Annotated in this window: 49 protein-coding genes and 6 pseudogenes; 35 read left to right on the top strand and 20 right to left on the bottom strand. The window is 68.9% G+C overall.

All coding sequences use genetic code 11. From position 1 onward, the window contains the following. Positions 1 to 84: 84 nt before the first annotated feature. A pseudogene (locus IE272_RS39480) lies at positions 85 to 1,410 on the top strand (helix-turn-helix domain-containing protein); the annotation flags it as partial. Between the two features lie 85 nt (positions 1,411 to 1,495). Then, on the top strand, positions 1,496 to 2,035 hold the full coding sequence (locus IE272_RS37375) for a GNAT family N-acetyltransferase (protein ID WP_050361697.1): 540 nt from the start codon (positions 1,496 to 1,498) through the stop codon (positions 2,033 to 2,035). Between the two features lie 127 nt (positions 2,036 to 2,162). Here IE272_RS37375 and IE272_RS37370 read toward each other — a convergent pair. Further along, a pseudogene (locus IE272_RS37370) lies at positions 2,163 to 2,969 on the bottom strand (pentapeptide repeat-containing protein); the annotation flags it as partial. 168 nt (positions 2,970 to 3,137) lie between these two features. On the opposite strand from IE272_RS37370, the gene IE272_RS37365 reads away from it, so the two are divergent. After that, on the top strand, positions 3,138 to 3,617 hold the full coding sequence (locus IE272_RS37365) for an IS5 family transposase (protein ID WP_159392660.1): 480 nt from the start codon (positions 3,138 to 3,140) through the stop codon (positions 3,615 to 3,617). A 14-nt stretch (positions 3,618 to 3,631) separates the two neighbouring features. Here the strand turns inward: IE272_RS37365 and IE272_RS37360 are convergent, their stop codons facing one another. After that, on the bottom strand, positions 3,632 to 3,817 hold the full coding sequence (locus IE272_RS37360; RefSeq protein WP_229898061.1) for a hypothetical protein: 186 nt from the start codon (positions 3,815 to 3,817) through the stop codon (positions 3,632 to 3,634). 117 nt (positions 3,818 to 3,934) lie between these two features. Beyond that, positions 3,935 to 5,497, bottom strand: a complete 1,563-nt coding sequence (locus IE272_RS37355; protein ID WP_190010119.1) for a serine/threonine-protein kinase — start codon at positions 5,495 to 5,497, stop codon at positions 3,935 to 3,937. Between the two features lie 451 nt (positions 5,498 to 5,948). On the opposite strand from IE272_RS37355, the gene IE272_RS37350 reads away from it, so the two are divergent. After that, positions 5,949 to 6,359 (top strand): hypothetical protein, encoded by a 411-nt coding sequence (locus IE272_RS37350; RefSeq protein ID WP_050361700.1) that lies wholly within the window; start codon positions 5,949 to 5,951, stop codon positions 6,357 to 6,359. 335 nt (positions 6,360 to 6,694) lie between these two features. Further along, on the top strand, positions 6,695 to 7,996 hold the full coding sequence (locus IE272_RS37345) for a HEAT repeat domain-containing protein (RefSeq protein ID WP_050361701.1): 1,302 nt from the start codon (positions 6,695 to 6,697) through the stop codon (positions 7,994 to 7,996). A 280-nt stretch (positions 7,997 to 8,276) separates the two neighbouring features. Here IE272_RS37345 and IE272_RS37340 read toward each other — a convergent pair whose 3' ends face one another. Next, entirely contained in the window at positions 8,277 to 8,543 is a 267-nt protein-coding gene (locus IE272_RS37340; RefSeq protein WP_107085811.1) for a hypothetical protein, read from the bottom strand. Positions 8,544 to 9,395: 852 nt separating this feature from the next. Here IE272_RS37340 and IE272_RS37335 point away from each other — a divergent pair. Further along, on the top strand, positions 9,396 to 9,749 hold the full coding sequence (locus IE272_RS37335) for an endonuclease domain-containing protein (protein WP_050361702.1): 354 nt from the start codon (positions 9,396 to 9,398) through the stop codon (positions 9,747 to 9,749). 186 nt (positions 9,750 to 9,935) lie between these two features. Beyond that, entirely contained in the window at positions 9,936 to 10,928 is a 993-nt protein-coding gene (locus IE272_RS37330; RefSeq protein WP_229898059.1) for a pentapeptide repeat-containing protein, read from the top strand. Positions 10,929 to 11,283: 355 nt separating this feature from the next. On the opposite strand, the gene IE272_RS37325 is transcribed toward IE272_RS37330, so the two are convergent. Both IE272_RS37325 and IE272_RS37320 read right to left on the bottom strand, forming a co-directional pair. Beyond that, positions 11,284 to 12,164 (bottom strand): IS5 family transposase gene (locus IE272_RS37325; protein WP_190010113.1). Its coding sequence is split into 2 segments (ribosomal slippage): positions 11,284 to 11,804 and positions 11,804 to 12,164, totalling 882 coding nucleotides; the frame shifts between segments, so codons are not numbered across the junction. A 279-nt stretch (positions 12,165 to 12,443) separates the two neighbouring features. Then, positions 12,444 to 12,944, bottom strand: a complete 501-nt coding sequence (locus IE272_RS37320) for a MarR family winged helix-turn-helix transcriptional regulator (protein WP_190010111.1) — start codon at positions 12,942 to 12,944, stop codon at positions 12,444 to 12,446. Between the two features lie 91 nt (positions 12,945 to 13,035). Between IE272_RS37320 and IE272_RS37315 the strand changes: the two genes are divergently transcribed. Together IE272_RS37315 and IE272_RS37310 are read left to right on the top strand one after the other, a co-directional pair. Then, positions 13,036 to 13,485, top strand: coding sequence for an SgcJ/EcaC family oxidoreductase (locus IE272_RS37315; RefSeq protein WP_190010109.1), 450 nt, complete (start codon positions 13,036 to 13,038; stop codon positions 13,483 to 13,485). Between the two features lie 44 nt (positions 13,486 to 13,529). Next, positions 13,530 to 13,640 (top strand): annotated as a pseudogene (locus tag IE272_RS37310) (IS5/IS1182 family transposase); the annotation flags it as partial. Between the two features lie 36 nt (positions 13,641 to 13,676). On the opposite strand, the gene IE272_RS37305 reads toward IE272_RS37310, so the two are convergent. Further along, a complete protein-coding gene (locus IE272_RS37305) occupies positions 13,677 to 14,501 on the bottom strand; it encodes an alpha/beta fold hydrolase (protein ID WP_190010107.1) in 825 nt (274 codons plus the stop codon). A 328-nt stretch (positions 14,502 to 14,829) separates the two neighbouring features. Between IE272_RS37305 and IE272_RS37300 the strand changes: the two genes are divergently transcribed. Next, positions 14,830 to 15,942, top strand: a complete 1,113-nt coding sequence (locus IE272_RS37300) for a pentapeptide repeat-containing protein (protein ID WP_229898065.1) — start codon at positions 14,830 to 14,832, stop codon at positions 15,940 to 15,942. A gap of 38 nt (positions 15,943 to 15,980) precedes the next feature. Here IE272_RS37300 and IE272_RS37295 read toward each other — a convergent pair whose 3' ends face one another. Together IE272_RS37295 and IE272_RS37290 are read right to left on the bottom strand one after the other, a co-directional pair. Beyond that, a complete protein-coding gene (locus tag IE272_RS37295) occupies positions 15,981 to 16,583 on the bottom strand; it encodes a site-specific integrase (RefSeq protein ID WP_050361705.1) in 603 nt (200 codons plus the stop codon). Positions 16,584 to 16,588: 5 nt separating this feature from the next. Continuing rightward, complete coding sequence (locus IE272_RS37290) at positions 16,589 to 16,780, bottom strand: hypothetical protein (RefSeq protein WP_050361706.1); 192 nt, start codon at positions 16,778 to 16,780, stop codon at positions 16,589 to 16,591. Between the two features lie 715 nt (positions 16,781 to 17,495). Between IE272_RS37290 and IE272_RS37285 the strand changes: the two genes are divergently transcribed. Further along, positions 17,496 to 18,038: a DUF6197 family protein gene (locus IE272_RS37285; protein WP_190010105.1), complete on the top strand. Its 543-nt coding sequence runs from the start codon at positions 17,496 to 17,498 to the stop codon at positions 18,036 to 18,038. Positions 18,039 to 18,547: 509 nt separating this feature from the next. Further along, on the top strand, positions 18,548 to 19,015 hold the full coding sequence (locus IE272_RS37280) for an RRQRL motif-containing zinc-binding protein (RefSeq protein WP_050361707.1): 468 nt from the start codon (positions 18,548 to 18,550) through the stop codon (positions 19,013 to 19,015). A 3-nt stretch (positions 19,016 to 19,018) separates the two neighbouring features. On the opposite strand, the gene IE272_RS37275 is transcribed toward IE272_RS37280, so the two are convergent. Beyond that, positions 19,019 to 19,753, bottom strand: coding sequence for a DUF6193 family natural product biosynthesis protein (locus IE272_RS37275; protein ID WP_190010103.1), 735 nt, complete (start codon positions 19,751 to 19,753; stop codon positions 19,019 to 19,021). 146 nt (positions 19,754 to 19,899) lie between these two features. On the opposite strand from IE272_RS37275, the gene IE272_RS39195 reads away from it, so the two are divergent. Together IE272_RS39195 and IE272_RS37270 are read left to right on the top strand one after the other, a co-directional pair. Continuing rightward, positions 19,900 to 20,028: a hypothetical protein gene (locus IE272_RS39195; protein ID WP_267888770.1), complete on the top strand. Its 129-nt coding sequence runs from the start codon at positions 19,900 to 19,902 to the stop codon at positions 20,026 to 20,028. Between the two features lie 55 nt (positions 20,029 to 20,083). Continuing rightward, positions 20,084 to 20,467: pseudogene (locus IE272_RS37270) on the top strand (hypothetical protein); the annotation flags it as partial. A 732-nt stretch (positions 20,468 to 21,199) separates the two neighbouring features. Here IE272_RS37270 and IE272_RS39400 read toward each other — a convergent pair. Continuing rightward, entirely contained in the window at positions 21,200 to 21,334 is a 135-nt protein-coding gene (locus IE272_RS39400; RefSeq protein ID WP_373304238.1) for a hypothetical protein, read from the bottom strand. Positions 21,335 to 21,578: 244 nt separating this feature from the next. After that, positions 21,579 to 22,061 carry an Imm21 family immunity protein gene (locus IE272_RS39395; RefSeq protein WP_078961415.1) on the bottom strand — a complete coding sequence of 161 codons (483 nt, stop codon included), beginning with the start codon at positions 22,059 to 22,061 and terminating at the stop codon, positions 21,579 to 21,581. Positions 22,062 to 23,511: 1,450 nt separating this feature from the next. Between IE272_RS39395 and IE272_RS37260 the strand changes: the two genes are divergently transcribed. Together IE272_RS37260 and IE272_RS37255 are read left to right on the top strand one after the other, a co-directional pair. Next, on the top strand, positions 23,512 to 24,159 hold the full coding sequence (locus tag IE272_RS37260; RefSeq protein WP_159392664.1) for an HNH endonuclease: 648 nt from the start codon (positions 23,512 to 23,514) through the stop codon (positions 24,157 to 24,159). Between the two features lie 711 nt (positions 24,160 to 24,870). Then, the gene (locus IE272_RS37255; RefSeq protein WP_050361711.1) at positions 24,871 to 26,265 is read left to right on the top strand and encodes a VWA domain-containing protein; all 1,395 of its coding nucleotides are present in this window, start codon (positions 24,871 to 24,873) and stop codon (positions 26,263 to 26,265) included. Between the two features lie 177 nt (positions 26,266 to 26,442). Here IE272_RS37255 and IE272_RS37250 read toward each other — a convergent pair whose 3' ends face one another. Beyond that, positions 26,443 to 26,670 carry a hypothetical protein gene (locus IE272_RS37250; protein WP_190010101.1) on the bottom strand — a complete coding sequence of 76 codons (228 nt, stop codon included), beginning with the start codon at positions 26,668 to 26,670 and terminating at the stop codon, positions 26,443 to 26,445. Positions 26,671 to 26,999: 329 nt separating this feature from the next. Further along, positions 27,000 to 28,142, bottom strand: coding sequence for a hypothetical protein (locus IE272_RS37245; protein WP_190010099.1), 1,143 nt, complete (start codon positions 28,140 to 28,142; stop codon positions 27,000 to 27,002). A 149-nt stretch (positions 28,143 to 28,291) separates the two neighbouring features. Between IE272_RS37245 and IE272_RS37240 the strand changes: the two are divergent. Both IE272_RS37240 and IE272_RS37235 read left to right on the top strand, forming a co-directional pair. Then, positions 28,292 to 28,459: pseudogene (locus IE272_RS37240) on the top strand (diguanylate cyclase domain-containing protein); the annotation flags it as partial. Between the two features lie 257 nt (positions 28,460 to 28,716). Beyond that, entirely contained in the window at positions 28,717 to 29,412 is a 696-nt protein-coding gene (locus IE272_RS37235) for a hypothetical protein (protein ID WP_229898057.1), read from the top strand. 122 nt (positions 29,413 to 29,534) lie between these two features. Here IE272_RS37235 and IE272_RS37230 read toward each other — a convergent pair whose 3' ends face one another. Beyond that, the gene (locus IE272_RS37230; protein WP_190010097.1) at positions 29,535 to 30,722 is read right to left on the bottom strand and encodes a HEAT repeat domain-containing protein; all 1,188 of its coding nucleotides are present in this window, start codon (positions 30,720 to 30,722) and stop codon (positions 29,535 to 29,537) included. A 198-nt stretch (positions 30,723 to 30,920) separates the two neighbouring features. On the opposite strand from IE272_RS37230, the gene IE272_RS37225 reads away from it, so the two are divergent. After that, positions 30,921 to 31,490, top strand: a complete 570-nt coding sequence (locus IE272_RS37225; RefSeq protein WP_050361716.1) for an SMI1/KNR4 family protein — start codon at positions 30,921 to 30,923, stop codon at positions 31,488 to 31,490. A 67-nt stretch (positions 31,491 to 31,557) separates the two neighbouring features. Here IE272_RS37225 and IE272_RS37220 read toward each other — a convergent pair whose 3' ends face one another. Both IE272_RS37220 and IE272_RS38995 read right to left on the bottom strand, forming a co-directional pair. Next, the gene (locus tag IE272_RS37220) at positions 31,558 to 32,307 is read right to left on the bottom strand and encodes an IS5/IS1182 family transposase (protein WP_050361717.1); all 750 of its coding nucleotides are present in this window, start codon (positions 32,305 to 32,307) and stop codon (positions 31,558 to 31,560) included. Positions 32,308 to 33,196: 889 nt separating this feature from the next. After that, on the bottom strand, positions 33,197 to 33,733 hold the full coding sequence (locus tag IE272_RS38995) for a hypothetical protein (protein WP_229898054.1): 537 nt from the start codon (positions 33,731 to 33,733) through the stop codon (positions 33,197 to 33,199). An 18-nt stretch (positions 33,734 to 33,751) separates the two neighbouring features. Between IE272_RS38995 and IE272_RS37210 the strand changes: the two genes are divergently transcribed. From IE272_RS37210 to IE272_RS37200, 3 genes and pseudogenes are all read left to right on the top strand, one after another. Then, a complete protein-coding gene (locus tag IE272_RS37210; RefSeq protein WP_229898052.1) occupies positions 33,752 to 34,282 on the top strand; it encodes an NAD(P)H-binding protein in 531 nt (176 codons plus the stop codon). 421 nt (positions 34,283 to 34,703) lie between these two features. Beyond that, the gene (locus tag IE272_RS37205; protein ID WP_078961420.1) at positions 34,704 to 35,324 is read left to right on the top strand and encodes a flavodoxin; all 621 of its coding nucleotides are present in this window, start codon (positions 34,704 to 34,706) and stop codon (positions 35,322 to 35,324) included. Between the two features lie 371 nt (positions 35,325 to 35,695). After that, positions 35,696 to 36,620 (top strand): annotated as a pseudogene (locus tag IE272_RS37200) (DUF5655 domain-containing protein). Between the two features lie 98 nt (positions 36,621 to 36,718). Here IE272_RS37200 and IE272_RS37195 read toward each other — a convergent pair. Further along, positions 36,719 to 37,465, bottom strand: a complete 747-nt coding sequence (locus tag IE272_RS37195; RefSeq protein ID WP_050361719.1) for a DNA-methyltransferase — start codon at positions 37,463 to 37,465, stop codon at positions 36,719 to 36,721. 580 nt (positions 37,466 to 38,045) lie between these two features. Between IE272_RS37195 and IE272_RS37190 the strand changes: the two genes are divergently transcribed. From IE272_RS37190 to IE272_RS37145, 10 genes are all read left to right on the top strand, one after another. After that, positions 38,046 to 39,191, top strand: a complete 1,146-nt coding sequence (locus tag IE272_RS37190; protein ID WP_190010095.1) for a C40 family peptidase — start codon at positions 38,046 to 38,048, stop codon at positions 39,189 to 39,191. Between the two features lie 87 nt (positions 39,192 to 39,278). Continuing rightward, positions 39,279 to 39,587 (top strand): DUF6112 family protein, encoded by a 309-nt coding sequence (locus tag IE272_RS37185; protein WP_023421641.1) that lies wholly within the window; start codon positions 39,279 to 39,281, stop codon positions 39,585 to 39,587. Next, on the top strand, positions 39,587 to 40,267 hold the full coding sequence (locus tag IE272_RS37180) for a hypothetical protein (protein ID WP_050361721.1): 681 nt from the start codon (positions 39,587 to 39,589) through the stop codon (positions 40,265 to 40,267). Before IE272_RS37185 ends, IE272_RS37180 begins: the two co-directional genes overlap by 1 nt. Positions 40,268 to 40,295: 28 nt before the next feature. After that, complete coding sequence (locus IE272_RS37175) at positions 40,296 to 41,705, top strand: SCO6881 family protein (RefSeq protein ID WP_190010094.1); 1,410 nt, start codon at positions 40,296 to 40,298, stop codon at positions 41,703 to 41,705. Between the two features lie 136 nt (positions 41,706 to 41,841). Beyond that, on the top strand, positions 41,842 to 43,308 hold the full coding sequence (locus IE272_RS37170) for an SCO6880 family protein (protein ID WP_050361723.1): 1,467 nt from the start codon (positions 41,842 to 41,844) through the stop codon (positions 43,306 to 43,308). Between the two features lie 25 nt (positions 43,309 to 43,333). Continuing rightward, positions 43,334 to 43,786 (top strand): DUF6238 family protein, encoded by a 453-nt coding sequence (locus IE272_RS37165; RefSeq protein ID WP_050361724.1) that lies wholly within the window; start codon positions 43,334 to 43,336, stop codon positions 43,784 to 43,786. A gap of 26 nt (positions 43,787 to 43,812) precedes the next feature. Beyond that, positions 43,813 to 45,318, top strand: a complete 1,506-nt coding sequence (locus IE272_RS37160) for a putative type IV secretion/conjugal transfer ATPase (protein WP_190010092.1) — start codon at positions 43,813 to 43,815, stop codon at positions 45,316 to 45,318. 32 nt (positions 45,319 to 45,350) lie between these two features. Continuing rightward, positions 45,351 to 46,046, top strand: coding sequence for a hypothetical protein (locus IE272_RS37155; protein ID WP_229898050.1), 696 nt, complete (start codon positions 45,351 to 45,353; stop codon positions 46,044 to 46,046). Positions 46,047 to 46,175: 129 nt separating this feature from the next. Continuing rightward, complete coding sequence (locus IE272_RS37150) at positions 46,176 to 46,739, top strand: hypothetical protein (RefSeq protein ID WP_050361727.1); 564 nt, start codon at positions 46,176 to 46,178, stop codon at positions 46,737 to 46,739. A 97-nt stretch (positions 46,740 to 46,836) separates the two neighbouring features. After that, complete coding sequence (locus tag IE272_RS37145) at positions 46,837 to 47,868, top strand: hypothetical protein (RefSeq protein ID WP_229898048.1); 1,032 nt, start codon at positions 46,837 to 46,839, stop codon at positions 47,866 to 47,868. 299 nt (positions 47,869 to 48,167) lie between these two features. On the opposite strand, the gene IE272_RS37135 is transcribed toward IE272_RS37145, so the two are convergent. After that, positions 48,168 to 52,631 carry a nucleic acid/nucleotide deaminase domain-containing protein gene (locus tag IE272_RS37135; RefSeq protein ID WP_190010126.1) on the bottom strand — a complete coding sequence of 1,488 codons (4,464 nt, stop codon included), beginning with the start codon at positions 52,629 to 52,631 and terminating at the stop codon, positions 48,168 to 48,170. A gap of 821 nt (positions 52,632 to 53,452) precedes the next feature. Here IE272_RS37135 and IE272_RS37130 point away from each other — a divergent pair. Continuing rightward, positions 53,453 to 54,175, top strand: a complete 723-nt coding sequence (locus tag IE272_RS37130; protein WP_190010088.1) for a hypothetical protein — start codon at positions 53,453 to 53,455, stop codon at positions 54,173 to 54,175. Positions 54,176 to 54,230: 55 nt separating this feature from the next. On the opposite strand, the gene IE272_RS37125 is transcribed toward IE272_RS37130, so the two are convergent. Then, entirely contained in the window at positions 54,231 to 54,884 is a 654-nt protein-coding gene (locus IE272_RS37125) for a hypothetical protein (protein WP_190010086.1), read from the bottom strand. Positions 54,885 to 55,012: 128 nt separating this feature from the next. Between IE272_RS37125 and IE272_RS39390 the strand changes: the two genes are divergently transcribed. Continuing rightward, positions 55,013 to 55,453: a hypothetical protein gene (locus IE272_RS39390; RefSeq protein WP_050361730.1), complete on the top strand. Its 441-nt coding sequence runs from the start codon at positions 55,013 to 55,015 to the stop codon at positions 55,451 to 55,453. 79 nt (positions 55,454 to 55,532) lie between these two features. Continuing rightward, positions 55,533 to 56,772: type IV secretory system conjugative DNA transfer family protein (locus IE272_RS37115; protein WP_229898046.1), on the top strand; the 1,240-nt coding region annotated here is incomplete at its 3' end.

Raw genomic sequence — 56,772 nt, 5'->3', positions numbered from 1 at the left:
CCCTGGTATGGCCTGATCCTGTCCGGGACGTCGCCCGTTGCTGATGGTGGTGCGGGGGGACGGCGTCCCGGCGAGGCGGGGTGAATGCGCGTCGGGTGTCGGTGGTGTCCTCGCCGGCCTTCAGGCGCTGTCCAGTCAACGAGCCTGGAGCGGCGTGGGACAGGAAGAGTTCCTGGCCGGTTGGGGCCACACGACCGGAAGACTTTACGTTCGTTGCCCGGTGGGTGGTCGGCCGTCGCGCCGCAGCGCTACCTTCGGCGCATGGGAGTGAACACCGCCCTCCGGGACCGCATGGCTCAACTCGGTCTCACACAGAAGCAGTTGGCTGAGCGGCTCAATGATGCGCTCAGGGAGATCACCGGACGGCCGGGGGACACGTCGGCGAGAGCGGTGCGAAATCTGCTCAACGGGTCGAGCCGGCGGCCGATCGGCCGCACGTGCGCCGCGCTGGAGCGCGTGTTCGGGTGTTCTGTGGAGGACTTAGGACTCACGGCGCCTCGCTCCATGCCGCGCGCCCCGCGGCGCAGTTTCATGATCTCGACAGCCAGAACGGCCGTCGCCGCCACCTCTGTCGTGGTTTCCGTCGCCCGGCAGCGTCGAGCGGTCGGTATGACAGACGTGGCCCGCGCCACGGCGGGCATGGACGCGCTCGTCGAGGCCGACGACCGCCAGGGCGGCCACGCCCGGATCGCGGAGCAGGCTCTGGAAGGCCGCGCCCGGGTGCTGGAGCTGCAGACGCGTAACGCGAGCGACCGCGTACGCCGGTCCCTGTACGCGGTCGCGGCCGAGTACACCACCATCGCGGCGTGGTCCTGCATCGACGGCAGGAACCTCGACCGGGCCCAGACCTACCTGCACGAATCCACGACCTTCGCCGGTCTGTCCCAGGATCCGGCCACGACGATGCGCGTCTGGGTCAACCTCGCCATGCTCGCCTACCAGCGCAAGGACTGGCCGGGACAACTGGCGGCGGCCCAGGTGGCCAGCGCCTGCCCCGCCGCCCGCCGGGACCCCTTCTTCCGGTCCCTCGGCCGAGTACGCGTCGGCCTCGCCCACGCGGCGCTCGGTGACCCGCGGGCCGCCAGAAGAGCACTGGGCGCCGCGCAGGACAACCTTCACAAGGCCGCAGACGAGGCACGCCCGCGATGGACGGCCTTCTACGGCACCGCCGAGCTCAACCACCTGGCGGCGATCATCTTCAACCTTAGCGAGGCCTCCCACGACGCCGAGGCGATGGCGCACCGGGCCCTGGCCAGGATGCCGGACGACTTTCAGCGCAACCGGGCCCTGGCCACTTGCCAGCTCGCACTCGCACAGCTCCGGCAGGGGGAACCGGAGCAGGCCACGTCCACGGCCACGGCCGTCTTCGCGACGATGAACGGCGCACCGCTGCCTGGACGGATGCGCACCCTGATCGGAGACTTCCACCGAGAGCTTTCCGCCTGGCGCCGTCCACGACGTGCGCGCGGGACTGGGCAGACCGTATGCGAGACGAATGGAGCCGAGGGTGACCCAGGTGATCGACCTTCAGCACTTCCACCACGGAGCGTTGCCCGAGGGCTTCCGGCAGATGCTGATCGACGTGCACGCCGACAGCTACGCCGACGCCATGGACAACGAGTTCAACCAGAAGTTCCCGTGGTTCGTCGACCACTGGTCGGGGATGACCGGCTTCACCTGTGTCGTCGCCTTCGACGGGAAGCAGCCCACCGGATTCGCCTACGGCGCCCCGCTGCCGCCGGGCCGCGAGTGGTGGCGCGGCACGGACTACGTCCCGAACAACGGCTACACGGCGACCTTCGCCGTCAGCGAGGTCATGGTCCGCCCGCAGTGGCGGAAGCAGGGCATCGCCGACCAGCTGCACTCGGCGCTCCTCCTGGGCCGGTCGGAGGATCTCGCCGTGCTCCTGGTCGACGTGACGCACCCGAAGGTCCAGGGCCTGTACAAGTCGTGGGGGTACGAGAAGGCGGGCGAGCAGCGGCCGTTCGCCGATTCCCCGCTCTACGCGGTCATGGTCAAGAGCTTGCGGTCCTGAGTTGAACAGCTGAGGGCTGCGAGTCGGCCCGCTACCCGTGAGTGAGACCGGTGTCCGGCCGCTCACGCCACACGGCCGCTCCTGCGGCGCCCGGTTCTTCTCCAGCAGTGGCAGCAGGACAGATCGGTCAGCGTTTCACCCGGTTGCGGACGGCGAAGACGGCCAGGCCCAGCAGGACGGGTTCGGTCAGGCGTGAGGTCATCTCGATGTAGGTGCCAGCGGTGGTCAGGTCCTGGCCGGAGGAGCGGAACACCACCGAGTTGAGGGTGACGTTCAGGGCCTTCTCAAAGCGCTCGCCGGTGAAGCGGTCACCGGCGGGGTTCTGGGGGTCGTCCTTGTCGATCTCGAAGGTGACCTTGCCCCCGCCGGCCGGGACGGTGCCGGTCGCGGTCTGCTTCGGGGTGTCCTGGGCCAGGCCGAAGGCCATCAGCAGGACGATGGTGAGGAGCACGGCAGCACCGAGCCAGGCCAGGGCCCGGGAGGCGCGCAGACCGTACCCGGACAGTGCCCAGTACGCGGTCAGCAGCCCCCGTTCACCGCGGGGGATGTCGTCGGCGTGGCGGCGCATCTCCATCTCCCCGTAGGAGAAGTCCGCGGCCCCCGGTTCGTGCTTTCCGTCCTCGAACGCCTTCCGTAGCGCCCGGTACACCGGAGCCAGCTGCAACGGCCCTGCCCGCCCGGCACCGAGGACCGCCACGTTCCAGCCCCGCACAGATCCCGGCTGACTGGCGCGCCAGTGGTGCTCCTCGGCCAGGACCCGGCGTTCGGTGAACCGCACAGGCGGCCAGCGCCGCCAGCGAACGGAGGACGGGGCGGCGTCGAAGGTGCAGGCGCCTTCCAGACGCAGCTGGTCCAGGTGCACGGTGCCGGCAAACAGGCAGCCCGACAGGTCGACGTCGGCCAGGACCAGGTGGGCCGCGTCCACTCCGCGCATCTCAGTCGACTCCACAATCGTGCGGGCGCATCAGCACGCGGCGGGCGCCCGCACCGGCCCACCGCCGGTCCCCGCCTCAAAGGGGGACGCGTCAGAAGAACACCAGCACGAGAGACCGTGGCGGAGCCTCGTCGCCCGCCTGGTGGAGGTGGTGCTGGAGGCGAGGGCTTGGGGCGCTCGCGCGGCGGGTTCACCACCAAGCTCCACCTGAGCGCGGACGGCCGTTGCCGCCCGCTGTCCCTGATCGTCACACCAGGTCAGCGGGCGGACTGCACGCAGTTCGAGCCGGTCCTGGAGAAGATCCGCGTCCCAAGACCCGGGCCGGGCAGGCCACGCAAGAAGCCCGACAGCGTTGCTGCGGACAAGGCTTACAGCAATGGTCCGTGCCGCGATTACCTGCGGCACCGCGGCATCCGGCACACGATCCCGGAGAAGACCGACAGCCAGGCCGCCTGCCTGCGCAAGGGATCACGCGGCGGCCGGCCACCCGAATTCGACGAAGACCGCTACAAGAAGCGCAACACCGTCGAACGCGCGATCAACCGACTGAAACAGCACCGGGCGGTGGCCACTCGCTACGACAAACGCCACTACGTCTACCTCGGCACCGCAACCGTGGCAGCCATCGCCGTCTGGCTCCGAACCTGACGGCAAAACACATCTCAGTGGTCGCCCTCCGCCGGCCGCTGATGCCCACACGGGACCAGGTCGCCGTTCTTGTCGAAGACTTCGGCGTCGCTGCCCGAATTTACCCACACGGTGATGCCTTGATCATGCACAACCACGTTGAACGGCGAGTGCTCCGGGTCCGTCTCGGTCACGACGGTGAACTCTTCGCCCGGCTCCATCCAGTGATCAGTTCCCCACGGCTCAACCCACAGGCAGACCACGCTGCTGGTCTCGTTGTCACGCTCGTCTTGGCCACGCTCGTACCCTAACCAGCATCATGATCGCCCGGACATGTCCTAGGTGGCTGGCCGGGCCTCGGCTTCTGCCGCTGCCACGATCTCGCGAGCGAAGGAGACCACGTCATTTCTGCTGATGGTGGAGGCGCGACTTTTGTTGCGGATGTCGATCGTGAGGTTGCTGATCCGCACGCGGACCTCCACAACGAAAGGGCCCGACGTAACGTCCGCCTGGTCTCCGAGTGCGAGGTCTTCCGGGGAAAAAATGCCGCCCCGCGAAGCGGAGTAGGCGGGTTCTTTCAGGAGGTCCATGGCCGCCTTGACGCTGCCGTGCGTCGTGAGGTTCACGTGCAGAGTGGTCTCGGAGGCGTCGTTCTTGAACTCGCACTGGTTCACCGCCACGGTGTCGACCTGGGCCCCGCTCGGCTCTGACGAGTACACCATGTCGGCGATGCGGTCCGCGCTCACCAGGCCGGACTGACAGAGCTTGGGCGCCGCCGCAAACCGGTTGGCCTCAGGGGCCGAGGCTGAGGTCGAGACCGGGGGAGCTCCGTGCGACGCGGCCGAGCCGCCTCCCCCCGTCAGCTGCATGCCGATGGCCACCCCGCCGGCAACAAGCACCGCAGCTGCCGCGGAGGCCACCAGCCATGTCAGTCCGCGTGGGCGGACCCGGCGATCGGGGACGTAGCCGGCTTCGGGCGTGGCCGGTGGGACATCCTGGTTCCACGAGAAGCGCGGGGCTGGCCTGGTCGGCGCTTCCGGACTCGGTGGAAGAAGTGCCATCGTCTCGAGGTCTGGGCTGCCAGCGACGACCGCTTGCAGGTACGCCTTGGCAGCCGCCCCGTCCCAGCGTGCGCCGACGTCCCGGACCAGCATCCCCGCGATGGCGGGCGCGAGTGCACCAGCCCGACGCATCGGCTCGGGGTCACGGGACGCGACTGCGGCGATCAGGGCGACAACATCGTCGGCGTTGTAGGCCGATCGGCCCTCGACCGTGAAGTACAGCGTTGCGCCGAGCGACCACAGATCCGCTTTGGGCCCCGCCCCAGATCCTGACAACCGCTCCGGGGCCATGTAGCCCACTGTGCCCACGACCATCCCGGTCGCGGTCAGGGGCTGCGTGGCACCCATGACGGAAGCGATTCCGAAGTCGGTCAGCACCGCCTTGCCCTCAGCGTCCAAGAGCACGTTCTGCGGCTTCACATCCCGGTGCAGGATGCCTTCGGTGTGGGCGGCTTCCAGCGCCGCGAGGATCTCCAGCCCGATCTCCGCGGTTCGCTGCGGACTCAATGCCCCCGACGCCTCTACCTCCTGCGCCAGAGACCGCCCAGGCACCAGGCGCATGACGATCCACGGACGACCGTCGTCCTCGATAACGTCGTACACTGGCACGATTCCCGGATGGTCCAGTCGAGCAGCGGCCCGCGCCTCAACCATCACCCGCGCTCTCTGCCGGGAACGCTCAGACTCACTCAGCCCCTCGGCAAACCGAAGCTCTTTCACGGCGACAGCACGCTTCAGCTTCTGGTCATAGCCACGCCATACGGTTCCCATTCCGCCCGACGCGATCGGCTCACGGTCAAGGACGTAACGGCCCCGATCTAACTCCCCCTGCACGGACATGGTCACGCACGATAGCCGACCAAGAACTGCCTGACGAGGCGCGGCCACGGAGGCAAGTCTCGCCAGGCGGTACGCCGCCCAGCGCCAGACCTTCGAAGACTTCGCCGCTGCCCAGATGGTCATCCGCGGTGACACCATCGACGGCTTCCACGACAACGTGCGCCACAGCCTCCGGATGCTCTCCAAGCAGTCATCGCCTACTGACACGGACTCTGCGATCCCACTGTCATAACCCTGCGCATCCCACTGACGTCCACCCTGCGCACGACAGCTGGTCGACCTTTTGGTCAGCCGCCGATCCGGCCGTACGGTGATGGACCCGGCTCGTCGATCTTGCCGACTCCGGACCGTTCCGTTCCATGATCAAAAAAGGGGAAGGACGGCAGCACGGCGCGAGGCCGCCGACGCCCGGGGCGCCGCCGGACGGGCCGCCGCGGACGCATGGGCGACCGTGCGGCACAGCCCGCACTCCACGGTCCTCGGTGCCACCGGCCGGGCCCCGGACGTCGACACCCTCACGTCCCGGCTCACCGAGATGCGCCAGACGACGGTGCCCGCCCTCGCCCAGCAGAAGGACGTCGGCGACCAGAAGCGCGTCGCCCGTCTCCACGGCCAGGCGGCCACGGCGAAGGAGAACGCCTCGATGCACCGGTCCGTCGCCGATGACGCACGGACCGAGAAGGCCCTGCGGCAGCGGATCGCCCAGGAGCACCCGACGCTGCACCAGTCGGAAACCCGGGCACGGGCCGAAGTCCAGCAGGTCCAGCAGACGCAGCAAGCGCAGGCCGCCCGCATCGAGCAGCAGACCCGGCGGTACCAACCGCCGGCACCAAGCCGCTCCGGGCCGAGCCAAGGACGCTGACCAAGTACACGTATGGAACTCGTGAGACCGTTCCACGCGCACGCGGGGTTTATCTCGGGTGGGGAATGAGCGTCAGGCATGTGAGACAAGTGCCCTGTTGGGTCTGTGCCTTACAGATATCCACAGGGTCGTCAGGCATGTTGGTCACACCCGTCAGGTGACTTCGTTTCAACCGAAACGAAGTCACAAGTCGGGCGCCCACGTCCAGCCGCGGCAGGGAAAGCTCGCACGTCCGGTTCTGAGAGGGCCGGGGATCAGCAATGGTCTCCGGCTACCCCACCACAGGGCACCATGGCCTGCGGAGCAGCGGTCGCACGGCACGAGGAGGACAAAGGGTGGACACGCAGGACGCGATCGGGGCCCTGGGCGATTCAGGGCTGTGCGAGGTGGCGCGCGCACGGCTGGCCGCGCAGGGGCAGGCCGCCGTGGGGCCGTTGATCCGCGCGCTGCTGACCACGGACTCTCTCCAGGTCCGCGCCCGGATCGGCGGACTCCTGAACCGGGACATCGGGCCGGATCTGGCCTTCGACGACGTGCTCGAAGCGCTGGCCGCCGCCCCCGACGAGACCTCACGGCGACGCCTCGGCTCCACGTTCACCGCCTTCCGCTCGGTGGACCGGTTCGTGGACGCGCTGCGGCATCCGTCCCCGGCCGTCCGCAGCTCGGCCGCCTTCGGGATCCAGTCGTTCTGCATGGTGGCCTTCGGGCGTTCGCCGCGGCCCGGCGTCGACTATGTCCGGGTGACCGAGGCGCTGATTCCGCTGCTCGGCGATCCGGACCCGGACGTGGCTCAGCGCGCGGAGTGGGCCCTTGGCCTGCTCGGGCCCGCCACCCACGAACCGCTCCGCCGGGTGCGCGCGCACGGGCCGGGGCGACTGCGGGCCCGGGCCCTGACCACCCTGGCCGCGTCCGGCGGCGAGGAGGCACTCTCGGCGGCCGATCGCGCGGCCGTGGAGCGCCTGATCCGCGTCAAACTGCCGCGCGACCGGGCCCGTCCGCTCGACCTGTGCTCCGCTTCCTGGCTCGCCGTGCCCACCGAGGACCATCAGAGCATCGCGCAGGCACTCGGCCTGCACGAGATCCGGCCGGCGACCTTCGCCCTGGGGTACGACATCGTGGCGCACGACACCATGGACGGCGCGGAGTACGGCCGGGTGTACGTGACCCCGGCGGTGGACGGCTGGACCCTCGTGCTCGGTCCGTGGTGCTCACCCGTGGACCCCGAGCGCGCGGCGGACGTGCTCGCCGTCGTCACGAGCCTGAGCCGCCGGTACGGCAGAGCACAGGCCTACTTCTTCGGCGAACAGGGCGGCGGCTCCGGCTGGCTGGTCGCCGAGGGAGGCACCGTGCTGCGCCGCCGCTCCGCGACCGAGCGGACATGCGACGCGGACCTCGCGATGGGCTCCCCCTTGCCCGAGGAACTGACCGCGGGCCTGGAGGAAGGCCTCACGCCCAAGGACTCCGAGGATGACTGGGAGAGCTTCGCCACGTACTTGGCCCCGGTCCTAGCCGGCCGGCTGGGGGTGAGTCCGTTCGACCTGGAGCCCGGAACGCCGGTGCGGGGCACCGGCTTCACGGCCCTGACCCCGTACGCCCGGGAGCACGGCCGCCCCGCGACCGGGGCCTACGCCATCTGACCGACCCGACCCGACGCGACACGGTGCGGCAGTGCCGAAGATGAAGCCCAAGGCAGTGTCCGGCCGGCAGGGGGCAGTCCATCCCGGAAACGCTTCGATCGAACCATTTCCAAAGCCGCCCTTGCCTAACTTGCCTGACGTCAAAGCACCCGGTCTGACCTGCGCATAGTGCTCTTTGACCCTAGATAACGATGGCTGTCAGTCTCACCAGAGGAGAGCGTCGGCCAACTCCGAACCGATACGGAGCCCCGGACGTACGTACGTCCGGGGCTCCGCCAGGTCAGTGCTTGATGAGCCCGTGCAGGGCGGGGATACAGACTCCCCCTCCCGCGAGACCGGCAAGCGCGGCCGCGGCCAGACCACCCGCACTCAGGTGGGTCAGCACGCCGACGATTACTCCAGCGATCAGCGCGGCAAACAGGATGAAAGCGGTCCGCGTCGACAGCAGCCCAGGAGGCTGCGCGGGGGGCGGGACAACGGGTTGGCGAATCAGATCGCAACTATGGGGCGGCAACGAGGTACCGTCGGGATTGGTCGGGGTGTGCATTCACGCCTCGTGAATTCTGTGTTCGGGTCTGGACACGAGCCACCGCGACCACGGCCGGGGAGTCCTCTCTGCCTGCACCAGCCGTCCAAAGCTTTGGTGCATGCGAGGGCTCCCCGCAGTCGTGCTCGGGAGGCTTCCCCATGAGCGTACGCAGAACGCGTGACACCACCCCAACCCAACGGCACATCAATTTCCGGGTCACGCCTGCAAATTGCTCTGTACTGGGAGATCCCTGCAAATGCATATTTGCTATGCGCCGCGACATGCACGCAGTCGCGGCGCACTGAGCGTTTCGGGATCGTCGATCTCTTCGCTGGCTCATTCCGCGAAAACGCTCGTTAACAAAGCCACTTCGCGGGGGCCGGCGGGCAGACCGCGGATCCTGAAGGCGGCTGCGTTCGGCTTCACCCCCGGCACCGGTGACGAGCGCGGCGGGGGGTTTCTGCACTTGTTGGACCGCTCCACGCGTGCGCGCACGTTGGAGGATTCGCAGAGGGCTGTCCCGTATACCGATAGGCGGCGGGGCGTCAGCTCCACGGCCTCCGACGCCTCTACCGTGCGTCCCGTGCCGTCGACTCTCTTCACAATCGCTCCCCGGCTCCTTCCTCCAGTCCCTGCCGGATACCAGGCGTGCGTTGAGGGGCATCCCGTGGTGACCGAGCCGCGCAGCCCCGCGCTTGCCCGGCTCGACAAGGTCTGGAGCGGCCGATACCACCTGTGGGCCCCTGGCAACGGAGTCTCGAACGTTCCCTGTCCTGGCTTCTCCAGGTGCGAGCGGCTGCCCGACGAATACCTCGGCGAGCCAGTCGTTGCGGCGCTCATCCCCCTGCCGAGCGATGCGGCGGGCCAGCCGTGTGGCCCTTCTACATCCCGCGCAAGCTCGAAGGGCCGCTGCCGGACAACTGGCCCGAGGAGAAGATCCCGCACTGGTACGTCTGGTGGCGTCTCTTCGAACTCCAAGATGGACGCTGCGCCTGCTGTGCCGAGTCTCCGAACGTCATCGACCACGACCACCGCAGCGGCAGGGTTCGCGGTCTGCTGTGCTCTTCCTGCAACCGGATGGAGGGCAACTACTTCCGGCGCCTGTGGATGTGCGTGCACTCCCCGCCGTACTGCTTCGAGGACTACTGGCGCTCCCCTCCCGCGCTGCCTCTCCGGTGGGTAATGCTCAGGTCGGCCATGTTTCGGCACGCGGCGGAGTGCTGACTGGCCACCACGCGGACGCCATTCTCAGCGGGGGCGGAAACGGTCATAAGGGCCGGGTCCTGCAGTCATTGTGCTGGCTGCAACCGCTAGCTTCAGCACCCTGTCTTCATCGTCATGACGTCCAGGCGAGGGTCACGATCACTGAATGAACGAGAGCTGCGGTTGTGGAGGGTCGGCCGAGCGCTCGTGCTCACCTTCGTCACTGCGGTCCTGGCCGCGGGCGGCATCTTCTACGGCTTGGTGGTCCTGTTGGATTTCCAGGAGATCGACACGACCACGAAGCTTGACGCGAAGACGCTTTTTGACTTGGTGAAACTCTCCTTCGGGGTGGTCGCCGGGGCCGGTGCGCTCGTCGCCCTCGTCGTCGCCTACCGCCGCCAGCGCGTCGACGAGGCCGGTGCCCACCGCGAGGCCACCCGGCTGCACGCCGAGCGTTTCTCCCAGGCCGTCGACAAACTCGGCTCGGACTCCCCAGCCGTCCGTCTCGGCGGCGTCCATGCCCTGGCCGGCCTTGCCGACGACGCCCCCACACAGGACTTACGCCAAACCTGCGTTGATGTGCTGTGCGCCTACCTCCGCCTGCCTTTCCCAACTGACCCCGGTGATCTGTCCCAGCGGCCCGACAGCGGCACTTCACCAACCGAAGAACAACGCGAGGCCCACCAGAACAAGCAGGACCGGTATCGCGCACTGCGTGAGGTCCGGCATACGATCTCGCGGCTCATCGGCGACCACTACCGGTACCCCACGGGAACGCACCGCTCCTGGCAGGGCTGTGACCTTGATCTTTCTGGCGTCACCATCGACGGCCCTATGGACTTCAGCGGCGCCGTGTTCTCCGGCGGCACCGTCGGCTTCCGTGGCGCGACGTTCGCCGGCGGCACGGTCAGCTTCGGGCGCGCCACGTTCTCCGGCGGCGCCATGGACTTCAGCGGCGCCGCGTTCTCCGGCGGCACCGTGAACTTCTTCTTCGCCAAGTTCTCTAACGGAACGGTCAGCTTCCGCGGCTCCACGTTCTCCGATGGAACGGTGAGCTTCCTCAGCGCCAGGTTCTGCGGCGGCGCCGTGGACTTCAATATGGCGACGGGCCGTGCCCCCGATGGCCTTCCTATCTCCGCCGGTAGTTCCCCTCATGAGGCCGTCAGTCTTCCCGCATCCTGGCTGACCTCATCTCCGTAGCTGCAGAGGGCGTAATCGGTCCATAGCGACCTTGACCGCGTGCCATCGAAGTCTGAGCGCAGACGGGCGGCAGGCCGATCAGCGTTCCTTCATCAGCAGGTGCACCAGTGTCACCACGCCAACACCCACCATGAGGGCGGTACCGAAGGAGGGGTGCTCGAAGGCGACGTACACGGTGACGCAACCTACAAGCATGAGTAGTACCGTCCGCTGATCTATCTGACCGTTCACCCGTGAGCCCTCCCCGCATCCATGTCGCCATCGCCTCTCCTGTGGATAGGAGCCCTGCAGCCGATGGCAACAACGACTGGAATCCGGACAGAAAACCCAACCGGCCTAGGCACTGTCCGGCGGATCATGGGCGGAGCCATAAGCGGACTGCCGCTGCGGTGACCGTGCCGTGGAAGACGTAGGCCCGCTTGTCGTAACGGGTGGCGACCGCGCGGGAGTTCTTGAGTCGGTTGATGGTCCGCTCGACCTCGTTGCGCCGCCGGTAGCGCTCGCGGTCGAAGCCGGCAGGTCTGCCGCCCGCGCTGCCTCTGCGCCGGCGGTTGGCCCGCTGGTCCTTCGGCTCGGGGATCGTGTGCTTGATGCGCCGTCTTCGCAGGTAGCGGCGATTTCGGCGGGAGCTGTAAGCCTTGTCACCGCTGACATGATCGGGCCTGGTCCGGGGCCGCCCGACCAGCGGGCGGGGAACCCGGATCCGGTCCAGGATCTCGATCATCTGCGGGGCGTCACCCCACTGACCTGGAGTGATCAGTAGAGCCATGGGGCGGCAGCCGCCTTCACCGGCAAGGTGGATCTTGGAGGTCAGACCGCCCCGGGACCGCCCGAGTCCCTCATCGGGGCGATGGTGCCGGGGCGTCGTCCTTTTTTCGGGACCCGCGGCCTGGCCTTGCGGGCGCCAGCCGCGTGCTGGTGGGCCCGGCAGGACGTCGAGTCGACACCGACCATGCCCCAGTCGATCCGCCCGGCGAGGTCGGCGTCGGCCTGGACCGCCTGCAAGAGCCGGTCCCAGGTGCCGTCCGCGGACCAGCGGCGATGCCGCTCGTAGACGGTCTTCCACGAACCGTAGCGTTCCGGCAGGTCACGCCATGGAACACCGGTACGGACCCGGAACAGGATCCCGTTGAGCACGGTCCGGTGATCGTTCCACCGGCCGCCCCGACCACCCGGCGAAGGCAGATGCGGCTCCAGCAGCGACCACTCGCGATTCGTCAGATCCCCCCGACCCATGACCCAGCCAACGAGCGACCGGTCGGAAAGTCACATGATCCACCGGCCGTGCCCTAGGTGTACCGCGGCACCTCCTGGCAGTTCTGGACTGCTTCGGAGGCGTGGTGAACCGTCCGTCGCAGCGGCTCGGGCAACCGGATGGAGACCCGCCCCGCCTCCGGGCCTGACCCGGGGACCCGTGCCGGACTCGGCCGCGAACTTCCTCGCTTCGGTTGGCGGAACTACTCCCGGCAGTGGGCGCGCCTGCCTGCCGGTACCGGCTCGGCGGCCCGCCTCCTCTCACGGGCGGCGGGCCGCCGCATCTCCCTCGCCCTGACGGCGGTGTGCTGCTGCGTCCCGGATCTCCTCGGTGGCCGCACGGAATGCAGGGGCGGCGTGAGAGAAGTAGTCGAAGAGAACAGCGCGTTGATCTGGCGTGTATCGGCTGAGAACCTCGGTGATCTGGCGCCGGGCAGGCCCGACCGCCCGCTCGATCTGGTCGAGGGAGTCGGCCACCGGCTCGACGATGACCTTGCGTCGATCATCTGGATCGGTAGCCCGGCGGGCGAATCCGGCTCGCTCCAGGCGGTCGATCAGGCGAGTGGTCGCCCCGGTGGTGAGTCCGGTGCGGGCGGCCAGTTCTCCCGAGGTGAGCGCGCCTTCCAGCGCGAGTTGGCTGAGCGCGTACCACTCGGAGGCGCTGAGTCCCACCGCTTCCGCCCCGGCCATGCCGTGGAGTCCCACGGCGTCGAGGTACTGACGGAAGACCACGTGCTCGTCCGCCGGCGTCGGGTCTGCCATGTCCCTGGGTGCCCCTTGCGTAGATAGCTGCAAGCGTGCAGATAATGTCTATCTGCAATATCTGCATCAGTGTAACGACCTGGAGGATCCCATGCCCACCACGGACGACCGGAATGCCGTCACCACGGTGATCGCCTCACTCATCGACGCCTGGCGACGCCACGACGCCGACGCCTACGGTGCGCAGTTCACGCAGGACGCCACTTACGTCACCTTCGTCGGTACCTACTACCAGGGCCGCCGTGACATCACCGACAGCCACCGGACACTGTTCGCCAAATTCCTCAAGGGCACACAGCTCGCCGACGAGATCCTGGACATCCGCTTCTACGGTCCGGACACAGCCGTGATCACCGGCCGCGGCGACAGCTACAAGGGAAGCAAGCCGAAGAAGCTGACCAAGGTCCAGACCTACACCCTGGTCCGGGAGCAGGACGGCCAGTGGCGCATCGCGGCCTTCCACAACACCAAGCGCAAGCCACTCATGGAGGCCATCTCCTTCAAAGCCGCGCCCGCTCTCGTCCCGGCATCCCAGAAGTGACAGCCGAAGCCGCAGAAAGCCCGCATGGCCATGCGTCAGCGCAGATCAACGCCCTGAAGACCTCCCGGGCCGTGGCCACGAGATTCGACAAGCGCGCCTACATCTTCCACGGCACCGTCACCGTCGCCGCGATCCGCCTGTGTCTCAGGTCGTGACGTGACCAGCTTGGCCCCCGCAGTTCCCGGACGGCTTCAGGACCGCGACAAGAAGTGAGCGATCTCCGCCGCCACGGCTTCGGGGACAACCGAGGGCGCGAAGTGCATCTGGCCGGGGAACGTCGTGCAGGTGACGTGGGGCAGTGCGGTCGCGAGCCGGTCAAGGGTCGCCGGCATCGGCTGCCAGGTGTCGGCGCCCCGCATCAGCAGTGTCGGGACGTTGACCGTGGACCAGCGCTCCACGTCCACCGAGTCGGCGGCCATCGACTCGAGGTCACGGTGCCAGCCGGGCGCGTCGGTGGGTTCGTTATCGGCGGGCTCGGCCGCATTTATGAGGTCCAGAAGCGCGGCCGGGACGCGGGCCACCTTCTCCGCCAGCAACCGATCGGCCTGCCGCCGGTCACCGTTCGCGGTCAGCGCCGAGAACTCGCCCAGGACAGGTGCCAGTTCTTCGCCAGCCGCGTACAGAGGTGGCTCCCACAGCACCAGCGAGCGAACCGGCAGTCCGGCTGCCGTGGCGTGCAGGGCGACGGAGGCTCCATAGGACATACCGACCAGGTGCACGGGACTGCCGATCTTAGCGATCAGTGCCTCAAGGTCCCCCACCTCGTCGGCAAAGCGCTTCGGCGATCGGCCCGGCCCGCTCGGGGCGTACCCGCGACGGGCGGGTATCCAAAGCTCGAACTGGTCGGCGAGGTGCTCGGCCACCGGCTGCCAGGAGTGCAGTCCACCGCCGGAGCCATGGACCATGACGACCGGTGGCCCCGAGCCGAGCTGTCGATAGCTGATGGCGGTGCCGTCGGAGGACTCCAACGACGCGGTGGCTCCGAAGGACTCTGACAGGGATATCTCGCTCGGCATGCCAGGAACGTTGCACAGTCCATCCAGGCCGGTCCACCCAATTTCCGCAGCTGAAGCAGCCGCCCTCAGCTGGGCTCCATGATCCGCCGGACAGGCCCTAGGCCGCTCTCGGATCTTGTGGCAAACGCCCTTGCCCTCTGGCGATCCCGTGCCCTTCAAGCCCGTGATCCGCTCCACCGGGGGCGGAAACGGTCGGATTCCTGACACATCAACACATGCCAGCACCACCCCGACCTGCTGCAACCACAGGCTTCTGTCTCTGGTCTTCATCGTCATGACAGTCAGCCGAAGGCCGCGGTCCTCACCGAACGAACAGAAGTTGCGGCTGATGAAGCCGAGGTGGGCTTTCAGCCTCACGTTCGGCACTGCGGTGCTGGTCTCGGGCGGCATCTTCTACGGCCTGGTGGTGCTGCTCGACTTCAAGGAGATCGACTCAACCGCGAAGCTCGACGCGAAGACGCTCTTCGATCTCGTGAAGCTCTCCTTCGGCGTTGTGGCCGGGGCCGGCGCGCTCGTCGCACTGGTCGTCGCCTACCGCCGCCAGCGCGTCGACGAGACCGGCGCCCACCGCGAAGCTACCCGCCTCCACACCGAACGCTTCTCCCAGGCCGTCGACAAACTCGGCTCCGACTCACCGGCCGTCCGACTCGGTGGCGTCCACGCCTTGGCCGGTCTCGCTGACGACGCCCCCACCCAAGACCTACGCCAGACCTGCATCGACGTCCTGTGCGGCTACCTTCAGCTGCCATTCACACCCGACCCCGGCGAAGACCCAGCCCATCAGGAGGAACACCACCGCTACCTGGCTTTCCGTAAGGTCCGGCATACCATCCTGCGCCTCATCGGTGACCACTACCGACGCCCTCAAGGAACCCACCGCTCCTGGCAGGGCTCCGACCTCGACCTCACCGGCGTCACCATCGACAGCGACATGGACTTCGCCGGCGCGGTGTTCTCTGACGGCAGGGTGGACTTCCGCGACGCGAGGTTCACCAGCGGCAGGGTGAACTTCCACGGCGCGAGGTTCTCCAGCGGCACGGTGAAGTTCCAGGGCGCGGTGTTCTCCGGCGGCAGGATGGACTTCCGCTCCGCAACGTTCACCGGCGGCACGGTGGACTTCCGTCGCGCGAGGTTCACCGACGGCGCGGTGGACTTCCGCTCCGCAACGTTCACCGGCGGCACGGTGGACTTCCACAGCGCAACGTTCACCGGCGGCACGGTGGACTTCCGCTTCGCGAGGTTCACCGACGGCAGGGTGAACTTCGGTAGCGCGAGGTTCACCGGCGGCACGGTGGCCTTCCACGGCGCGAGGTTCACCGGCGGCATGGTGAGCTTTGACTTCGCGAGGGGGTCGGCTCCCCGAGGGCTTTTTGCTGCAGCTGGCATACCCGTCCCTGCCACGGTCGTCATCCCTTCCGCTTGGCTGCCCCCAGTTCCATAACCCCGAGGGGGCGAAATCGGTTGTTTCCTCCTCGGCGGCTACAGGCCGATGCCCTCGGTGGCGGTGTCCTCCCAGCGTTCGCCCTCGTCGACGTACTCCCAGAAGACCGGGCTGTTGGCGGCCCAGCCGCCCTGCTTGCGGAGTTTCTCGGCGCGCTTGCCCCGCTTGCGGCCGGTGCTGACCAGGCCGCGGCGTGCGGAGTGCCCGGTGAGCTTCACGTCCAGGCCGGCGCGCTCGGCGGCCCGGGTGATGGCGAGGCGGCAGCCGTCGGGTCCCAGCCGCTGGGTGCCGAGGCGGCCTTTCTGGTCGACGGGCAGGAAGGCCGGGCCCGCGGTGAGGCCGGCGGCTTCCTTCCAGGCGAGCCAGCAGCGGACCGGGCAGGTGTCGGGGTTCTCGCCGTAGGCGACCGCGACGTCACGGGGCGGGCGGCCCTTGACGGAGGGGACGTGCACCTCCAGTCCTTCGGCGACCTGGGTGATGCCCTCGGTGTCGAGCGAGGAGACCTCCTCGGAGCGTCCGGCGATGCCGAACGCCAGCGTCGCCAGCGCCCGGTCGCGCAGCCGGGCCAGTTCGGGCAGTTCCTGGGTGCCGCGCCGGCGGCCGACGGCGGGCTGCGGGCGGGCGGCGGCGGCGGTGTTCATCGCCTTCAGGTGCGCGGGGTGGCCGCGATCGCCTTGCCGCGGCCGCGCACGGTCCGCGCCGGGTCGAGCTTCATCGGCTTGAGGGCTTCCCGGGCCGCCTTCGTCGCCTGCTTCGGGACCTCGGTGCCGTGCCGGCGGGCGGTGACCGTGACGCCGGTGATGCGGCGGTCGATGGTGCTGGGCGCGGCCTTCTTCATCGGTCGTCGAGGCGGAGCTGCTGCCGGCCGCCGGGGCGGAGAGCGCCGTGGACGTCGAGTCGTACCGGTAAAACGGACATGACCGCCCGTCAGGGAGAGGCCACCGGATGACCGCGGAACTGCACCGCACCGACTGACAGAGCGTCATGGCGGCGGGGCTGTGGTCTGTGAAGTTGCTTCCGACCCAATCGCGCAAGGGTCCGAGGAGGTGTTCGGGGACGCCGTCGTACGGAGACCCGCACCTCCTACGCCCGCGACTGGGAGCTCTGGGCCGAGTTCCACCGCTGGCTCGCCGGGCAGACCGGCCACGCGCTGCCGCTGACCGCGGTCACCAAGGGCACCCTGGTCGCCTTCGTGGTCTGGCTGGACGAAGGGCGGCAAGCGCCGCGGCGGCGGGGGCAAGTCCGCCGCACGCCGCGACACGGTCACCTCGCCCCGCCAGGCGCTGGAGGCCATCAAGAACCTCTCCGGCGTCTGACCCCACCCCACACCCCGCACACTCCCGCAGGGCCCGGCCGTATCCCGGCCGGGCCCTGCTCACACCCGCAAGGACACGCCGCCCGTGGCCGTATCGATCTCCACCGGCACCGCACCCGTCATCACCGGCGCGATCAGCGCCGTCACCGGCTGGACCGCCAGCATCTGAAACCGCCCCGCCCCGGCGTCGAAGGCGCCTACCTCCCGCGCCTTCGACGCCCCAGGGAGCTGAACAGCGATGCCCCAGACCCACCCCGCCACCGGCCAGGCCACCCCGGCCACCGTGCCGCCCGCACCACCGACCGCCCTGTCCCTCGAAGAACGCCTCGTCCTCACCAACACGGAGATGACCACGCGCCTGGACGAAGCGTCCGTCGCCTACGAGGTCAACACCGCGCACATCGAGACCGAGCCGGTCACCCTGGCCGACGTCGTCACGGTCCCCCTCACCCCGACCCTCCAGCCGCCACCGCAGTCCCCGACTCCGGTCGCCGCCGTTCTGCAGCGCGCCCACCACCGCCTCCTCACCGGCGGCTGGTGCGCCGGCACCTTCCAGTCGGAAGACGGCGCGCTCTGCCTGTTCGGCGCGATCCGCACCGAGTCCCACCGCGACTTCGCGCTGGAGATGTCCGCCATGGCCGTGCTGCTGGAGGCGATCCGCCGCCAGTTCGGCGACCGCTTCGAATCCGTCCCCTCCTTCAACGACGCCCACCAGGACGGGCGCGTACCGATACGGATCCTCGGCCAGGCCGCCGACCTCGCGCACGCCCGCGGGCTCTGACCCCCGCTCACCAGACCCGAACCGAGCCGCGCCCCAGATCCACCCCCACCCCCACCACCCCGTCGGCCGATGAATCCCCCGGCCAACGTGCTCCCGTTCCGACAACGCTGACCCGCCGCCCTGTCCGGCCCTCGCCCACCCCGCACCCGGGTGGGCGAGGGCCGGACAGGCCGACCGGCCTGTCCCACACCGAGAAGAGACCCGCATGCCCGAGGACATCCAGGAACAGCTCCGCAAGGCCGCCGAGGAGCAGGAGCGCCAACGCCGCCCTCGCGGAGGAGATCGCCCGCGCTGCCGCGCGCGACGGCGGAGCCTGACTCCCGACCAGAACGGCTCCCCCATCACGCACCGCGCCCCGCAGACGCTCCCGTCGGCGGGGCGCTCTCTCTCTGGAGGCTCATCGTGCTCACCCCCCGCCCGCACCGCCGGATAGGCCGGCCCCGCCCGCAGCGCCCCGGAACCCGCTATCCGCAGCGCCCCGCCCGGCTCCCTGGTACCTGGAGCCGGTGATGCCGCGCACCCGCCGCGAGGTGACGCGGGTGCCGCGCAGCGACGCGATGCTGCCCGAGTTTGACCGCGGTACCGTGCCCGAGGGCCTCGTCACGCGGCGTGCTCTGCGGGATATGGGGCTGAGCCCCGGTGATAACCGGGGCCCGGTCGCGATCCTGCGGTGCCGACTGTGCGGCACCCGCCCGCAGTGGTCGTGCCGCCACCCCACCCGGGGCTTCCTGCTCCGGGTCGACCTGGCCGGACCCAAGCGGATCCCGACGCTGGCTCAGGAGCTGTCGCTGGACCGCGCGGTGGCCGCCCGGAGGACCTGCCCGAAGTGCTCGCGCCGGTACTGCTACTGCCTCCCCCTACGCACCGTGGGCTCCTGCGACCCCTGCGCCCAGGGGTACGAGCCCACCCTCGGCACCTACATCCACGCGGCCTCCGAGTCGGTTCCGCACCGGCTGGCCGAGATTCCCCACCCGTGAACTTCAAGGCCGTGAGACAGCATCGTCCGGAAGTCCCGCGATGATGGCCGCGACGGCCTCTGCCGCACTGTCCAACTCTTGCAGCCGTCCGTCGGGGAATCGCACCTGGTAGCCGCCATTTCTGAGCGGCATGGCCGCCGGCAGGTCATGGCAGATGGGCGGCGCGGCCCGGCGGCTGAAAGTGACCCAGTACATGCTCCGCCCTGGCGACAGGACTCGAAGCCGCTCCTGTTCGAAGGCGGCCTCGACGAGCTCGTGGAGGGCAGTGTCCGGCCTGCGCGCGGCGGCCTCGCGTAGCTGGCGCCATCGCACTGCAACAGCCTCTCCACGCTCATGGGCCTCGGCCAGCTCCCAGGTCCGCAGGAAAGGCCACTGGGCGACGAGTCCCCGGACCCCAGGTTCCTGCAGCCACGAATTCAACGCCCCGACAACCGCGGACAAGTCCGGGGTGCTGCCGGTGGCCATGCGGACATGGTTGGTCCAGCAGTCGACGACGAAGCTGCGCTCGCTTTGTGCCATCAGTACATTCGCCGAGTGGCCGTCGGCTTCCACCCGTGCGGCCACCTGGCGCCAGCCTGGTGAGGATGTCAGCTCGACGGCAAGACCGTAGCCTGCACGATCGGCCACCACTTGCAGGGCATTCTGCAAGGATCCCGCCTGGACGACCTCGGGGTACAGCGTCAGGTACTCGTGCATCGGATCGTTCGGCGCTGCGTCGCCGGCGAGTTGTTCGGACATACGAGCGAGTCTGCCAGGCCGGTGCATCGGCATCTTCGCTGCCTACGTCCGAGACCCTGCCCGGAACGTGAGCGGGCTGGCCGACATGCCGCCGAGCCGCCGGCCTCGCCGCCCGGCATTCAGCGCTTCCGCTTTCGCCGCCCCGGGTGGGGCCGTGCGCAGGGCCGCCCAGCCCGCCCGCCGAACAGCGGCTCGACGGCCTCGCCGCCCCTCTGGCCGTGGACCAGCGCCAGGAGCGGCACGCCGAGGCCGACACCGACCGGCCCCGGCCCTGACCCGTCAGCCCGTCGCCGCGCTCGCATGCTGCGACCAACACATACGGAGCACTCCATGTCTCACCTGCCGTTGCGCACCCCTGAACACCGTCTCTCCGCTGCGAAGCGGGACCTCGGACTCCCGGTCATCGTCGCCATCTGCGGCTCCACCCGCTTCATGGCGCAGATGAACGAGGCGGAGCTGCGCGAGACCTTCGCGGGGCGGATCGTCGTCAAGCCCGCCTGCGACCTCAAGAACCCCCACCCCCTGTGGGCCGACCCCGCTCGGGCCGAACGCCTCAAGGCCGACCTGGGCGAGCTGCACCGGGCGAAGATCCGTCTCGCCGACGAGGTCCTGGTCGTCGGCGACTACGTCGGGGACTCGACCCGCTCCGAGATCCGCTATGCCCGCGCCCTGGGCAAGCCGCTGCGCTTCACGCACCCCGAGGCGGACCCGGACCCCAGCCCGCTCCCGGCCGCCCCGTACGAGATCGCGCTCAACGGGGCGGGCGCCACGGTCTCGATCTCGCTGCCGGCCGTGGAGCCGGTGCCCGGGCTGCACGTCTACGAACTGCCCGCCGGGCACCGCGAGGAAGGCGACGGGGCGGCCAACCCGTGGCGGCTCGGCCACCACTCCGGGAAGGCGCTGGCCGCGTTCCCCTCCGAGGACGATGCCCTGCGCGCCGCCCGCGAGGTCGCCGACCTGACCGACTGGACCCGCCCGGCCGAGGACCTCCGCACGAACGAGGACCTCGACCTGGACGAGTACATCGACCGCATCGAGACGCGCACGAACGGCCTGCTCATCACCCCGCAGACGGAGCCGGCACGGTGACCGATCCCGTCCAGGTCGCGGACGACCTGTGGGGGCGGCTCATTGAGCACCAGTCGGCTGTCGCGGCCGCGCTCGCCCCCGCCCTCTGCTACGGGGCGCGCGGGTGCTGGCCAGACCACCGCGAGCTCCGCATCCGCCACCAGACCTGGCCGCGCATCGGCACAGGGCCGGCCACTTCCTCGTCCCTCTACGAGATCAGGAGATCACCAGCATGCCCCGTCTGCCCATCACCACCGAGCGCCTGGCCCTCTTCGGGACGCTCCTGGCGACCTTCGGTGAAATGCATCCCCTGTGCGACCACTGGGTCCAGGGCTCGACGACGGCCTCGCGGAAGCGGCTGTACGGCAAGGACCTGGTTCACGCCGACGGCACCCCCGCCGCCGAGGACTCCACCCGTCCCGCCATGACCACCAGCGCCCTCGGCAGGCGCGCGGTCGTCTGCCACGTCGCCTCGTACACCGCCGTGCAGCTGGCCGCGACGATCGGCGTCACCCGCGCCTTCGGCTACCGCGTCACACCGGCCGCCCTGCTCGCCGGCGCGGCCATCAACGCCTCGACCCATGCCGCGATCGACCGCGGGGCGCTTCTCCTGTGGCTGGCAAGGAAGACCGGCCAGACCGGCTACATCGAGCACTGCCGGGCCGTCCGCATGGACGACGACGGCACCGTCACCCGCGAGGTGAACGGGCCGGGCACCGCATGGATGGAGCTGGACGTTCTCTGCACCAACGTCGGGTCAGGTCAGCTCAACGAATCGGTGGACGCGAAAGGACGTCAGCTGGTCGGGTTCGATGCTTGCCGAGTCCACCCGGTAGCGGCCGGCGCCGAGTTCGAGAACGGTGCTGTCCGTGAGTGTCCCGACCTCAGTGCCGAAGTAAACGGCGTCGAACATGACCAGCTCGCCAGTGGTGCTCAGCACGGGTCCTTCGTCCCACTCGGCGGTGGGAATCCCAGCCAGGATGATCTCAGCGACGCCCTCCTCGCTCTCCGCGTAGCACCAGCGGACGAGCACTCGGTGCTCGGGAAGGTAGGCGGTGGAGAGCGGTTCGTACCCGAGGACGAGCGCCTCGGCTCCGTCAGGCAGTTCGAGGACTCCAACGAGGTCCATGACCTCGCAGGCCCGGTCGTAGTCGCCCTCCGTTCCCGACCAGTGCGACAGCGCAGTGCGTGGAACCACGATGAACGGGCCGCCCTCCGTCTCCAGCCACGTCAACGACATGTCGCCTCCAGCTCCAAGATCTCAGTTCCGACGCGACAGCGTATGCGCCGGGTCGGACAGGTCGGCCTCGTGCCTGTGGTGGTCGGGGGTGCCCGGTGACGAGCATCGAGCAGGTCGCGACGCTGGCGACGTTCGGGGCGGTGTGGGCGGTCCTCGCGGTCGGGCACAACCTGGCGAGGCCGAGGTCGCCGTGCGGATCGGCGGGGACAGTCTCGTGCGGGCGGCCGAGCTGACGAGCGAGGGTGGAGGCCCAGTGGGCGAAGTCCTCGATGCGGGTACGCAGCCCTTCGTAGCCGAGCGAGGTGGCCGTGACCGCGCGTCTCCGCTGGAAGGTGTGGACGGCGGAGTCGAAGAGCAGGCCCCCGTCAGGGACGAGCGTCTCTAGGACGCGGATCGCTGAGACCACGGGCGGGATGGCCACCCAGGGCACGTCGCGCATCTGTCCGGCGGAGTGGTGGTTGCCGTCCAGCCTCACACCGTCAGAACGAACGTCACCCATCGAGACGGATCGACCATCACGGCGAACCACTTCCGGGTCCATCGCATCGCCTTGTCCCTCAGTCGGTGTCAGAGGTATGGGACAAGATCGGCCCCGTAGACAACGCCACGACGACGAGGAAGCACCTTGGACGACGATGTCATCCTGCGAGGACCGCTCGGGGAGATGGCCACGGCCGAAGCCGCCCCGGCAGGGTTGAACCCGGCAGACCTCTATGCGGGAGCGATCAGCTGGTGGTCCGCAGCTATCTCCCCCGCGGTCTCGATCGTCTCCTGGCGCAGTGCCCCACTGGCAGTCTGGATGTCACACGTACATGACGGCACGTCCGGCGGGTCCCAGCTCGTCGATGCCCTTCGCCGTCTCCTCGGAGGCATTGCTCCGCTAGCGACCCATCACGATGTGACGAACGGACGGATGTACAGCACAGCGGTACATTCCACCCGCCGGGCGGAGAACGCCGGCACGGGCACCTCCGCCCTTCTCCTGACTGGTTCTCCGTTCACGGCTGGCCCCGGCGGTTCCTGGAAAAGTCCTATCCTGGAGAGTCATACGCGCATGGCGTGGGACGGTCGACACGTTATTCCCACGCGGGGCTTCGGACACCCCCAATCCGCCGGGAGATCCGCTCCACCACATGTCGGCGCCCTGTGGACTCCATCCCGCCGGGCGTGGCGCGGCTTTCTGTCCACGGATGCCGCCACCTGGTCTCGGGTCCTGCACTTTGCTCAGCGCGGCGCCCTTGTCGCGCAGGAGACAGTGTCAGCGGACAGTTGGAAGAGCGACCTGGCAAAGGCATACCGGTGGGCTTACCACCTTCGACCGTGCCTGACCTACACCCCTCCCGCAGGCGTGATGCGGAACGTGATCCGTGCGGCGGAGAAACGGTGGGACAGGGCTCTGCCCGAGGAGCACGGCGGCTTCTTCCTCCGAGTCGGCGACCACGTATCACGTATGGCCGCCGCACTCGCTGCGGCCGAACACGCGGCCATCAACGGCATCCACGTCGAGGCCGCATGGTCACTCGCCCGCCGTGCCGTTCGCGACACCTGCTGTCTTGTCACCATGGACCGCGACACAGTGGATCAGATCATCGAGGACGTGGACGACGCTTTGCGCGTTATGCCGAGGTCGGAGAGCCAAGTCTTTCCTCTCCACTCGAACCGTCCCGAAGGGCACGCTCCCAGCGGAGGCACCGAGACGAGTCGTTCGCAGAACAGCGAGAATGTCGTCCGCAAGCTCAAGCAGTGGTACCAGGACTCCTGCCAGATATGTGCCACCACCCTGTTCCTGCCTCCACCCCGCCACCGCTACAGCGAAGCGGCTCATATCCGGGCAAGAGAGCACGGCGGACCCGACCTCACGGAGAACATGCTATGCCTCTGCCCGAACTGCCATGTCCTCTTCGACGCCGGTGCGTACGTCCTGACCGACGACCTCGGAGTCGTGGACACCGTGACGGGCCGTCTGCAAGGCGCACTCGAACGCCACCCATGGCACTACATCAACCCCGATGACGTTCGCCACCACCGCCACCATTGGACCAGCCGCAATGCCGGGGCACGCTCCACAGGCGGCAGCACGGGCCGGGGAAGGGAGTAGCGCCCTGATCCGGCTCATGCCGAGGGAGGTGCCTATGGCGGAGCTTTGCCATCCCGCGTAGATCCCTTCGCCCTAAACGGCCGCACCCATGAACGCCTGCCCGGGTCGGCCCGGAGGCAACCGGATACCGTCCACAAGACGGCAGCCTGGTCGTGGAGGGGAAGCGTGACTGATACCAGCAACATCCGGTCGGCGAGGGTGAAGGCACAAGCACCGCGGCAAAACCAACCGTATCGCCTGATGTGCTACATCCCCTGGTGGCCCCGTTCTGCTGTGAGCCGTGCTCGCTAACATCCTCGTTGGCCACAGCCGGGGCCGGGCTCGCGTGCGAACCGTCGGGACGCCGGCGCCGCCGCCGGCCGGAGCCGGGAAGCCACGCGCATCGGCGACAGGCCGCGGTCGGCGGCCGGGGCCGTCATGGTGCTCCGGGCGTCGGCGAGAGAGCCGGCGGGGGGCGGACGACTGCTGCTGCGCTGGGATGGACTCGCTCCGTCCCCAGGGCGGAACCCGATAGCCGCGACCGGGCCCGGCGGACAGCGCGGGGGCGGCCCGGGGCAGAGGGCCATCCGGCCCGGCGGGCGCGCACCCCGGTTCGGCCGTTCACGGCTCCCGCCCCGCCGGGCGGAGGCCGGGGTGTCTCTTTCCGTCGCCGGCCGGGGCGGTTCCGGGGGCCTTTGCCGGATCCGTACACGGCTGTGCAGACTGGGGCTCATGACGACGACTTCCCTGGGCAGGGGCGCGAACCTGCCCGTTGACTCGGCTGTGGTGCACGCCGTGCTCTCCTGGGCCGACCACCCCGGCATACCGGCCGCGGACGCCTCGGCGCTCCTGCTCGGCGGCGACGGGCGAGTGCGCGACGACGGGGACTTCGTCTTCTACAACCAGCCGGAGAGCCCCGGCGGCGCGGTGCGCCACCTGGGGAAGCAGCAGGCGTCCGGCACGGTGTCCGACATCCTCGAAGTGGACCTCGGGCGGCTGGAGCACGGCGTCGAGCGGGTCGTGCTGGCCGCGTCGGCGGACGGCGGGTCGTTCGGAGGGCTGTCCGGGCTGACGCTGCGGCTGCTAGACGCCGGGACGCGGAACGAGCTGGCCCGATTCGCGATGGAGGCGACGACCGAGACGGCTCTCATCGGCGGCGAACTGTATCTGCGGGGCGGACGGTGGAAGTTCCGCGCGGTGGGGCAGGGGTACACCTCCGGTCTCTTCGGACTCGCCACCGACTTCGGCATCAGCGTCGACGAGGAGCCCCAGCCCACCGCCGCTCCCCCGGCCGCAAACCTCGCCACTCCCCCCGCCGCCGCACCCGCGCCGGCGTCCCCGCCGGCCCCCGGCGCTCCGTGGCGGGGGCCGGTGATGGGAGAGGAGCGGCTGCCCGTCGATATGCGCAAGCGTCTGTCGCTGCGCAAGGAGCAGGTGGCCGTCAGCCTCCGCAAACACCGCGCGGAAGGGGTGTCGGCCCGCGTGGTCCTGGTGCTCGACGCGTCCGGCTCCATGGCTGCCCTCTACACCAGGGGCACCGTGGCCGAGGTCGTGGAACGCATGGCTGCCGTCGCCGCCGAGCTGGACGATGACGGCGACATGCAGGCGTGGACCTTCGCCTCGAATCCGGCCCGACTGCCGGATCTGACGCTGGGAGAGCTGCCGGAGTGGCTGCGGCTCCATGTCCGCGTCGGGCAGATCAGTCTCTTCCGGAGGAGGTCCAGGAAGGGCCTGGAGCCCGGTCAGGTGGACATGCGCGACGTCGGCATCCAGAACGAGGAACAGAAGGTGATCGCTGAGGTCCGTGACTTCGTCCGACGCAACCCGGTTCCCGTTCCCACCCTGGTTCTGTTCTTCTCCGACGGCGGCATCCACCGCAACGCCGAGATCGAGCGGGAACTGCGCGAGGCCGCCGAAGAGCCGGTGTTCTGGCAGTTCGTCGGGCTGGGGCGGTCGGAGTACGGAATTCTGCCCCGGTTGGACACCATGCAGGGCCGCCGGGTCGACAACGTCGGCTTCTTCGCGGTCGACCGTATCGAAGATGTGCCCGACACCGAGCTCTACGACCGGCTGCTCTCCAAGTTCCCCTCCTGGATCACCGCCGCCGGCTGGGCCGGCGTCCTGTGACGGCCCGCTCGGACACACGGCCCCTTCCGGCGCGGCGGGCCATCGGCTGAGAGTCGACCCAGGCACGGCACGGGGGGCGCCCGTCTCCCCAAGGTCCGGTACGCCGCCCATCTTCAGTTTGGCGGAGACCTGATCTTGCGACACGGCGGTCAAGTGCGAGGGTGGCTCGACCTCCCGCTAGATGACGCCAAGAAGCTCGGCGACGCCCTCAGCGACTGGAAAGGCGACGAACAGGGCCGGGGCGTCATGGTTACAGTCGATGAGCACACCGACTTCCACCGCTTCAACCGCGCGAGTTGGACCCACCCGCTTCAGATCGGCGCCATCGAGGTCGCTGACTGCTCCGTTCTGGGGATCAACTGGGACAGCGGCGACCACTCGATGCGACATCGCGGCGAACGCCACTTCGGACAGGTCTATCCCGTGACTCTTCAGCCTGGCCCCACGGGTCAGATAACGATGCGCTGGACAATTCCGCCCTACGAACCCGGTCACCAAGGCGCAGAGTGATCAGCAGGCACCACCGACTACTCAGGGTGGTCAAGCGGGAAACCGCCAGAGAATATGCGACACCTCAACATGCGGGCTTACCAGTCCCGAGGCCGGATCACTGCTCAGACTGCCATGCGCTACGTCGCTGCGGTGTACCCGGAGCGGACGGCCCGACTGCCCGTTGACCGCCCGGCAACTGAGGTGATCACCACGGCGGACTGTCACCTGGTCTTTTGGGACAATCAGCCATCGAAGCGGTTCCAGTCGACAGGGAGGCTGGCCAGCGGGTCCAGGGCGCTTCGGTGGGTGGCGCCGGCCCAGACATCAAATGCTTCGCCGTCCTCGCTGCTGACGTGCACGACGAGGCCGGGGGCCACGTAGAAGTGGGTGGGTGCCCAGGGCCAGAAGGGACGCAGGGGCACAAGGTGCAGCGCTTCCGTGAGTTGCTCGACCTGTGGCGCGGTGAGTTTGTGGGGCAGGGCGAGGTATTCGGCGCCCATGGAGGCCTCGAAGAGGGAGAACTGGATCAGGAAGCCGCTGAGCGGTTCCTGTTCGGCGATCGGCTCCTCGTCGAATTCACGGAACAGGACAGTCGGGTCGGCTTCAGGTCCCTCAAGCGTCCACAGGAGTGACCAGAAGAAGCCTCCTTGGTTCTCGACGCCGAAGACGAGCATCTCCCCGAGATGGTCGGTGTGCAGGTCTGGCTCGGGCAGGATCCTGTTCTGGATTCCAAGGGCACCCGGCCGCTGCTTCGCGAGCCGGTACAGCTGTCTCAGTCCATCGGGAAGGCGTGACGCGGAGTCGCGGGTAGACGATGCGGTGGCGTCTGCGGTCGGGTACCAGCCGGTGACGAACTGCTCAAGAGCTGCCGCACGGTCACCGTTCACATTTTCCAGCCACTCCAAGTCCGGCAAGTGCTCAGGTGGAAGTGGTGGGCGCACTCGGTTGAGGAGTTCTCTGCTCAAGGGTGCTTCAAAGCGCAGTTCGCAGTCGGTGAGAACACCATCGGAGGTGCCAGCCTGGCTCACCTGGGCGGTGCCCAGGTACAAAACTTCACCTCCGGCGCGGACCGCGATGTGGATCGGCAACGAGCCTTCGTCCACACCCCAGGGCGCCCCCATGAGTCGCTCTGTGACCGGCGCCGGTGCAGGCCCGATCAAGCGGACCTCCTCAGCGTTCCACACACCGCTTTTGGCGGGTGTGTCACTCGCTTCCGCGATGATCACCGTTCCTGCCGGGCCTATGACGACACTGGCACCGCCCACCGTGAAGCGTCCGGGTACTACCGAGCCGCCGACGAGCACGGGTAGGTACTCCCGATCGAACACCAGCGCTGGAATTACAGCGGGAACCTGATCATTCATTCCCGCATCATCCTCGATCACGACCGGTCACCCCCAGTACCCCGCACTGAACCCGCTTCCGACACCGCCTCCAAGGCTGACAGGCGAGTGGGGTCGTCATCTCTCCGCTCCCGGAATCCGCGGACCCGCGCGTTTCCGGCGCCGACCATTTCAAGGCCGTGAACGACACCATGTGCCACGCGGTCGGGGACACGGTCCTCGCCGCGTACGGCAGTCGGCTCACCGCCTGGGCGGGCCCGCGCGCCGCGGTCGGCCGCCTCGGAGGCGACGAGTTCGCCTTCGTCCTGAACGCCGACCGACGCGAGCGGCGCGAGCGGCGCCTGGAGCAGCTGGTCCGGATGCTGCACACCCCGGTCGTCCTGGACGGCGGCCGCACGGTCGACGTCGCCGCGTCGGTCAGCTCTGGCCAGCGCAGCGGGGTACTGAAGCCCGGCGGTCTGACTATCCGGATCAAGGACTTCGTGAGCTGGGTCAATCGTGAGGTCGCCACTCACAACCCGGCCAGCCAGTTGATCCCCGACGACCCGCACGGACCCTCCTGGCCAGCCGCTTACGAAGGACCCTGGCCTGGCACATCACCCGCCGCCCCGGAGGCTTGGTCGCACTCGCCATCCAGTACGGCCACATGGGCACCGTCCTGGATGCCCGCACCTCCAGCCGCTACGGCGCCCGCAGCCGCGGCGGCATTCACACCGTCCTCGACGTCGAAACCGCTCTGGCCGCAGCAGACAACGCCGCCCGCCTGCAAGACCGGCTCGCCGCCGGCGAACGCCTCTCAGGACCCGCCGCCCGCCGAGCCCTCACCGCCGCCGCCCACATCCCCCGCTTCGAGGGCCGCATCGTCCCGCGCACTTTCGTACACAAGGCCCGCGCCTACCTCGCCCGCGACGGCATCGTGCTCTACGACAACCCCGAGGCCCTGCTGATCTGTGCCTTCAAGCACGACGTGGCCATGTGCGAACCCGACCCCAGTGCCACCGCACCCCGCCAGTACAACTGCCGCCCCGGCTGTGCGAACACCGTCCGCACCGACGGCCACGCCCTCCTGCTCCGCCAACGCGCCGGCGAACTCGACCAGCTCGCCAGCCATCTGCCTCCACCCCTTGCCCGCCGCCTGCGCGTCTCCGCTGACACTCACGACTCCACCGCCCAGACCGCCGAGATCCACGCCCTCCGCCAGCGGATCACGCGGCTCACCCTTGCCGCAGCAGTGCTCACACACGACCAAGACCAACCGGAACCGGCCCTGAAGGACATCAGCAGCATCCTCCAACTGCGCCCACCGACCTGAAACCCAAGCAGCCTGGCTGCACATGTGGAAACCAGGAACGGTCTTCGCAGTGTTCTGGGAACGCCACGCCTTGGTCTCCTCGTGCCACATGGCCCTGGGTTCAGCATGGACGTCCGTCGAGACTATGTCGATGTGGTCCGCGCGTCGCGAATGCGGTGCGCGGTCCGCAGTCCCTGCTCGGCGGCGGTTGCTACGAGGCCGCCGAGGGTGGTTCTGGCGAGGTCGTGGGCGGCGAGGTGTTTCAGTGCTGGCAGGGCCCGGTCGTCGGCGGTGGAGCCGAGAGCGCGGCAGGCCAGTGCTCGGAGGTCCGGGTCGGGATCGGTGGTGAGGGCGATCAGGTCGTCCACCACCGGCGGGCCGAAGGCAGCGATCGCTGAGGCGAGATGGTTGGCCTTCGGGTTTCGGTGTTCCATCATGGCCTGCCAGAGCGCAGCGAGTGCCCGGTCGCCGCCGATTTGGCCGAGGGCCATGGCGGCCCTGCTGCGTACCCAGGTGGTCTCGTCGTCCAGCCGGGCTGTCAGGGCGGGTATGGCGGCCGGTTCCTCGAAGAGGCCGAGCGCCTCGCAGGCGCCCTCGCGGACCATCGGATCGGGATGCTCCAGCAGGGCGGTGATCAGCGGAACGGACCGGCGGAAGCCGAGTTCGGCGCAGGCGAGCGCCGACCACCGCACCCCGCGGTGCCCGGTGTCGGCGAGCGCGCGCAGGAAGCCCGGTTCGAGGTTCGCGTCGCCGAACAGGGTGATCCGGTTGAGTGCCTTGGTCCAGACGGTGACATCTTGAGTCCGGTGGTCGGAGGCGACCTCGGACAAGGCCGCCAGGGCCTGCGGATGGCCGAGCTCGGCCCACTCCAGCAGGGCGTCGATCGCCCGCAGTCGGATCGTGCGGTTCCCGCTGCTCAGTTCGATGGCGTGGACGGTGACGAGGGATGTCGGCCCGTCCGGCGGGTGGCCGAGTGCGTCCCCGAGCGGGCCGGCGAGCGGTGGCTCGAGTTCGCACAACCAAAGGGCCAGTGGGCCGATTCGGGTGCCGACGTCCACGTCGTAGTGGCCGTCGCCCCGCAGGTTCGCGGCCAGCTTGGCGACCGTACGGAACAGCAGCTGCGCGCGGTCCGATGGGGAATCAGCGAGGGCTTCGAGTCGGCCGGACATCGCCGCGGTGACGGCGGTCGGCGGGCGACCGGTGGCCTCCAGGACCGCCTCCGCCCAGGCGAGTGGCTCGTTCTGACGCTCGTAGAGCTGGCGGCCCCACAGGCGGAGGACGGCGTCACGGTGGCCGGTCCTGAAAGCTCCTCGGCTGGGCCTGCCGGGCATGGTGGGTTGTCTGTGGAAAGTCGCAGGCGGTCACTTCGCTGAGGGGCTGGCTCCGCATTTCTGGGCGGAAGACGATCACAGGGAGGGATAGAACGCATGATCGAAGTATCATCCCTGGAAGGTTCTCCGGCCTGTACTTCCCGACCTCCGCAGTGGCGTAGTCGGATGGAGGCATCCCTGTGGAGAGGACAGAGGGCGATGAGTGTGGCCGAGAGTTGGTCGCGTGTGATGAATCTGCTTCGGGAGCACGCGCCGGCCGATCACGCGGATCTGTCCGGGCCCGCTACGGAGCAGATGTTCGCGGCAGCCGAGGAACGGATGGGGATCTCCCTGCATGGGGACCTGCGGACGTGGCTGTTGCAGAACAATCTGGATCTGTCGGAGGAAGATTTCGACGACGAAGTGCAATGTTGCGGTTTCGATGGGTTCCCCGACGAGGGGAGCTTCTTTCTGGGCATCCGGGCGATGGAGAGGCTTTACGCGAACCGTTCCACGCCCTGCGGATTCGACCCGCCGGACCAGCCGGACTGCCCGTTCTGGCGCAACGAGTGGGTCCCGTTCCTGTCGGACCAGGACGGCTGGATGGGAAAGTTCATCGACGTGAGGGACGGACGTATCGGCAGATGGTTCGTGGGTGAGCCCACGGTCACCGGTGAGTACGCGTCACTGGCTCACTACTTCGACTCCGTGGCGGAGATGCTGACGAGGATCGGCGCGGGGGACTATCCGGTCTGTTCCGTTGCCGAAGGGCGACTTGTCTGGTCGTGAGACGGTTCCCCACTGGATGACGGCCATTGCCGATCCGTCCTCCCCCCTGGAAGGGCAATGAGCTTCATCAGCGTTGACGTTCCAGAGTGAGGATGGCTGCGGCAATGACGGTCATGCGGTTGGGGCTACAGCGGGCCCGGCGGAAGATCTGCCAGGACTTCAGCCTTGCGATGCTTCGTTCGACCGGTGCCCGTGCTGCTGACAGGGCCTGGCTGATCGTTCGTTGGGTCGTGGTGAGGTCCCGGTTCGGGAGCCGTCTGATCGGTGTGGTCACCCAGGAGCCGGCTCCGATGTAGGCGCGGTCGGCGAGGACGGGGACGCCCTGGCGTTCGCAGATCCGGATGATGCGGTGGGTGCGGGCCGCGGTCAGGTCGTGGGTGCGGCCGGGCAGCGCGGGTGAGATCCACAGCAGCTTGCCTGTGGGGTCGGCGATGACCTGCACGTTCACGCCGTGGCGACGGTGCTTCTGCGAGAAGTCGCTCCGGCTGTCTCCGACGCGGTCGCACTCGGCGAGCGTCCCGTCGAGCAGGACGTGCTCAGGATCAGTCTCGCGTAGGACACGCAGCAGGCCGGGCGCCCGTCGGGACAGGTGATCGATGACGGCCGTGACGTAGGCGTGGGCGGTGCCGACGGATATGCCGAAGCCGGCGGCGATCTGCGCGAGCGTGTCGTGGCGGCGAAGGTAGACCAGGCCGACGAGGGCGCGCTGGTGGGGCGGGAGCTTGCAGCGGCGGTCACCCTCACGGGTGACGATGAGCATGGATACCCACTCGACCAGGGCGTGCGGCAGGTCGAGCGCGGCAGGTCGGCGAACCAATGAGGCTCCTGTGTTGATGAGTTGAGATGTCGAACATCTCTCTCAACGGCACGGGAGCCTCGTGCGTTGCGGAACGCTGGCCCGTCACCCGATCGGTGGCCACTCTGAAAGAGCTCACTGGCTGACCGACGCGACCCGGTCAGCCTCACGTAATTCAGAAGAGCGCGGCAACGTATTCTCCGGTGGACATAGAACCGCCAGCCAAAAGGGCGTGATAACTGAGAACTGGCAGGAATTCCGCCGAAATTCATGGTCCCAGAGCGGGTTTTGCCTCGCCGGGATCGCTGACGGCCCTGCCGCTCGGCCCGCCGAGACCTGCTCTCCGTTCGATCCCGTCCCGGTCCTTCCGGGCGAGGGCCCAGGCCGCCGACGTCGTCCGGGAGGACCGCACGTTCCTCGGCCGGCCCGTGCGGCACCTGGCGCGGGAATCCGAGCGGACCGGCTTCCGGCACCGCGCTTGGCGGATACGGAACGTACCGGCATGATCACGGGAATGAGCGACAGGGGCGCCGGCAGTCCCGCAGGCCCGCAGCGACACCCTGGAAACCGCTCAGCGGGAGAAGCCGTCACCTCCCCCGACTCCGGCCGGGGGCGGCGTTCCGGGCGCGGGCACACGACCCACCGTCCCGCAGACAGCTTCCGCCCCGCCCTCCGTCGGCCACGACGGTCAACCGGGCGGTCTTGCGCCCCCGCCGCTCCCCCGGCACCCGCCACTCAGCCCCGCTCCCCCGCTCCCCGCCGCCCTCCCGGACAGAGCGGAACCGGGAAGGCGGCGAGGGCTGCGTATGGTGCTCCGGCAACTGCCGCGCGGGAAGCAGGAGTAGCGGCCGTTTCCTGAGGCACCCGAACGAGCACACCGCACCCGGCAGGCGGTCGAGATCATCGATCATCAGAGAGGGTTCACGGTGGCGGCGCTGTCCGACCAGAGCCAGCTCACGGGCGCGTACTGCTTCTTCAGCGCGGTGCGCTCGCGCCCGTAGTCCTTCAGCGCGGCCTCCACGGCCACCGCCAGGTCGTCCAGGTCCTGCGGCACCGGCACCCGCAGCAGAAGGTGCTGCTTGCGGTGCGCGAGGAGAAGTTCCCCTGCGGGTGTGCACTCCAGCAGGGCGAAGTGGACAAGGGGCTTGAAGGGTTTCTCCGCAGTGGGCATCCAGGAGCGCAGCACCCCGTCGGCGCTCCACGCGTACAGGCCGTAGCGGTTGAGATGGAAGGCACGGGCGCGGTACGGGTCGGCGACGACGGTGAAGTCGAAGCCGGTGAACGGGCTGTCCTCGCGCAGGTGCAAGCCTTCCAGCCGGCCCCGCAGCACCCCGCGGTCATCGACGAGGGCGAAGCTGAACTCCTGCCCCAGGTTGGTCGAACGGTAGGTCTTTCCGAAGACCGGGACGACGAACAGGTCATCGCCAAGCGCTGCCGGGCGGGTCATCGTGGAGTCGAGGTAGCCGTGAGCGTCGACTACGGCGGCGTCCGCAACATCCTGACCGCGCTGGGCACCCAAACGGCCCACATCGCACTGATGACCTCCATCGGGGCAACCACCCGCAGCAGCTCCTATGGCCACCTCCTGGAATGGAAGCGCCGCTCCGAACGCCTCGTCCGCGCCAGCGGCCTGCCCTACACCATCGTGCGGCCCGCCTGGTTCGACATGAACGGCCCCGACGAACACCGGCTCGTCTTCCTGCAAGGCGACACCCGCCGCACCGGAAGCCCCAGCGACGGCGTCATCGCCCGGCACCAGATCGCCGAAGTCCTCGTCGCATCCCTCACCTCCCCCCACGCGGTGCGCCGGACCTTCGAACTCGTCGCCGAAACTGGTCCCGCCCCCACAGACCTCGACCCGCTGTTCACCGCACTGGAACAGGACCCGGCCGGCACACTCGACGCGGTACGCGATGAGGCCAACATGCCGCTCGAAGACGAACCACGACACGTACGCGACGACCTGAACGCACTCACCGCCCGCCGCGACACTTGACCGCTGGTACCACCCGCCGACCACCCCGAGCATCACGCGGGCGGCTTCACCGCGCGCCCGGGATGGGCAGCGGTGACATGACGACCAGCTGCCTCCTCCGTGACGCAGAACGAGCACAGCAGTTGAGCGGATCAGCGGTATCGAACGTCTCGGTCAGGATCCGGTGTTCACCAGTCACTCCCTGTCCCCCTTGCGCAAGGCCCGCATCGTGGACGGGACACCAGCGGTGACACCACTCGCAGGCTGCGGCGATCCAGGTTAAGTCGCCTCACGCAGCCAGACACCAGGGATCGGCGTTCCTCCTTCCGATACTGGCCCACCTTGCTGGGAGCCGTCCCCCGTGACCACGTCACAGCACAGCACCGCCCGGCCTAGTCGACCTGCTGTACTGCGCAGATCATTGCTGACAGGAACCGTCGTCTTGACCGCCACCCACCTGGCGGGCTGTTCGCCGTCCTCATCCCGCCCCGACACCTCCGCCCCCTCCCAGTCCGCCGCGACGACGGGAAGCAACGTGAAACGAGTCCTGCTGGCCTACTTCTCCCGCCCCGGCGAGAACTACTCCTACGGCGGCCGTACCGACCTGAAGGTCGGCAACACCGAAGTACTGGCCCAGAAGATCAGCCAGCTCATCACGTGCAACACCTACCGCATCCGGGCCGCCGACCCCTACCCGCACGACTACGACGCGACCGTGAAGCGCAACACCCGTGAGCAGGACACTGACGCCCGCCCGGCCATCGAAGACCGCCTGCCCTCCCTCGACGGCTACAACACGATCCTGCTGGCCAGCCCAATCTGGAACGTCAGGGCACCCATGATCATGACGACGTTCACCGAAGCCCTCGACTTTCGCGGCAAAACCGTCCACCCCCTCACCACCCACGCCATGAGCGGCCTGGGCACCACCGAACGCGACTACGCAGCCTCCTGCCCCGGCGCCACCCTCGCCGAGGGACTCGCAGTGCGAGGCGAGCAGGTCAAAGACGCCGACGACGAAGTCGGACAGTGGCTTCGCCGCATCGGCCTTGCCGCCCGGTGACCAGATCCACCGATCGCGCTACCGGCCGGCTGCAAGGACGGGACGGTCACCGGTAAGGGGTCCGTGGAACCCGCCGGAGGCCGCAGGCATCCGGCCAGCCTCACGGGGCCTCAGCTCTACTTGCTCGGCCCCCAGCGCCCCGCCGCAACGGTTCATCGTTCAAGATCCGATGCACGCCTGGGCTGGAACATGCCCAAGCAACTCATGCCGCCCCGCAAGGAACTCGCCGCGACGTTCGCAAGGCCCCGGGTCCATCAAACGAGCGGCCCTTCCTGAACCTGCCCCACCAGACGATCCGGCGAGTTGGAGGTGGAATAACCAGGGCGTTCGTTCGATTGGCTTCCTTGCAGAGATCGCGGGAGGGGGCGCTGGTGGCCGAGCTGATGATGTTCCGGCAGGACGCGGACGGACGGGACGTCGAGCTGGCCAGTTCGACGGTGGAGCTGCAGCGGCGGGTCGAGGCCGGCCTGGAGCAGATGCTGGGCGTCCGTTTCCTGGCATCGGAGTACCAGACCGGCCCCTGGCACCGAGGGCGGATCGACACCCTGGGGCTCGATGAGAACGGCAGCCCGGTGGTGATCGAGTTCAAGAAGGGCTCGGACAGCGGGGTTGATGTCCCAGGCGGTCTCCTACCTGTCCTGGCTGGAGTCGGCGCACCACGAGTTCGAGGCGCTCGTGCGGAAGGTGCTGGGGGCGGAGGCCGCCGAGTCCGTCGACTGGCATCGTCCGCGGATGATCTGCATCGCGGCGGGCCTCTCGCACCACGACCGGGTGGCGGTGCAGAGGTTGCCCGAGCGGATCGACCTGGTGCGCTACCGGATCTTCGACGGTGGCCTGCTGGGGCTGCTGCTCGTGGACTCCGCGACCGGCTTCCCGAGCGCTGCCTCGTCTCGCCGGGGTCGGGAGCGGGCACCCGTGGCGGGCAGCGTGCCGACGGCTTCGGCGGTCTCTCTGCCTGCGGGTGGAGGAGCGGTGCCGGAGTGCCTGCGGGACCTGTACGCGGAACTGGACGAGGCACTCACGGCATGGGGCGAGGTGGAGGTGGCGTCCCTGCGGCACTACATCGCCTACCGGCGGTTGGTGAACGTGGCGTCGGTGATCTTCCGTCCGAAGCACGAGGCGATCCTGGTGTACCTCAGACTCGACCCGGAAACGGTCGAGTTGGAGGAGGGCTTCACCCGGGACATGCGCGGTATCGGACACCTCGGGACCGGCGACCTGGAGGTCCGCGTCGTCTCGGCAGCCGACTTGGAGAAGGCGGCGCCGCTGATCCGGCGGGCGTTCGAGGCGGCCTGAGTAACAGGAGGGGCGGCTGGTGCATCGATTAGTCGATGCTCCAGCCACCCCTCTGGCGTCTGTGGGCCGCCGACCCTGGCCTCTCTTCGCTCTCACGCTCATGCCTCCGGTCCGGCCAGCTCGAAGTCGTCCTTCGTCAGTTCGGCTCGCAGCCGCTCCTCGGCGACGTCCGCGTAGTGCGCGGACAGCTCGACGCCCACGAAGCGGCGTCCCTCGCGCAGGGCCGCGACCCCGGTGGAGCCGCTGCCGGTGAACGGGTCGAGGACGGTGCCACCCTCGGGGCAGACCTGGACGAGCTGCTGCATGACCTCGACCGGCTTCTGGGTGATGTGAACCCGGCCCTTGCGGGGCTGGGAGGCGATGTAGTGCCCCGGCAGGTAGAGATCGCGGGTGTTGTCGAGGGAGCCCTTGACGCCCCAAATGATGGACTCCGAGTCCTGCTTCGGCCCGCCCTTGCGGGGCCGGCTGGACGGCTTGATCCACGGAATCGTGCCGCTCCAGGTCCATCCCGCCATCTGCAGGGCGTCGGAGGTGGTCGGCTCCTGGCGCCAGTCGGTGAAGACCATCGCGACCGCGTGCTCGGTCGAGGCACGGTACGCCTCGGTGAGTAGTTCGGTGAGCCAGGAGCGGTAGGAGCGCTGGTCGCGGTTCTCGCCGGGGAAGTTGGCGAGGTCGTGGGCCGAGTTGCTGGTGACGTACTTGGCACGTGCGGTACGGCCGGTTCGGTCCGAGCTGGTGCGGCCACCGGAGTTGTACGGCGGATCGGTGATCACTGCCTGGACGCTCTCGTCCGGGAGGGACTTCAGGACGGTCAGGGCGTCGCCTCGGTGCAGCGTGTAGCTCATGGGGAGGGCCTCTCTTCGGGCGCGGCGGAGTCTGGACCTGCTCCGGGCAGCGCTCAACGGTGTGCATCCGGTGCGAGGTTGCAGCGGAGGTTAACGGCGAATTCCGGCCACGCCTAACGAGGTGGCTCCCTGCTTCGGGCCCCTGGATGGCAGTCGTTTGGCGCGGCCGGAATCCCGGTCTACTGTCTCGCCGTGCCACCGGGAAGGAGCGTTGCTCCACCCCCGTTGAGCTGTGCTTATCCGTGCCGTCTCGTCCAATCGAGCAGCGTCGGAGGCATGTTGCCCATCAGCCCGCGAGCGCCGTGAGGAGGCCCCTGTGCACTGCCTGAGATTACGAGCGCGGCTGGCTGTCGCGCGTGACCTGAAATCGGCGTCCTGGAGCTACCAACTCCTCTGACCCGGGCCCGCCGAGCGGCGGATGCACATCGGCGCGGTGCCGACGGCTTTGCACGAGAAGTCGGCACCGCGTCTCCTTCGAACACCGAGGAGCCGCTGCGATGCAGCATGCCCTGACACACCCGCGCCCCGACCCACCTCCCTCGACCGGTCCGCACCACCGTCGCGCTGAACGGCGGCGGCCGTGAAGAAGACGACGGGAGCACTCGTGGGTCTGTGCGCCACCGGACCACTCCTGCTGGCACTGCCGATCCTTGGCATCGGTGCCGGGACCGCCTCGGCTTCGTGCTCGACCGACGGTGCACAGGGTGTGGACGCCTCCGCCGTCGCCAAGCAGGTGAAGGCCATCCTGGACGGCGGCGACAAGGGCTCGGTCTCCGTGCCGGGTCTGGACGCGCCTGCCGACCAGGTGCCCAACGCCAAGACGATCCAGGCCACGGGCGTCGCGATGAACATCCCCGCCCGAGGGCAGGTCGTCGCCCTGGCGACCGCTTGGCAGGAAAGCGGCCTGCGGAACCTGACCTACGGCGACCGCGATTCGTTGGGTCTCTTCCAGCAGCGGCCGTCGATGGGCTGGGGTACGGCCAGCCAGATCCTTGACCCGGTGCACGCCTCGACGAAGTTCTACGAGGGGCTCAAGAAGGTCTCCGGCTGGCAGTCCCTCTCTGTCACCCAGGCCGCCCAGACAGTACAGAAGTCGGGCTTCCCCGAGGCGTACGCCAAGTGGGAGCCGCTGGCCACCGCCCTGCAGAAGGCTATCGAGCCCCTGTTGCAGAAGGCCGGCGGCGCATCGCCGAGCCCGTCGTCGTCCGGCTCTGCCGAGACCGGCAGCCCCTCTCCCGATTCCGCGGGGGGTTGTTCGGCGGACGGCGATGGGACGGACTTCGGCACCATCCCGGCGGGCGCGCTGCCGGAGGAGTACAGGATTCCCGCCTCCGCGCCGCCGAAGGTGCAGACGGCGATCCGGTGGGCGCTCGGCCAGCTCGGCACCCCGTATCAGTGGGGCGGCACGTGCACCGACTCCCACGGCAAGAACCCGATGGGCCGCTGCGACTGCTCCTCCCTAATGCAGGGTGCGTATAAGGCCGCCGGGGTCACCCTGACGCGGACCACGTACACGCAGGTCAAGGACGGCAAGGCCGTCTCGGTCGATGCCATCAGGCCGGGCGACCTCCTCTTCACCGAGGGGACGGCCGCCGTACCGGAACACGTCGGGATGGCGATCGGGCAGGGCCTGATCGTCCACGCCCCGCACACCGGTGACGTCGTACGGATCACCACCGTCGCGTCCTGGAAATCGCGGATTCTCGCGGCCCGCCGAGTCGTCTGACCGGCGCTCCTCCCCCTCCCCTCCCCCTCGCACCGCTGGTTCGCCCCGCCGGGCTTAGGCGTGCGCTCATTCGAACTGGAGTTCCCCATGTATCTCGCTGACCAGGTCATACAGCTCGCCTACGACCCGGGAATCAAACCCAACGAGGGCGGGCTCCCTGGGCTCAACGTCCTCAAGCAGGTGATGGGCTCGATCAACTTGTTCGGGCTCATCGCCGTGGTCGGAGCCCTCGCCGTCAGTGCAGGCGTGTGGGCCTGGGGTCACCACTCCGGTGGTCACCAGGCCGAGGCGAACGGGAAGAAGGGCGTGCTGGTAAGCGCGGGCGCGGCCCTTCTTCTCGGTGCGGCCAACGGTGTAGTGGCGTTCTTCTCGACGCTCGGGACGCAGGTCCACTGATGGCTCAGCACTCCACCCACCCCGGCGGCGCATCTCGCGTGCGCCGCCGGGCGCTGCTCGGCACTGCCGTCCTGGCGGTGCTCGTCGCCCTCGCCGGCCTGGCCGCCTACCTCACCCGCGAGGGCCGAAGCCCCTCCGATACCGCTTCCCCACCGCCGAGTTCGCCCACCACGTCCTCGTCGCCCGCGACACAGTCCGGGCCGCACACCCGGCCCCGCGCTCTGCCCGTTCCGCCGAAAACCCACGACCCGATCACGTACGGGAAGGCCGCCGCCGCAGCGCTGTGGTCGTACGACACCCGCGCGTACTCGCAGCCAGAGCTGCGCAAGGCGCTGCGCGGCTGGCTGACCACGGAGTCGAAGTACGCCGACCCGGCCTCCGTCGACCAGGCGGTCCCCTCGGCCGTGCTGTGGAAGGAGATGGCGGCCAACAAGCAGGTCGCCACCGCCAAGGTCAACGAGGGGCACTTCCCGCACGCCTTCACCCAGGCCCTCCAGGACGACCCCGGGGCGATCACCCAGGCGTACGTCTACGCCGTCACGGTCTCCGGCAAGCAGTCGATTCGCTGGAAGGGCTCGGCCGCCGGCGGCGCGGAGAGCCGGTCCACCACCCTCGCGGTCCAGTGCCGGCCCAACCACTCCTGCGCCCTGGTCGGCGTCATGCCGTCCGTCGCGCCCTGACCCTCGCCCCAGAACGGAGGTACGACCCATGGGAGTCTGCGACTTCCCGCTGATGGACAAGGTGTGCGGCGCTGTCGACTTCGCCACCAACCCCGCCGGCACCGTCACCGACGGTCTCGGCGCGTGGATCGCAAAGTCGGCGGGCGAGCTGGCGTCCAGCGCGGCCGACCTGGCCGCCAAGGCCGTCAACAAGACGACGGCCATCGACCTCAACGCCGGATGGTTCCGCGACAACTACGAGCTACTGCTGCCCATCGGCCTCGCCCTGACCGTCGGCATCTTCTGCATCCAGCTCATGACCGCGGCCTGGCGCCGCGACGAACGTGCCCTCGCCAAGGCGGCGTTCGGCACCATGACCGGAGTCCTCTTCAGCTTCTCCGCCATCGCCTTCACGACCGTCGCCATCACCGTGGTGGACGCACTGTCCGACGGCCTCTTCAAAGCCGCCAACACCTCGATCGACGACGCGATCCGCCGTGTGATCAAGGTTGATCAGATGGGGGCCATGTACGGCCTCGGCTGGGGTGTGCCCGCGCTGGTGGCCTTCGGGTGCGCGATCGGCGCCTTCCTCTACTGGGGCGTGATGGTGGCCCGCAAGGTCGGCGTCCTGATCATGGTCGCGCTCGCGGTGTTCGCCGGGGCGGGCGGCGGCTGGGAAGTCGCCAAACGGTGGCGGCGCGGCTGGATCGAGGCCACCGGCACCCTGATCGTCTCCAAGCTCCTGATGACCGTCGTCTTCCTGATCGGCGTCTCCGCCATGGGCAAGACCGACGCCAGCGACGGAATGGCGGCCCTGTCCGACGCGATGGCCGGCATCGTCGTGATGGTCCTGGTATTGCTCTGCCCCTACGCGACGTACAAGTTCGTCCACTGGGCCAGCGACGGCGACGGCCACGACGACATGCACCGCACCGGTGTCGCTGGCATGGCGGTCGCCGCAGGAGCCGCGAAGACCGCAGGCAGCCTCGCGCTGCGGGCCGGTACCGGCGCCCCCGCTCCGCAGGGTCCGAACCAGGTCCCCGGCGCGGGCACCGATGGCGTCGCCTCCGGCATCAACCCCTCCGGCGGCACCCTCAGCAAGGAGGGCATCGACGCCGGGCCACCCACGCAACAGACCCGCTTCCGGTACGGCGAAGACCCGAACGCGAGCGGCGACAAGGGCCGGGCTCTGATCCAGCGCCCCGGGATCCCGCCGCTGATCACACGTCCTGGCGAGGACGAACCGGAAGGTTCCGGGCCGACTGCCCAAGGCGTTGCGGGCGGCTCCGGTCACCTCGCAGCCGCATCGGCTCCGGGCGGCGACATGACCTCCATGCCGCCAGCCGACCCCGGACCTTCGGCCTCGGGCACTCCGGCGTCCGCGTCCGGTCCGTCGGCCACCGGCTCCGCGACGCCGACGAACTGGGTGTATCCCACCCAGCCGCCGTCGGGTTCCTGACCCACATCCCCGGGGGCGGGCCGCACTCCACGGCCCGCCCCCGCCCCCGCCCCCCACAGCAGGAAGGCTTCGCCATGACGTCCAGAAGAGCGCCGCGCGCCCCGACCTCCGCCCGCTCCCACCGTCTGGAACCACCATGTCCAGCAAGCACCAGCCCTCCACGCCCACCGTGAAGTTCCCGCACCGCAGCAGGCGCGGCGTCCTGCTCGGCCTGTCCGTACCGCAGTTGGTCGTCGCCGGACTCACCGGCCTTCTCCTTCTCGCCGTGATCCTCGCCCGCGATGTGGTCGGCGCCCTCCAGCTCATCCCGCTGTGGACGGTCGTCGCCCTGCTCGTCTTCGTCCGCCACCGAGGCCGTGCTCTGGCGGACTGGACCCCGATCGTCGTCCGGTACGCGCTGCGCCGGATGCGAGGCCAGCTCGTCTGGCTCACCCGGCCCTCCCGCCGGCCGACCCGCGAGGGACTGCTCCACCTTCCCGGCACCGCTGCCAGCCTGCGCGTGACCACTGCTCCCGACGGCAAGTACGGCGCCGTCCACAACCCGCACACCAGGACGCTGACCGCGGTGGTCAAGGTCTCCTCCCGCGCCTACGCCCTGCTCGACCCCGGCACCCAGCAGGCCAACGTCGGCGGCTGGGGACGCGCGCTGGCAGCTCTCGCCCGTACCGGGCAGATCGCCCGCATCCAGGTGATCGAGCGCACCATCCCCGACTCCGGCGACGCGCTGCGCCGCTACTGGGAAGAGCACGGCCGCCCCGACACCCCGATGGCCGGCGCGATCTACAACGAGCTGATCCAGAGCGCCGGTCCCGCAGCCGCCCCGCACGAGGCGTACGTCGCGGTGTCCCTGGACACCAAGGCGGCCCGTCGGCTGATCAACCAGGCTGGCGGCGGTCTCACCGGTGCCTTCAGCGTCCTCGCCCAGCTCACCTCCACGTTCGACCAGGCGGCGCGGACCGCCGGTCTCACCCCGACGGGCTGGCTCACCGCCCGCGAGATCGCCGCCGTGGTGCGCACCTCCTACGACCCGAAGGCGCTGGCGACACTCGACCGCTGGTCCACGGCCGGTCGCCCCGAGGCCGAGCCCGCCGCCGCCGGCCCCGTCGTGGTGGTCGAGAAGGCGGACCACATCGCCACCGACTCCGCCGTGCACGCCACCTACTGGGTGGAGAACTGGCCGCGCACCGAGACCAGCGCCGGCTTCCTGCACCAGCTCCTCTTCACCGGCGGTGTCCGGCGCACGCTGTCGCTCTCTTACGAGCCGAAGAACCTCGACGCCGCCCTGCGCGACGTGCAGCGCAAGAAGTCCAGCGTGATCGCCGACGCCGCCGAACGGGCCCGGCGCGGCCAGGTCGACTCCGAGGCGGACTCGGTCGAGTACCAGGACATCAAGTCCCGCGAACGCCAGCTCATCGCCGGGCACGCCGACGTCGCCCTGACCGGTCTGCTGACCGTCTCGGCCGACACCAAGGACGAGCTGCGCACCGCCTGCGCCGTCGTGGAGACCGCCGCTGTCGGCGCCCAGCTCGATCTCCGGCCGCTGACCTGGCAGCAGGCCGAGGCGTTCACCGCCGCCGCCCTGCCGCTCGCGCTCGCTGCCTGACCCTTCCCTTCGAAAGAGCACCCTTATGTCCCGCACCGCCAGCCCGACCGCGCAGGACTTCGTGCCCTTCGCCACCGCCGCGCTCGACTTCCACCGGGCGCTCAACATCCCGGGCGGCCCGCTGGTCACCACTCGGGCCGAGCTGGACGCCCTGCACGCGCACCTCGTTTCGCTGTACGGGCTGCTCGACGACCACGCCGGTCGCACCGGGCAGCTCGTCGCGGTCGAGGGCGACCAGCTCCGTACCGCCCGCACCCGCATCTGGCAGGCCGCCGAGCACCTCCACGCCGCCTACCACGCGGCGCCCCGGCCGGACTCCGGCGAAGTCCCCGCACCGGAGGCGTGCCAGGCCGGCCTTCCGGAGGGAGCACCGGGACTGACCATCTGCCAGCGCCACCAGCGCACCGCTCATCTCGTCCGGCGGCGCACCACCCCGGCCGACCTGCACGCCCCGTTCACCGGCCTCGTCCGCCGCTGACCCACCCCTCACCTGGAGAAACGCTCATGCCCCGTACCCGCGCCAGCACCTCCCCTCTGTTCGTGCCCCGTAAGACGACACGCGCCGAACAGCGGGCCGCCCGAGCCGGTTTCACCGAAGCCCGCCGCCAGGCACGCCTCGCCGGAAACCCGCCCAAGCACCGCGCCGAGCAGACCCTCGACCCGGATCTGCGGCCCACTTACCCGCTCGCCGGTCGCCCCGGTCCGGCCTCCGCCCGCGGCGGCAAGCTCGCCCTTCCCGCCCACCGGATGACCACCGCCACAGCCAGCGGCGCTTACCCGTTCGTGGCCGAGGGCGGCCTGGGCGCCGAAGGGGTGTTCATCGGCCGCGATGTGCATGCGGAAGCGGCTTTCTGCTTCGACCCCTTCTCGCTCTACAACAGCGGCCGGATCGAGGGCTTCACCAACCCCAACGCGGTCCTGGCCGGAGTCATCGGCATGGGCAAGTCGGCGCTGGCGAAATCCATCGCCACCCGGTCGATCGCCCACGGCTACCGGATCTACATCCCCTGCGATCCCAAGGGCGAGTGGACCGGCGTTTCGCAGGCCCTCGGCGGCTACAGCATCGCCCTGGGCCCGGGGCTCCCTGGACGGTTGAACCCGCTGGACGCCCCGGCCCGCCCCGCCTCCGTGAGCGAGGAGGACTGGTTCACGGAGGTTCGCAAGCGCCGTCTGCTGCTGCTGGCCAGCCTCGCCCGCACCGTGCTGAAGCGCGACCTGTTGCCGATGGAGCACACCGCCCTCGACCTGGCCCTGGACCTGGTCGTCGCTGACGCCGCCGCCCGGGGCACGGCGCCGCTGCTCGGCGAGATCGCCCACGTACTCGGCTCCCCCGAACGCCTCGACCACGCCCTCGGCCACCAGGCGGGGCACCTCGGCTCAGCCGCCCAGGACCTCGCCCACGCCCTGCGACGTCTCGTGCACGGCGACTTGAGCGGCATGTTCGACGCGCCGAGCACCGTGCCGTTCGACCCGACCACACCAATGCTGTCCATCGACCTCTCCCGTCTCGGCGGCTCCGGTGACGACACGGCACTGGTACTCGCGATGACGTGCGCGAGCGCGTGGATGGAGTCAGCCCTCAGTGATCCCGATGGCGGTCGGCGCTGGGTGATCTACGACGAGGCGTGGCGGCTGATGCGGCACGTCGGGCTGCTGGAGCGGATGCAGAGCCAGTGGAAGCTCTCCCGAGGGCTGGGCATCGCGAACCTGATGGTGATCCACCGCCTCAGCAACTTGCTCTCGGCGGGCGACGCCGGCTCACGCGGCCGAGTTCTGGCCGAGGGCCTGCTGGCCGACTGCTCCACCCGGATCATCTACCGCCAGGAGCCCGACCAGCTCGCCGCCGCCGCATCTCTGCTCGGACTGACCGGCGTCGAGACCCAGGCGGTGTCCGCCCTGACCAAGGGCCGAGGTCTATGGAAGGTCGCCGGCCGCTCGTTCATCACCCAGCACATCCTCCACCCGGCTGAGCGGGAGCTGTTCGACACCGACGCCCGCATGGCGGCCTAGCCCAACGACCAGCACAGCAACGGGAATCGATCATGTCTGCTTCTTCCACTCCTGCCTCCGGTGACAACCAGCCGTCGCAGGCCACCGACCCTTTGGCGTGGCGACGGCACCTCCCGGCACTGGCCTCGGCCGCCGCCGGGATCAACGAGGCGTGCGACGCCTGGGATGCGGTTTCGGACTCGCTCTGCGACGCGGACGGCTGGCCGCTGGACGACAAGGTGTACGGGGACGGAAAGGTCAAGCGGGATGCCGAAGCGTGGAAGCACGCCGAGGTGTTCCTCGACCACGGACCCGAGGTGCTGGCCGGGGTCCGCGCCGCTGCCAACGGCCCCGACTACGTCGAGGGGCCGATCAGTGACGACCTCCGTCGGATACGCAGGATCGACACCATCCTGCTCCGGGCGGAAGAGCTGCGGCACGAATGGGACGGCGTCATGGCGCTTATGGACGGTTCGCAGCCGAGCGTGCTCCCCCTCTACCAGGAGCGTGCCGAGGAGCACCGCAACACCGAAGGCTGGCACTACTCGCACGAACTGGGCGCCAAGGGGCCGGCGTTGGTGCGCGTCGGCGAATACCTCGCTCACCGGGCGGACACCGAACGGCCGACGCAGACCGAGCGGGCTCGCGTCGCCCTGACCCGCTCGACGCACAACACCCCTGCCGTGTCACCTGCTTCGCCCCAGGTCCCACCGGCAGCGCACCCGCCGGCTCCCGGTCGCTCGCGGTGATCCCTAGCACGCAGTCACGGCAGCGCCAAACTGCCCGATCACCGGATCCTCGTGGACCACCGCACTCCTTCAAGCTCCACGCCCCGGCGGCTCCCGCCGTGCGGCGGGGCGTTCGCAACGGAGAACCCCATGCACCACGAAACCCCGTCCCCGACCGCCGCGTCCGATCCGCGTCGCCTTCAGGCCGCCCTCTGTTCCGCGCTCGGGCAGCGCGGCCTGGAGTGCACCGTCGAGTACGGCCTCAGCGACTACATCGTCCACGCCGAGCTTCCTGACGGTAGTTCGATGATCATTTCGCCCCCGCAGGAGCCGTCCTCCGAGCACCCCGAGTCGCCGGAAAGCTGGATGGTCACCCGCCACCGGTCCGTCGAGCCTGCCGTCTACGAGGTGGTCTTCGACTCCGAGCCGGACGGCCCGCATGCGCGCCATGGCGGCAGCGTGCCGGATCTCCTCGCCGCCGTCGACGCCCGCCTGGACCAGCTTGGCGTACCACCACGCCAGGAGCAGGAACGATCCGGCAAGGAGCGCGCCGCCACCGTGCTCCCGCCCGGCCCCACTCCGTCCCGGGCGAGTGTCGCTCTCGCCCCTTCACCGTCGATCGGCCAGCGCGTGCTCCCGACTGGTCCGCCGACGGAGTCTTCCGCGCGGGCCGCGCCGTCGTCGGCTCGTCCCTCATCCGCTCCCCGGCTCTGACCGACCGCGCCCCAGGAGTCCTCCATGCACCGCACCCCCAGAACTGATCCGCCCGCCGCCCGCACCTGTAACCGCACCCGCCTCGGATGGATCTGCCATGCCCAGCCACTACGACGTGCTGCCCGACCTGGCCTTCGGCCACCACCCCGTCCACGGCATCGTCGCCGCGAACCCGAAGAACCTCGCGGCCAGCACCTGGATGCTCAAGGGATTCGACTTCCATCCCGTCCCCGACCAGCCGACGTTGTACGCGCTGGCCGACCAGAACCGTGACGGACACGGCCGTACGAGCCGGGCCATCGAGCTGCTGCGCAAGGCCGGCTACCAGGTCGATGTCGACGCCGCGCTTGACCCGGCACTGGTGCCCGACACGGCACAGGTACGCGACCGCGGTCCGCTTGGCGAACCAGACGTCGCCTTCGCCGATCACCCGCAGCTCGGCATCGCCGCAGCCCTCGACGACCGTGTCTCCGGCCTCAGCGGGCTCGCGCTGGTGGAGGACGGCTGGCAGCACAACTCGAGCCTGGACATCTACACGCTCCCCGCGACCACCGATCGCGTCGAGGCGCTGGGGAAAGTCGCCGACGCCACTGTGGCCATGCACCGTTCGGGGCTGCAAGTCGCGGTGCAGCCCCGCCTCGCTCAAGAGGTGACGGCCCGGCCCCGCCCTGCCGCGACGCCGACCGCCGCGCGGGAGCGAGGCCATGGTCCGGCTCGCGCGTCTCCGTTGAGCGCCGCCGCGCTCGCCGCCAGCCCGGCCCGCGCCGGTACCCCGGGCAGGACGCCGGTCCCCGCCTCCGCCGTCACCACAGCAGCGGTCCGGCCGGTTGCCCCCGCATCGCGTACTCCCGCGACCGCTAATCCAACTCCTCAAGCACGCCCCACCAGGACGATTCAGCAGGCTACGAGCTCTTACCGACGTCGAAACCGTTTAGCTCGATCACGGGTTGACGCGGATGAGATAGGGGTTCATGTCGTCTTCGGCGTCCACTGCATCGAAACCGGCGGACCCAAGAATCGCGATCAAGGTTGCATGCATTTGCTCTACAACATAGCTGAAATGCCTGAAGACCGGCGAATCAATACCACCTTCCAGGGCGTTCTTTGCCGCGCTTTCATTCAGGGATGAACTTGCATTCCATTGGACGAAAACGCCTCCCCTGGAGTCGCTGGCCGGATCAACCGAGACCATAGCACCCTGAAGTTCGGTTGCGTGATCCACGTTTTGCTGCACGGCAAAACCGGCTGCTGCCAGTGCCTCGGCCACCTTGGCGGCTCGTTCGTTCCGTTCGGCGATCTCCGCCTCGCTTGCTCTCATATTTTCGAACATTAAAGCTCCGTTGGTGTAGTTGTGAAGGGTGAGTGGGCGGCCCAGCAGGCCGCCCACTCACCTCTAGTATGTGCGATGCCACCTGATCAAGCTGGCGGCTATGGGCGTCCCTGCTTCTGGATCATGTCGGCCAGCAGTCCCTCGAATGCACGATTCATGGTGCCGTTCGATCCCCACTGCACCGACCACGTGATTTCCGTCCCTTCCTTGAGAAGGTTATCCAGATTGGGTCCGCATACGGGACACGGCTGCCGTTCGGTATAGAGAGCACTGATCCGCTTCGGCGAGAACTCTTTCACCGCCAGCTGCTCAAGAATATGATCCTCGGCGTGAAATCCTCCGCCCTTACTGAAACCGACCACGAGATCCCCGGTTTCCGCGTCATTCCAACCGGGAACTTTTGCGACGGCCACATTCCTGTTGCCCCATACGCCGAAACCTGCTTCGATCCTCGATCGGTAAGCCATGTTGGAGAGTTCGGTGCTGTTGTACGCGATCAATCCGTCACAGGAGTATTCGGGAACCGGAGTTCCGATAGTTCCCATCGGGGCAATGGAGACAGCGCGCGAATTTATACCGTGGGCGGCTCTCGAAACCTTCCGGCAAGAGGCGTAGAATTTTTCCGCCATCTTCCCGGCAATTCCGGTCAGAGCCTCGTCGGAAAGCCTGAGGACGCTCAGGGCCTTCCATGCGTCGAGAAAACCGATGCCGGTCCTGGCAGCGCCGTCCACAGCACGGATTGCATCGGCGATGGGGCGGAGGATCTTGCCGGCGAACAGAGACGCAACGTCCACCATGGCCCATGCGCAGCCACCCCAGCTTCCGTTCTGGCCGCCGGGTGTGAGTTTCTGGGCGCAGCGGATCCAGCTGCCGAAGAGGATGTCGACGGGGTCGACGCCCTGCTGGTACTCCGCGATCGTGATGGTGTGGGTGACCTTGGTTTTCAAGGTGTCGGTTTTGGTCTCGCCCAGGTACAGCGTGTCGTTCGAGAAGCACGTGTTGTCGAAGACTTCGACGGCGCACAGGTACAGGTCGAGTTCGGCTTTGTAGCTGATCTCCTGGGTCATGGTGCAGTCGCCCTTGTAGGCGATCTGGTCCCAGAAGCCGTCGCAGCCGTCGGTCTTCGTCAGGACCTTCGGCTTACCGACCTGGTCGATCTTGTTGATGACGTAGAAGAGGCCGCCGATGGATCCGCCCACTGCGTCCGGGACGGTTCCGGTTTCGATCTGGCTGGCGTTGCCCACGTCCTCGGTCTGCTTTGCCGCTTCTTGGGCGGACTCGGCGTGCTTCTGGGCGTCTTTGGCGGCTTCCTCGGCTGCTGTGGCGGCGGCGTCGGCTCGGTCGGCTGCTGCTCTGGCCTGGTCGGCGGACTCCTTCGCCCGGGTGGCCGCTGCGCGGGCGGCGTCGGCGTCCAGGGCGGCGGCGTCCGCGGAGGTACGGGCTGATTGCGCGTGGCCCTCTGCGCGGCCTGCTGCCTTGTCTGCGGCTGCTGCGTCGGCGGTGGCCTGGGACTGGTACCCGATGGTGCGGGCCAGTGACTGCTGCGCTTTCGCGGCTGCGATGGCCGCGCCGGCCGCGTAGTCCAGTGCCTCCTTGGAGTAGCCGCGGGCGTCCGCGGAGTGCTTGGCCGCGTTCGCGGCGTGCTGGTAGGCGGCCTTGGCGTCACCCTGCGCCTGATTGGCGATGCTCTGGGCGGCTGCGGCTTCCTGTGCCGCGTTGAGGGCGTGCGCGTTCGCGACAGCTTTCTGCTGTTCGGCGATGGTTTTCGCCGCCTGGCCGGACAGGACCACGAGGGACGCGGCGGAGTCCGTGGTGACGTAGGGCGAGCCGAGCTGGATGGCGTCGTTCGCGGGAGCCGCTACCTGGCCCGCAGCCTTCCCGGCATCCACTGCGGCCTGAGCGGTGACGTAGGCGAATCCGGCTGCCTTGGCCGCTGCGGCGGTGGCTTTGTTGGCCTCAGTCTTGGCCGCGTCGGCCTGAGTCTTGGCCGTCTTCGCCTTCGTCTCGGCCTCGTTAGCCATCTTCACCGACAGGGCGGCATCGGCTGAGGCTCGCTCGGAGGCGTCGATGGCGTCCGCGGCGGCGCTGGTCGCGGTACTGACCGCGGCGTCCGCCCGCAGCTTCGCTGCCTTTGCCCCGTCTGCGGCAGCTCGGGAGCTCTTCGCCGCCGCCTCCGCACGGGTCGCCGCGGCGTCCGCGTCTGCCGCGGCCTTCGTGGCCGCGTCGGCGGCGGTTTCGGCCCGGCCTGCTGCTGCCTCGGCGTCGTCCGCGTGCCGGTCGGCCTCATTGGCCGCCGCCCGCGCCGCGTCCGCCGCATCGCCCGCATCCAGGGATTCGGCGTAGGCGTCCTTTGCGTCCGCCTTGGCCCGGGCCGCTTGCGCCTTCTGCTGCGCGTCCCAGGCGTTGTCGCGCAGTTCCTCGGCACGGTCGCGGGAGGTTTCGGCGTCCTTCTGCCGGGCCACCGCGGTGGCCTCCGACGCCTCGGCCTTGCCCTTGGCAGTCTCGGCCTTCGCCGCTTCGGCATCCGCCGTGTTGCGGTGCTGTGCCGCTTCGGCCTTCTTGAGGTCGGCGGTTTCCTTCTCCTTCTTCGCCGTGGCCTCGTCGGCCTCGGCCTTCAGCCGTTTGGCGTGCGCATCGGCCGCCGCCGCCTTGGCGTCCGCCTCCGCAGCCAGGGAAGCGGTGAGCTTGGCCTCGGCCAGCTCCTTTTCCTTCTTGGCATTGTCACGGTGCGCCTTGGCCGCGTCCGCCGCAGCCTTGGCCTGCAGTTCGGCACGGTAGGCCGCCTGCTTACGGAACTCCGCCTTGGACTGCGCGGCCTGCGCCAGCGCCCGCTGAGCGATCGTCTCACTGTCCGCCGCAGCCGCCCGGGTGGCCGCCTCAGCGGTCTCGCCCGCCTTCGACAGGGCCGTGACAGCCGCAGCCGCGCCCTGGGTGACCTGAGCCTTCTGCTGGCCCACCAGCAGACCGCGGCCCCTCGGCGCCCCGTTGGCGTCCGCGATCGCATACGCCGCCTGCTCGGCAGTGACGCTCGCGCTCTGGGCGGCTGTCGCCGCCGTCACCTGACGGTTCAGCTCCGCCAGCTCAGCCTTCGCCCCCGTCCGCGCAGCGGTCAGCCGCTGCGACGCCTTCGTGAACTCCGCCGCCGGCGGAACACTGCCGTTGTTCTCAGAGACCTTGAACAGCATCTGCTGCGATGCGGCAGTGCTGCAAGGGGCCGCAGACGCAGGTCGCCCAATGAGCGGCGGGGAAGCGATTGCCAGGCACATGTCCGCCCCGACATTGCTCAGGGCACCGCTCGCACGAACGCTGAACTGCCACACCTGCCTCGGCGCATCGCTGCAGGTGGAGAGCAACACGCTGCTCCCGTTGGTGCCCATGTCAAGGCACTTCCGCGAGGCCACATGCTGCAGGCTGTAGCCCTTGCCGTAATGCCCATTGACTCTCCACTGATTGCCTGCCGTCGAACAGCTGACAGCAGCGACGCGCGCATCATCAACACCCAGGCACATGTCCCTGCCCGGGGTCTGGATGGCCATCGGGGAGGAGCCGACCCAGCCGATGCCGCCCGAGGACCAGTAGTCCTGCCAACGGGTGATGTGGTCGGCGACCCACGCATGGCCGAGCATCCTGCCCAGCGACTCAGAGGCCTTGGTGAGTGCCTGGACGGCGTTCTTGTTCGCGTTCAGGATGTCGTTGCGCTTGACCGCCTGCGAGGCGATCTCCTGCTGCCACTCCGTCGCTGCGGTCGCGGCAACTTCGCCCAAGACCTTCTGCGGATCCATCGGATCACGCCACGCACAGGCGGCGAAACGGGACTTGATGTCCTCGACCGCGACCCGATGCTCTGCTGTACCCGGATCCGGCGCCTTGTTCGCGAAGCCACCAGAGCTCAAGAACAAGCGCGCGTTGTCCGCACCCATCGGCTCACTGGAATCACCCAGGAGATACTCGTAGGCTTTGTTCATCGCGACCTGTCGGCCCCAGTCCGGCAAGGACGGATCAGGCTCACCGCCGTACAGCGGCTGACCCAGAGCCTTGACCGCCGCTGCGGTCTTGGCGTCAGCCTGCGGGGTCCCGTCCTCGTAGAAGTCGCTCTCGCTCTTCCAGAACCGGTCAGCGATCCACCCCGTAAGGCCGGTCTGGGAGTGGAAGTCCTCACCATCGTCGCCGCTGGTCCCGGGCGGCCACTCGAAGTCGACGACAGACTTGAACCCGCCAGGCGTCTCAAGCCCGGTTATCTTCCAGCTGTCGTGAAGTGCATTGAGCCGGTTCAGTTCGGCAATAGCGGCGTCCTTGTCCGTCTCATACGCGGCCCCGAGCGGCGTGCCCCTCCAGTAGTTCCGGTCAGCAAGCTCGCGCAGCCGCTCAGGACTCTGGTTCAGGCCGTCCTTCGCCGCAGCGGCCATAGCCGTTCCGCCCAGCCGCAGCGCGTCGCTCATCAGACACTGGTCTTGCCGCAGCTGCTCGGCGGGGGTGGTCTCGTTCCAGTCATAGTCGGCGGCCAACTCGACAGGGGACGTCTCGGGGCTGCTGCTCACGCCCGCCCCGGCCAGCAAAGCCATGGCCAGCAAGGGCGGGAGCAAACGGCCGGTCAAACGTGAGACTCGAAGCAGGGGTCCATACGACCCCGCGGGTCTGTAGCGCAAGAGGGAACCATCTCTGATAAGGAGTCGACCGCAGGATTCGCGAACGGCCGATATGGCCACACGGCCTCGGTCCCCCCGAACCAAACGATCCCTCAAACTGCAGGTCGAATAGAACAAATGCTCGACCAGGGGTCGAATGTTACACAGGGGACCGGATCTTGAACAGAGGGTTATAAGGCAAGCGCGGAAGCCCGGCAAGCCCTAAGCACCGACTGCTGGCACACCTCCAGGAAGGGCGACGAGCAGGACAAGCCGCCTGGCTCAAGGCGAAGCGCGCCGAGGAGCAGACCGCGTCCGAAGCTTGGTCAGAGCAGTACCGGATGCCTCCGCTGGAGGGGACCGAGCGGGCCGCGCCCTGGGACAGGCGCTGTCGTCACCAGATCCTGACCAACGCCTACACCGCACGAGTCACCGAAGGCACGACCAGCGAAGCGAAGTGGCGGAGATCGAGGAAAGCGCTCGTACGGTGACCCGCGCCGGGTGGTGGATAGACCAGAGGTCGTCCGAGCCGGAGGACCTCGCCGAACTGCTCCGAGCCGCCACCGGGGCCGACCGGCCGACAGAGAATCCCTTCTTCTGACCGACCGGGTGCCCTGCTACGGCGGGTGCCCGGCTGACCGCCACCGTACGGCCTCTACCAGCGATTCCCGGCCGGACCAAACCCCGGATTTGTCGGACGCTCTGCCCACCGGCCCACCTCCATAGGATCCTTCACCACCTCTGCCCCGGAGACTTCCGTGCCTACCTCGATCATCATCACGTCCGAGTTCAGCGGCAGCGTCGTCGCCAAGGGCGCTACCGATGACCTCTCCGCGCAGCTCCTCCGTCACGCCGGTTTCAAGCAGATCGACGACTGGCACGGCCGACGCCATCGCCTTCCCACCACCACTCCGCTCGCCGAGCAGGTCGCCATCGCCAGCCATGCGGCCGAGATGCTTCGAGCCGCTCGCTATGACGTCACCCTCCCGCCGTCCCTCGACACGGCGCGGATGAGCCCTCCGGTGCATGCGCTGGGGCCCTACGCTGCCGGAGCCGAACTTCTCAGCATCACGGACCAGATCCGTGCGGCCGACGACGGAGCCAGCCTTCAGCGGACAGTTGACCACCTCCTTCACCCCGAGCACGGTGCGCTGGAGCGTGTCCGGGAGGCGCTGGAAGCAGCGGGAGAACAGGTCAACGACCTGGACGACGACGCGTATGCGCTCGCCGACCGGTTCGGCTTCGCCTCGGAGTTCATCAGCTCGGCCCAGTCCGAACTCGTCGATTCCGAGGCCGAGCTACGCCGCGTCGGCGCCTCTTCGACGAGCTACTCCGCAGCACGGACCGTCCGTGATCACCGTGATGCCGCTTTGGCCACTTCTCCTGCGGCGAACCAGGCCAAGGTCTCCTCGGCCAGTTCCGCGCCGGCGCCTTGCTCTGTGACGAGTCACCCACCGCGCGCCTCTACCCCCCGACGGTGACCCCGGCCGCTCTCTCCGCCGTCGGCCTCCAGTACGTCGCGCGCCCCCGCTCGACTCACGCGTCAAGGACCACTCGCCCGAAGAGGCAAACGTGCCCGAGTACTACTCCAGCATCGGCGAGGCCGTCGGTGCGGCCATGCAGCACAACATCCGGCTCGCCCACCGCAGCACAGCACCAGGCTCCGACAAGCCGCTGCAGGTCAGGCACCTGCCCAGCGCTTCCACCGATCCGTACTCGGTCCGCGGCATGATCTCTCGCCTCCACGAGGACTCTTCGCCCGACGAGGTGGCGGGCATCATCGAGGAGGTCAACGGCGCACTGGTCGGGGCTCTGCCCGAGCTGACCGAACTCGTCGCCTCTGCCGCCGACTGGACTCGCGCCCGTCTCGACTTCGACGACCCGCATCACCATCCGACTTTCGAGACGTGGACCCGACTGGCAGCCGCGTACGGGATGCTCCAGGACGTCCGTGAGCAGTTGGAAGTCGCCGAGGACGGTCTCGCTGCCTGTCCCACAGAGCGCACGGCCCCGGCACCACCAGATGGTCAACGTCTTGCGCAGCCGGGAGTTGCTCGCCGATGTCCTCGGTGCCGAGGCTGCTCCTGTGCCGTCCGCTGCCCGGAACGTCGATTCAGACCGGCAGCGGGCGGCCCGCGCCTCCTCGCCGCGCGCCGGAACATCGCCGTTGACCGGCAGTCCGCTGGCCACCGCAGCACCTCGTTCTGCTGGCCGACCCCGCTGAAACGTTCCGCTTCAGACGTCCAGGAGTACCCCCATGAGCTCACGAGAGCCGAGCGCGCCCCGCCCCTGCCCGCTCGCACACCCAAGGAACCGCCGTGTCTTCCCCGCGCACCAGCGCGCCCTCGACCACCACCGGGTCGGACGCGCTCCTCTATCTCCTGTTCGGCATCCTCGGCGCCGCCATGGCCTTCGGCTCCCTTGCCTGGCTGACCGGAAATCTCACCAACACCTTCGTCGGGAGCGGGACATGGGCCCCCTTCCGCGTAACGGACGCGCTGCTGCACCCGGAGGTGCTGTGGCCGGCCTTGAGCACCAGCATGCTGATGGTCGGCGCCCGCGTCGTCCCCGCCCTGTTCACCGTTGCCCTGGTCGTCACCGCTGCCGTGCTGTGGATGCGCTGGCGTGCCGGGTCCAAGTCCGGCCTCGCCCGCAAGGCGGACCTGGCGCCGCTGCTGGACAAGGAGATCGTCGCTAAGGCGAAGAGCCTGCGCCCGAGCCTGGGCGGCCGGGAGAGTAAAAGAGGTCCTGCCCGCTGACCGCGGCATCCTGCTCGGCACCCTCGATCCCGGTCGTGCGGAGGTCCGCGCGTCCTGGGAGGACGTGATCGTCGCGATCATGGCCCCGCGTTCCGGCAAGACGTCCGGGCTGGCGATCCCCGCGATCCTCTCGGCACCAGGCCCGGTCCTGCTCACCAGTAACAAAGCCGCGAACGACGCCTTCACCACCACGGTGGACGCCCGTGCCGAGGTCGGCACGATCTGGACCCTCGATCCGCAGCAGATCGCCCATCACCCGCGCGAGATGTGGTGGGACATCCTCGCTGACGCCCGCGATCTCGCCGGGGCTAAGAGGTTGGCGGGGCACTTCGTGACCGCGAGCGTGGACGAGTCCAGCGGCTCCGACTTCTGGTCCACCGCCGCGAGCAACACCCTCGGTGCCCTCTTCCTCGCCGCAGCGTCCCACCGGCGGCCGATCACCGATGTCCTGGCCTGGCTCGCGATGCCGGCCGACCGCACCCCGGTGGACCTGCTCACCGACGCCGGCCACCATGCGGTCGCCGCCCAGCTCCAGGGCACCGTCTCCGGCGCGACCGAAACGCGCGACGGCATCTATGAGACCGCGAGGCAGTACGCGAGCTGCCTACTCGACCCGGACGTCGCCGCCTGGGTCACCCCGAACGACGACCTTCCCGAGTTCCAGCCGTTCGCCTTCGCCACGTCTCGTGACACCTTGTACCTGCTGAGCAAGGACGGCGGCGGCAGCGCGTCGGCGATCATCGCGGCGGCGGCCGACGCCGTGATGCGCGCGGCCGTGATCGTGGCCGAGCGCTCCGGCGGGCGACTCGACCCGCCCGCCCTGTGTGTCCTCGACGAGGCGGCGAACGTCTGCCGCATCTCGGACCTCCCTGATCTCTACAGCCACTTGGGCAGCCGAGGCGTCATCCCGATGACGATCCTGCAGTCCTACCGTCAGGGCCAGCGGTGCTGGGGCGAGGCCGGTATGGACGCCCTGTACTCGGCCGCCACCATCAAGATCATCGGATCTGGCATCGATGACGCGGACTTCGCCGACCGGCTCAGCCGTCAGGTCGGCGACCATGACGTCCAGACCACCTCGGTGTCGACCAGCGAGGGCGGCAAGTCCACCTCGGTGAGCATGCGCACGGAGCGGATCCTTCCGCCGGACGCCATCCGCGCCCTGCCCAAGGGCAAGGTTCTGCTGCTGGCCACCGGCATCCGGGTCGCCATGCTCAACCTCAAGCCCTGGTACAAGGAGCCCTCCGCCAAGGTGGTCGGCCCGGGTCGAAGGCGTCCACGGGCCACGCCACCTCGACGTGCTCGTTGTCGCCGAGACC

Source organism: Streptomyces anulatus (assembly GCF_014650675.1).
Lineage (GTDB): Bacteria > Actinomycetota > Actinomycetes > Streptomycetales > Streptomycetaceae > Streptomyces > Streptomyces anulatus.
The sequence above is the reverse complement of the archived record's forward strand: the minus strand, read 5'-3'. Positions and strand labels throughout refer to the sequence as shown.

What these genes read in the sequence shown, in the direction of transcription:
- IE272_RS37165 (WP_050361724.1), top strand. Translation starts at nt 43,334, where the DNA reads ATGTCCCGCACCGCCAGCCCGACCGCGCAGGACTTCGTGCCCTTCGCC.
- IE272_RS37355 (WP_190010119.1), bottom strand. Translation starts at nt 5,497, where the DNA reads ATGTCCGTGCAGGGGGAGTTAGATCGGGGCCGTTACGTCCTTGACCGT.
- IE272_RS37225 (WP_050361716.1), top strand. Translation starts at nt 30,921, where the DNA reads ATGAGTGTGGCCGAGAGTTGGTCGCGTGTGATGAATCTGCTTCGGGAG.
- IE272_RS37150 (WP_050361727.1), top strand. Translation starts at nt 46,176, where the DNA reads ATGCACCACGAAACCCCGTCCCCGACCGCCGCGTCCGATCCGCGTCGC.
- IE272_RS37300 (WP_229898065.1), top strand. Translation starts at nt 14,830, where the DNA reads ATGAAGCCGAGGTGGGCTTTCAGCCTCACGTTCGGCACTGCGGTGCTG.
- IE272_RS37175 (WP_190010094.1), top strand. Translation starts at nt 40,296, where the DNA reads ATGGGAGTCTGCGACTTCCCGCTGATGGACAAGGTGTGCGGCGCTGTC.
- IE272_RS37145 (WP_229898048.1), top strand. Translation starts at nt 46,837, where the DNA reads ATGCCCAGCCACTACGACGTGCTGCCCGACCTGGCCTTCGGCCACCAC.
- IE272_RS39395 (WP_078961415.1), bottom strand. Translation starts at nt 22,061, where the DNA reads ATGTCGTTGACGTGGCTGGAGACGGAGGGCGGCCCGTTCATCGTGGTT.
- IE272_RS37340 (WP_107085811.1), bottom strand. Translation starts at nt 8,543, where the DNA reads ATGCACACCCCGACCAATCCCGACGGTACCTCGTTGCCGCCCCATAGT.
- IE272_RS37360 (WP_229898061.1), bottom strand. Translation starts at nt 3,817, where the DNA reads ATGGAGCCGGGCGAAGAGTTCACCGTCGTGACCGAGACGGACCCGGAG.
- IE272_RS37315 (WP_190010109.1), top strand. Translation starts at nt 13,036, where the DNA reads ATGCCCACCACGGACGACCGGAATGCCGTCACCACGGTGATCGCCTCA.
- IE272_RS37285 (WP_190010105.1), top strand. Translation starts at nt 17,496, where the DNA reads ATGCCCCAGACCCACCCCGCCACCGGCCAGGCCACCCCGGCCACCGTG.
- IE272_RS37295 (WP_050361705.1), bottom strand. Translation starts at nt 16,583, where the DNA reads ATGAACACCGCCGCCGCCGCCCGCCCGCAGCCCGCCGTCGGCCGCCGG.
- IE272_RS37155 (WP_229898050.1), top strand. Translation starts at nt 45,351, where the DNA reads ATGTCTGCTTCTTCCACTCCTGCCTCCGGTGACAACCAGCCGTCGCAG.
- IE272_RS37255 (WP_050361711.1), top strand. Translation starts at nt 24,871, where the DNA reads ATGACGACGACTTCCCTGGGCAGGGGCGCGAACCTGCCCGTTGACTCG.
- IE272_RS37280 (WP_050361707.1), top strand. Translation starts at nt 18,548, where the DNA reads ATGCCGCGCACCCGCCGCGAGGTGACGCGGGTGCCGCGCAGCGACGCG.
- IE272_RS37290 (WP_050361706.1), bottom strand. Translation starts at nt 16,780, where the DNA reads ATGAAGAAGGCCGCGCCCAGCACCATCGACCGCCGCATCACCGGCGTC.
- IE272_RS37195 (WP_050361719.1), bottom strand. Translation starts at nt 37,465, where the DNA reads ATGAGCTACACGCTGCACCGAGGCGACGCCCTGACCGTCCTGAAGTCC.
- IE272_RS37170 (WP_050361723.1), top strand. Translation starts at nt 41,842, where the DNA reads ATGTCCAGCAAGCACCAGCCCTCCACGCCCACCGTGAAGTTCCCGCAC.
- IE272_RS37230 (WP_190010097.1), bottom strand. Translation starts at nt 30,722, where the DNA reads ATGCCCGGCAGGCCCAGCCGAGGAGCTTTCAGGACCGGCCACCGTGAC.
- IE272_RS37375 (WP_050361697.1), top strand. Translation starts at nt 1,496, where the DNA reads ATGGAGCCGAGGGTGACCCAGGTGATCGACCTTCAGCACTTCCACCAC.
- IE272_RS38995 (WP_229898054.1), bottom strand. Translation starts at nt 33,733, where the DNA reads ATGACCCGCCCGGCAGCGCTTGGCGATGACCTGTTCGTCGTCCCGGTC.
- IE272_RS37305 (WP_190010107.1), bottom strand. Translation starts at nt 14,501, where the DNA reads ATGCCGAGCGAGATATCCCTGTCAGAGTCCTTCGGAGCCACCGCGTCG.
- IE272_RS37180 (WP_050361721.1), top strand. Translation starts at nt 39,587, where the DNA reads ATGGCTCAGCACTCCACCCACCCCGGCGGCGCATCTCGCGTGCGCCGC.
- IE272_RS37320 (WP_190010111.1), bottom strand. Translation starts at nt 12,944, where the DNA reads ATGGCAGACCCGACGCCGGCGGACGAGCACGTGGTCTTCCGTCAGTAC.
- IE272_RS37135 (WP_190010126.1), bottom strand. Translation starts at nt 52,631, where the DNA reads ATGGCTTTGCTGGCCGGGGCGGGCGTGAGCAGCAGCCCCGAGACGTCC.
- IE272_RS37160 (WP_190010092.1), top strand. Translation starts at nt 43,813, where the DNA reads ATGCCCCGTACCCGCGCCAGCACCTCCCCTCTGTTCGTGCCCCGTAAG.
- IE272_RS37275 (WP_190010103.1), bottom strand. Translation starts at nt 19,753, where the DNA reads ATGTCCGAACAACTCGCCGGCGACGCAGCGCCGAACGATCCGATGCAC.
- IE272_RS37260 (WP_159392664.1), top strand. Translation starts at nt 23,512, where the DNA reads ATGGCCGCCGCACTCGCTGCGGCCGAACACGCGGCCATCAACGGCATC.
- IE272_RS37185 (WP_023421641.1), top strand. Translation starts at nt 39,279, where the DNA reads ATGTATCTCGCTGACCAGGTCATACAGCTCGCCTACGACCCGGGAATC.